Raw genomic sequence first — 57,446 nt, forward strand, 5'->3', positions numbered from 1 at the left:
TTAGACGTTCGTTTAATAAACACAAAGATATGGCAGTTTTTTGTATTGGCAAAATGTTTGATAGAATTTCTTTGATTATTATAGTTGATAAAGCATGTAAGATACTGTATATTAATAAATAAGTCATTAAGAAATCCTTTGTGGATTTTTGTCTATTTCCTTATATTTATATTTAATATAGTCTGCACCGGAAAGGTGTTTATTAAACGAACGTTTAAAAAACACTTTTCAAACATCTTCCCTCTCTTGACTTTTCGGTACCCTGAAAGTAAAAAATAAAAACACTGGACCTCTTCTGATAAGTTAACATCGTTGATGACAACAAGTTAACATCATCAGGCATACTAAGTTAACATCATTAAGTATAAGAAGTTAACTTCATTGGACATAAAAAGTTAACATCTTAAAAACAGTCTTTTTCCCCTCTCCTACCGCCTGTTTTCAAGCATGTCTTCCAATTCATGGCAAAGTCGTCCTTTCACTTCTTCCATCGGCACTTCCCGTCCCAGCTCTTTTTGAAGCGAAGTCACTCCTTTATCTATAAATCCGCAGGGATTGATATAGCTGAAATAACGCAAGTCCGTATTGACATTGAGCGCCAACCCGTGCATCGTGACATAATGGCTGCTCCGCACGCCGATAGCGCAAATTTTACGGGCACGCGGCAAATCACCATCCAGCCATACGCCGGTAGCCTTATCCACACGACCGGCACGTATCCCGTAGGAAGCACAGACGCGAATCACCGCTTCCTCCAGCAGATGCACATACTCTTTCAATCCCAAAGAGAACTCTTCCAAATTCAGGATAGGATAACAGACCAGTTGTCCCGGTCCGTGGTAAGTGATATCCCCGCCACGGTCTATATGATACAGCGAAGCCCCTATCGCACGGAGCTGTTCTTCGCCCAGCAACATATTGCCTTCCTTGCCGCTGCGCCCCAACGTGTATACATGGGGGTGCTCGCAGAGCACAATACGGTTCACATACTCCTCTCCCGCTTGTTTGGCTTGCACAAGCGCGTCAAAACATACCGTCTGCCTGTCCCATGCTTCGGCATAGGGAACAGTTTTCCAATCCGTTATTTCCAGTCTCATATCACAAATATATCACATTTATTTTATTAATACAATTTGTCGGTAAGAATATAAATACAGAGATTATCCTTAATTTCCCCAAAAGCATTCATTACATCTACATACTTTTAATAACTTTGTTGCCTGGACAAAAGAGCCGGCAAGCCTTATTAACTTGCCAACTCCTCATCCCATCAACTTCAACAATACGCAGGACATGAAAAAAATCGTTGTCGCATCGGATTCGTTCAAAGGCTCATTAACTTCCTTGGAAGTGGCGGCTGCCGTGGAAGCGGGAATCAGGAATGTTTTTCCGCAATGCACTGTTGTCAAGGCAAACGTGGCAGACGGTGGCGAAGGAACCGTAGATGCCATAGTCAAAGCCTTGGGCGGATACATCCACACAACTACCGTTGCCGATCCTTTGGGAAGGCAGATAGAAGCAGCGTACGGGATTGTGACTTTAAACGGTATCCAAACCGCCATTATAGAGATGTCCGCCGCCAGCGGTCTCCCGCTCTTACATCCGGACGAACGGAATCCGTGGGTCACCTCCACTTACGGCACCGGTGAGCTGATTCGGGATGCGCTACGCAAGGGATGCCGCAAATTCTTAGTGGGAATAGGCGGCAGTGCCACCAACGATGCGGGCACAGGCATGCTCTCCGCCTTAGGAGCAAGATTTCTGGACAGCCGCGGACAACGGCTGAAAGGTTGCGGAGCCGCTCTGAAATCCATTGTCCGGATAGACCTGTCGTCCCTTATGCCCGAAGTGCGGGAGTCGGAGTTCATCGTGGCTTGCGATGTGGACACTCCCTTTTGCGGTCCTGATGGAGCGGCGTATGTGTTTGCTCCCCAAAAAGGAGCAGACCCGCAAATGACGGCGGCGTTGGACGGCGGCATGTGTTCGTTTGCCCGTATCATAGCCGGACAGTTCGGAAAAGACATAACGTCCTTACGCGGAGCCGGAGCCGCAGGCGGATTGGGCGGTGCCTTCAACGCCTTTCTGAACGCCGGGCTGACGCCGGGAATAGAAATGGTGCTCGATGCCATCGGTTTCGACTCCATGCTCGAGGGAGCGGACCTTGTCATTACGGGAGAAGGGAAGATAGATTCGCAGACCGCCACGGGGAAGACAGCGGCAGGCATATTGCGGCATGCCGGACGCAAAGGCATCCCCACCCTTGCCATAGGCGGCTCCGTAGAGTTGTGCCAGGAACTCAGGGAAATGGGGTTCATCGGCATATACTCCATCATCAACGCGCCGGTAAGCCTTGAAAAAGCCATGCAAAAGGATTGGGCAAGCGCCAACATCCGGTGGACGGTAGAACAAATACTGACCACACTGAAACACAGGGGTTAGAGGAGTTATCCACCGCTCCATTAGGTTCGTTAAAGAAGTTAAAGCCGATGCCCTTGTAATAGCAATTGAAAAATAAAAACGTAACTTTGTGCGGACCAAAATACGACAACGCTTATGGAATTTCCACATGTCGACCTTCCCGTAGACCTGATTGCATGGACAGACGTCACAGAAGACATCCTTAATATCTACAAGCAATCCTGCCGCCTGAAGGCATGTATCTTCGCTTTATGCACCGAAGGCTCCATTACGGTATCCATCAACTTAATGGACATCGAAATCAAACAAGGCGACTTCATCATACTGCTTCCGGGCACCATCATCCAGTTTCACGGTCAAAGAGAGAAAGTACGCATCTGCTTTGCCGGATTTTCCGAGCACTGCCTCAACGGAATCAACATCATCCAATCCACCGTAGGCTCATATTCCAAGATTATAGAGTCGCCTGTGATACCGCTCAACGATACGGTCGCCTCTTATTTCAAGGAGTACTTCGCATTGCTGGCGCGTATCTCTACCGGTTCCTATATGCCCAAGACGCGAATGGCACAGAACGTGCTGAACACATTGCTCGACGGTATCAACGACTTGTACAGCAACCGTACGGAACTCCCAAGCAGAGTGAAAAGCCGGAAAGAGGAGCTATGCCGCGAGTTCGTGCAGCTGCTTATCGAGAACTATACCACCGAACGCCGCGCGCGGTTCTACGCCCAACGACTGGGCATATCCCTGCAACACCTCAGCACCACCATCAAGCAGGTGACGGGCAAGAATGTGCTGGACATCATAGCGCATGTGGTTATCATCGACATCAAGGCAAAACTGAAATCCACCGACATGACCATTCAGGAGATTGCCTATTCGCTGAACTTTCCCAGCGCCTCGTTTTTCGGCAAGTACTTTAAAAGGCACATGGGAATGAGCCCGCAGGAATACAGGAACAGCTGAGCCTGCCAACGATGTTTAAAACGGCGCCCTGATACATGGCTTTTTGATTAAGCCATGCAACAAAATACTTTTTTTCTTTTTTTATAGGTGGAGTTCGCTAATAAGTTCTATATTTGTCGATACGGATTTCCGAACGATATGTTGATTTATAAATGAAACTCAATATGAAAAAACAAACTGTCAGCCTACTTGTCCTTCTGCTTGCGGCAAGCGGCTTTTTCTTTTCTTGCGGTAACATCATGAACAAAAACGCCGGAGCGTTGGAGTTCGACAGTATACAAGTGAACGAGACCGCACACCTCTTCGGCGATACCGCCAAACCGGCGTGCAACCTCACCCTCAGCCTGGCATTCGTTTCCCGCTCTTCCGACCCGAAGATGAAGGACAGCCTGAACACCTACTTTCTCTACGCCTGCTTCGGCGAGCAGTTTATGAACATGACACCCGAAGAAGCCGTGAGGAAGTATACCGAAAAGTATGTCGGCGACTATCGCAAAGATCTGGAGCCGATGTATCTGAAAGACGAACAGGATAAAGAGAATGCCGGAGAGATAGGTGCATGGTACTCCTACTACAAAGGTCTGGAAAGCCACGTGCAACTATACACCGGGCATCTGCTCGTCTACCGCATCGACTACAACGAATATACCGGCGGCGCGCACGGCATCTACACGTCCTCTTTCCACAACCTCGACCTGCGCACATTGGCACCCGTCCGCCTGGACGACTTGTTTGCAGGCGAATACAAAGAACAGCTCACCGACCTTCTGTGGAACCAGCTCATGGCGGACAACAAGGTATCCACCCGTCAGGAACTGGAAGATATAGGCTACGCCACCACCGGCGACCTGACCCCTACGGAAAACTTCTACCTGGGCAGCGAAGGCATCACATTCTATTATAATGTATACGACATCGCCCCCTACGTAATGGGCCCCGTGAAGATAACATTGCCGTATGAAGTAATACAACCGCTGCTGAGCGACGACAGCATAAAGATTTCAGAACTCAGATTTTAGATTTATGGATTGCCGTGCGGCATCAACGCGCAGCCAATCATAAACCTGAAATTTGAAATCCGAACAACCAATCATAAATCCGAAATTTAAAATCCGAAACCTAAAATAAAAACAATGGACCTTATCCTGAACTACTTTCCCGACCTGACCGAGGAGCAGAAAAGGCAGTTTGCCGCACTCTACGATCTCTACACGGACTGGAATTCCAAAATAAACGTCATTTCACGTAAAGATATCGAGAACCTGTACGAACATCACGTTCTCCACTCCTTAGGCATAGCCAAAGTAATCCGTTTCAAACCGGGTACGAAAATCATGGACTTAGGCACAGGGGGCGGATTTCCGGGCATCCCGCTTGCCATACTCTTTCCCGAAACGCAGTTCCACCTGGTGGACAGCATCGGCAAGAAAGTGCGCGTAGCCACCGAGATAGCCGGTAGCATCGGACTGAAAAACGTAACCACCCGCCACGCGCGTGCCGAGGAGGAGAAGCAGGTGTTCGACTTCGTTGTGAGCCGTGCCGTGATGCCTCTTGCCGATTTACTGAAAATCATCCGAAAGAACATTTCTCCCAAGCAGCAGAACGCACTGCCCAACGGACTCATCTGCCTGAAAGGCGGCGAGCTGGAGAAAGAAGCGATGCCCGTAAAAAACAAAACCACGATGTGGGACCTGAAAGAGTTTTTCAAGGAAGAGTTTTTCGAGACCAAAAAGGTGGTGTACGTATCGGTATAAGAGGTAAGCATCGGAAACCGTAAAGTTGACCTTCAGCCGCCTAAAGTCGAGGTTTGCAACGCTAAAGTCAATGTTTAGGTTTCTTCCGTATACACCCCTGCAGCAAAACATAAAAAAGGAAATTATTACAGTAAACATAATCCTATGAAGATAAAGAGATTCGAATTCAACATGTTCCCGGAGAACTGCTACGTACTGTGGGACGATACCAACGAAGCCGTAATTATAGACCCCGGTTGCTTCTACGACGAGGAAAAACTGGCTTTAAAGAACTTTATCATCAGCAACAAGCTGAACGTGAAACACCTGCTGAACACACACCTGCACCTGGACCACATCTTCGGCAACCCCTTCCTGCTGAAAGAATTCGGGCTGAAAGCGGAAGCCAATCAGGCGGATGAATTCTGGATTGACGAAGCACCCAAGCAAAGCCGCATGTTCGGCTTCCAATTGCAGGAGCAGCCCGTGCCGTTGGGCACGTACCTGCACGACGGCGACATCATCGCTTTCGGCCATACGGAACTGGAAGCCATCCACGTACCGGGGCATTCGCCGGGCAGCCTGGTGTTCTATTGTGCGGCGGAGCATTGCATGTTCTCCGGCGATGTGCTGTTTCAAGGCAGTATCGGCCGCGCCGACCTCTCCGGCGGCAACTTCGACGAACTGATAGAACATATATGCAGCCGCCTGTTCACGCTTCCCAACGAAACGATTGTCTATCCGGGGCATGGAGCGCCTACGACCATCGGCACGGAGAAGGCGGAGAACCCGTTCTTCAGATAATTATCATCAGTACTTAACTTTAAATGAACAATACACATGAAAAACGACCTGTTGGCTAACCGTCATATCGGCATCAGCAAGAAAGACGAAGAACAGATGCTCCGCAAAATCGGCGTGGCAAGTCTGGACGAACTGATTGATAAAACCATCCCTGCGAATATCCGCCTGAAAGCACCGCTGGCTCTGCCCGAAGCCATGACCGAATACGAGTTCGGCCGGCACATCGCAGAGCTGGCTGCCAAAAACAAACTCTACACCTCCTACATCGGCATGGGTTGGTATAACACCGTGACACCAGCCGTCATCCAACGTAACGTATTCGAAAATCCCGTGTGGTACACATCCTACACGCCCTATCAGACGGAAGTGTCGCAAGGACGGCTGGAAGCCCTGCTGAATTTCCAGACCGCCGTTACCGACCTCACCGGCATGCCCCTTGCCAACTGTTCCTTGCTGGACGAGGCTACCGCCGCTGCCGAAGCCGTGACGATGATGTATGCGTTGCGCCCGCGCGAGATGCAGAAGGCGGGAGCCAACGTGGTGTTCGTAGACGAAAACGTGTTCCCGCAGACGCTTGCCGTCATCACCACCCGCGCCGTGCCGCAGGGCATCGAAATACGGACGGGCAGATACGATGAAACGGAGCTTGCGCCGGATACTTTTGCCTGTATCGTGCAGTATCCCAACGCCGCAGGAAACATAGAGGACTACCGTTCTTTTGTGAAGAAAGCACACGCCGCAGGCTGCAAAGTGGCGGTTGCCGCCGACCTGCTGAGCCTTGCCCTGCTCACCCCTCCGGGCGAATGGGGAGCGGACATCGTGTTCGGAACCACCCAACGGCTGGGCACACCGATGTTCTACGGCGGTCCGTCGGCAGCCTACTTCGCCACACGCGACGAGTACAAGCGCAACATGCCGGGGCGCATCATCGGATGGTCGAAAGACAAATACGGCAAACTGTGCTACCGCATGGCATTGCAAACCCGCGAGCAGCACATCAAACGCGAAAAGGCTACTTCCAACATCTGCACGGCACAGGCGTTGCTTGCCACTATGGCAGGTTTCTATGCCGTGTACCACGGTCCCGAAGGCATCCGTGCCATTGCAGGACGCATCCACAGTATCGCCGCATATTTGGAGAAAGAAATCAATAAACTGGGTTACAGGCAGACGAATGCCCGTTACTTCGACACGCTCCGCTTCGCGCTGCCCGACAATGTGTCGGCACAGCAAGTCCGCACCATCGCCCTAAGCAAGGAAGTGAACCTGCGCTACTTCAATAACGGCGACGTAGGCATGAGCATTGACGAGACCACCGACTTGGCGGCAGTCAACGTACTGCTCTCCATCTTCGGCATCGCCGCCGGAAAAGATTATACCAAAGCCGCCGACATCCCGGAAGAGTGCACCATTCCGCAATCGTTCCGCCGTCAAAGCGCATACCTGACGCACGAAGTGTTCAACAAGTATCACACGGAGACGGAAATGATGCGCTACATCAAGCGGCTGGACCGCAAGGACATTTCATTGGCACACTCCATGATTTCCCTCGGTTCGTGCACCATGAAGCTGAATGCTGCCGCAGAGTTACTGCCGCTCAGCCGTCCGGAGTTCATGGGCATGCACCCGCTCGTGCCCGAAGAGCAGGCGGAAGGTTATCGCGAGCTTATCCGTAACCTCTGCGAAGAACTGAAAACTATCACCGGCTTTGCCGGCGTAAGCCTGCAACCCAATTCCGGGGCTGCCGGAGAGTATGCGGGACTGCGTGTCATCCGTGCTTATCAGGAAAGTATCGGGCAGGGACACCGTAACAAGGTGTTGATACCCGCATCGGCACACGGCACCAATCCGGCATCGGCGGTCCAGGCAGGTTTTACCACCGTCACCTGCGCCTGCGACGAACAGGGCAATGTGGATATGGACGACTTGCGCGCCAAAGCCGAGGAGAACAAGGACAACCTTGCCGCCCTGATGATTACCTACCCCTCTACGCATGGCATCTTCGAAACGGAAATCGTGGAGATTTGCAAGATTATCCATGCCTGCGGCGCGCAGGTATACATGGACGGCGCCAACATGAACGCACAGGTGGGTCTGACCAATCCCGGATTTATCGGTGCCGACGTATGCCACCTGAACCTGCACAAGACATTCGCATCACCTCATGGCGGCGGCGGACCGGGCGTAGGTCCTATCTGCGTGGCGGAACACCTGGTTCCGTTCCTGCCGGGACACGAACTGCCGGGCAGTGCCGCCAACCAAGTATCGGCAGCTCCTTTCGGCAGCGCGGGCATCCTGCCTATCACCTACGGCTACATCCGCATGATGGGCACGGAAGGACTGACACGTGCCACCAAGGTTGCCATTCTGAACGCCAACTATCTGGCTGCTTGCTTCAAAGAGACCTACGGCATCGTCTATCGCGGAGCAAACGGTTTTGTGGGACATGAAATGATACTGGAATGCCGCAAGGTGCACGAAGAGACGGGCATCAGCGAGAATGACATCGCCAAGCGCCTGATGGACTACGGTTACCATGCGCCTACCCTCTCCTTCCCCGTTCACGGCACACTGATGATAGAGCCGACGGAAAGCGAGAGCCTTGCCGAACTGGACAACTTCGTCAACGTGATGCTGTCCATTTGGCAGGAAATACAGGAAGTGAAGAGCGGCGAAGCGGACAAGACGGACAATGTACTGGTAAATGCACCGCATCCCGAGTATGAGGTGGTTGCCGACACGTGGGAACACGGCTACACGCGACAGAAAGCGGCATATCCGATAGAAAGCGTCCGCGATAATAAGTTCTGGGTGAATGTGGCACGTGTGGACAACACGCTGGGCGACCGCAAGTTGCTGCCTACATGCTACGGATGTTTTGAATCTTAGAGCCTGTTTAGGATAAAAGAGAAATTAAATACACGGTTTTTTCATTCAGAGGAGTTAGAGGAGTTAAAAGGAGCTATCAGCCGCCAAGTCGGCTTAGAAGTTAAAGCCGATACTTCTATGACAATGTCATACGCAAGAGTATCGGCTCTAACTACTTTAACGACTTTAACGACTTCTAACGAAGTGATAACTCCTCTAACTCCCTTGAATGCAAAAGCCGCGTATTAAAGTTACCTTTTCAGTAACCCTATCTTTACATTCAGTTTAAAATAATACACCCCGTTCTCCCGCTCCAGAAAACCGTATTTGTCTTTATCCACCGAACCTTTCTCGAAACGGGTGTTTTGATAAAGATAGTCGGTAAAAGTCTGCTTGGCGGATTTATGGTAGCAAAGCACCTCACCCTCTCCGTTGGTCAACAACATACCCTCTACGGCAGAATCCGTACCGTTGTAAATCTTTGCCGGACGCATGCCCAACGCAAGCGCCAGCAGGAACTGTTTCATCTTGAACTCGTAGAAGCCGTGTTTGTTTATCAGTTCGTCCTTTATCTTCAAAGGATTTATCTCCTTGATGCGTTCCGTCAGTTCGGCAACGCGGGTGATGCCGTCCAGATGCATGATACGCACCATTTCGGCAAGCATGCGGGGAAAGTGCAGGTCTATCATCAGCAGGTTGCAACGGAACACACGGTCGGCAACATCGGAATACTTCAACACGCCGCCCAGACGCTCAATCATCATCATGCGTTCGGCAACTTCCGTAGGCGATTCGGGCAAGGCGTTCACCTTGTTCACCGTGGGCACGGCAAACTTCACCCCGCTTTGCTCCAGTTTCAGGTTGGCAGTGCGCCCGCCGTCCAGCAACGGGTTCATACGGCTGAGGCGGCAACGGACGGCAAAGCCCGTCAGCGGAGCGTCCACGCTCCAGAAGGCTATGGAGAAGTCCGTACGGTCGTCCGTCTTCGACTCCAAATCGTAGATGTTCACGGCATCCAGAAAAGCTTCCAGCCCTTCGGGCACTTCCACTTCCTCTCCTTGCCCGTTCTTCAGCAGATAAAGTATCATTTCCGCCGCATCGCCAAAGTCAGCACGTGGAAAAACAACAGGTTCTTTCCCTGCCGTTGCGGCAAACGTGCCGTCCTTCTCCATCACGCCGCTGACAATGCGCACATCCTCCTCTTCGATATAGTAACGGCGCGTACCGTCATGTTCTTCTCTCTGTATCAGCGCAATATGCCAGCAATTCTTATCATCTTTCTGTGCCTTCGGAGTGCCAAGAAAAACCTTTCCGTCCGCCAGCAAGCGGAAAAATGTATAAAGCTCGCCCAGTTCACGCTTTGTTGCTTCAAATGCCATATCAACTCGATTTTTTGTTAAATAAGTGTGCAAAGATAAGTAAATCCATATAAAAGATATGGAATTAACAAACTATTTCCATACGGAAACGTTCTACCGGATACGTAAAACATAAAAAACGAGAACATGGAAAAAGAAGAAAATAAGGTAGCCGTTACGGCTACGCCAAACGGGCCTTTCATTGTAGAAGGCAATTTCAAACTGATAGACAGGGAAGGCAGAGCGACAATGAAGGAAGGCAGGATAGCCCTCTGCCGTTGCGGGCGCTCTTCCAAGCAACCTTTCTGCGACGGAACGCACCGCAAGATACACTATAACGACCTATCGGTGAAGCACGACTCTTCCATTTGATAAAAGAGTTGGAGGAGCTATCGGGAGTTAAAGGAAGCCCGAAGACTTTACGCTTCTTCAAAGCGTAAAGTCTCCACTTTCTCCAAACGTGCCCTCAGCCTGGGCATCATCGACTTACGGATACGGAGCGTCATGCGGCAATCCATGTCGTAGGACTGTTCCAGCATTTCCGGCTCTTCTTCCTTCACGATGCGCATCACATCATTCATGAAAGGATATTCGAAGAGGACGGTCACCGTCTCGTCCACCGTTTTCTCAATGACGGAAGCAGCGGCGACAGCTTCGGCGGCAGCTGCCTTATACGCCACTATCAGCCCGCTCGTGCCCAACTTTATACCGCCGAAATAGCGGACAACAATAATCAGGATATCCGTCAGCTCGTTCGAGTTTATCTGTCCCAGGATAGGTTTTCCTGCCGTTCCGGACGGTTCTCCGTTGTCATTGGCACGGAAATCCTTGCGTTCATGCCCCAGCATATAGGCATAGCACACATGGCGGGCATCGTAGTATTTCTTCTGATAAGTTTCCAGATGCGCCTTTACTTCTTCAACCGTACGCACCGGCAAGGCAACGGCAATAAACTTGCTGCGCTTCTCGGTATATATTCCTTCGGACGGGGCGGCAATGGTTTTATACGTATCTTCACTCATGCCGCAAAGATACTACACTTTTTGCTATCCGCCTTTGGATAACTGTCAAAAAAAACGTTCAACGGATGTGTTTCTTCGCCAATTCCAACAACGGTCTCGCCGCGATTATCAAGGTTACGGCAGACAGTATCATCAGTACGCCAAACATAATGCGCGGGGTGAGTTGCTCGCCAAACACCACTACTCCGAAGAACAGCGCCGTCACAGGCTCCAGCGCTCCCAAAATGGCAGCCGGCGTAGAGCCTATGCGATGAATGGAAAGTGTCATCATAATCAATGAAATGATAGTAGGAAACAGAGCCAGCGAAAGAACATTGACCCATAACACCGGGGAAGGGACAGGCTGCAGAGCCGTGCAGAAATCCAGACGGACCACGTAAATGCTGATGCCGAACAGCAAGGCATAGAAAGTAAGCTTTGCCGTGGGCAGGTCTTTCAGGGAAGAACGGTTCACCCCTACTATATATATGGCATACGTCAGCGAAGAGAGGATGACAAACAGCACTCCCAACGTGCTCAGCGTCTTTCCGTCTCCACCCTCATACAGCAAAGAGATACCCGTAAACGCCAGCGCAATGGAAAACATCGTAATAAAAGAGACCTTCTCGTGAAAGAACACCGCCATGATGACAGCCACCAGCACCGGATAAACAAACAGGATGGTGGACGCGATGCCTGCATCCATATAGTTATAGCTCTCGAACAGAAAGAAGGAAGAAAAGGAGAACAGCAGTCCCATTACCGCCAACGGAAGTATGTCGGCCTTCTTCAAGGCAAAGGATTGCCTCTTCACTTTCATCAGGATGCCCAACATCACTACTGCGAAAAAATAGCGGTAGAACAGGACGGAATCCACATTCATCCCCGCCCCATACAAAGGCAATGCAAACAACGGATTCATTCCGTAACTGGCGGCGGCAATGGCACCGTAAGTAAATCCTTTAAGACGTTCACTTGTCATGGCAATATCTCTTTCTGAAAACCGGGCGCAAAGATACCGCTTTTAGGCATACGTTGTACACCTTTTCGGTTTTACCTCACAAATGCACCACAGTTTTTTCATTTAAGGGAATTAGAAGAGTTATAATAACATATCCCTACCACATCTGCCAGCAACCACCCGATAGGTATAGACCACCAAATGCCCGTCACTCCGACAGACGGAATGGCGGCAAGCACATAGGAAAGCACCACGCGGGTGCCCAACGAAATCACCGTAAGCACCACCGACATTGCCGGCTTACGGATGGCACGGTAATAGCCGTAGAGCAAAAACAGGATGCCGATGCCGCCATAGAACGCACCCTCGATGCGCAGATATTCCACTCCCATGGCAAGTATCTCCACCTCGGACGGACGGACAAAAACCAGCATCAACGGTTCCGCAAAGGCAAACACAAGTATGGAGACTATCAGCGAAAACACCACCGTAGTAAGAAACGCACTGCGGACACCCCGGCGGATACGTTCGTAACGCTCTGCCCCGAAGTTCTGTGCAATGAAAGTGGAAAAAGCATTTCCAAACTCCTGCACGGGCATATATGCGAAGGAGTCTATCTTGACGGCAGCGGCAAACGCCGCCATGACGGCTGTACCGAAACTGTTGACGAGCCCTTGTATCATCAGTATACCGAAATTCATCACCGACTGCTGCACGCAGGTCAGTGTGGAGAAAGAGACTATCTCTTTCAGGCTGCAACGGTCAAAACGCATATCTTGGCGATGCAGCCGCAACTCCGGGCGTTTTCCACGGGTATAGAACATGATTCCCGCAGCGGCAACTCCCTGTGCCACAACGGTAGCTATAGCGGCTCCCTCGATGCCCCATCCCAATTGCAGGATGAAGAAGAGGTCGAACACAATGTTCAGCACAACGGAAACGGCAAGAAACCAAAGGGGAGTGACGGAATCGCCCACGGCACGCAGGAGCGCCGCATAGAAATTATAGATAAACGTAAAGACGATGCCGCAGAAAATTATCCACAGGTAACTACGCATCATGCCGTAAATGTCCTGCGGCACTTGCAGCAAGCGGAGGATAGGGTCCAACCATACAAACGCCGCCACATTCAGCACGCATGTGACCGTAGCTATCAGCACGAACGACACAAAAATGCTACGGCGCAAGGCGGAACCGTTTCCCGCACCGTAGTGCAGCGAAAATACCGTACCGCTGCCGATAGACAAACCAAGCAGGACGGATATGAGAAATACCATCAGCGTATATGCCGAGCCTACCGCCGCCAGGGCATCCGCACCGATACATTGCCCTACAATCAGCGTATCGGCTATGTTATAGCACTGTTGCAACAACGAACCTGCCAGCATGGGCAAGGTGAAACGCAACAGCGTACTCGTTATTCCCCCTTGGGTGAGGTCTCCGTTTCGTGACATTCGCTACCGTCTTTCGATGTTTTCGTATTCCGTTTCGTATTTCCCGGCAAAGATACAAAACATCGCGGTGCAATCTATCCGGCAAGGGGATAAAATAAAAGCAGAGGATTATCCTCTGCTTTCCATGCTGTGCTTGCCCGGGTTGAGCATCTTGACCATCTGGCTGACATCTTTCTTATCGGCATTGCCATACAGCCCGATTTGTTGTCCGGGCACTGTCTCTTTCCCGTTTCCGTTTGCCGGCTGCTCCGGCGTAAGGGAGGTGCCAATGGCATCGCACTCCTTGTTCTTCTTTTCCTGTTTCATACCTATCGTTAAAGTTTAAGTTATCAGAGCCCGTTCAATTTCTCTTCAAAAAGTTTTTTATTCACTTCCTTTTGAGAATTCCAAAAGCATGCGGAACTGAATTCGCACGGGCTCTATGTATGTAACGTATGAAGAAGAAGGATTGTTCACGCCACCTCAGGCAATTCCCAGCAGCTTTACCTCAAACACCAGAGTGGAGAAAGCGGGAATAGGTCCGCTGGTACGTGTGCCGTATCCCACGGCATAAGGGATGTAGATTATCCAGTGGTCTCCTACGTGCATCTGCTGCAAGGCTATCTGCCAGCCCTCGATTACTTCGTTCAGGCGGAAAGCTTCCGGGCAATTACGCTTCCAGGAGTTGTCAAACTCCCTGCCGTTGATGAGTGTTCCTTTGTAATGCACCGACACTACGCTGCCAGAACGCGGAGCAGCACTCCCCTGCCCGCTCTCCAGCACACGGCAAAGCACGCCGGCACCCAATTCTCTGATTCCTTCTTCGGCACGCAGGTTTTGCAGGAACTGTTCGTTCTTTAGCCTGTATTCTTCTTTTCTGCTCATATCCGTCTGCTACCTTAATTCCGTTTGTTCAGTTTCAATTCCGCAATGAAAGCCACTATCAGCCCTATTCCGCCAAATCCCAGCACGCAAGCTCCATAAATCAGTGAGGCAGTCTCTCTAAACCGTCTCCAATCCTTACTTGCGAGATAGTCGGGAATGGTGGTATAGCAGATAAGATAGCCCAGCAGCAACCCGAGTCCCATGCCTGCCAGCAGACATCCTATCTTCAAAGCGGAGAATGAAAAACTTCCCCCATGCAATTTAGGCATATCCATTTGAGGAAGAAGTCCGCGCACGTCCATCTTCTCAATCAGCATAATCCGCTCTTTCTTGCAGACAAACAGTTCAAACAGTTTGTAAATGCCTAAAGTAACAATTGCCAGCATCACCGGCATCATAATAAAATCCATCATATTCGTTTCGTTTTAAATGAGTAAATTTGTTTCTTTGTACCCTTTAGACGCGACAGCCTGCATGAGGTTACACTTCTTCGGAATTTTTTTTTCGGAAAACCTGTAACCGGAGAAGCGAACCTGCGTCTAACAGACAAAATGAAAGACGACGAACTACATATCATTCAACGCATCCTGAAGGGAGAAACGGCTCTGTACGAATATTTTCTCAACACATACGGGCAGCAGGTATTCACCCTGGTGGTGCGTGTCGTCTCCAACCAGGAGGATGCCGAGGAACTGACTCAAGACATTTTCCTAAAGGCGTTCCGGCATCTTTCGTCTTTTAAGGGGAACAGCTCTTTTTCAACATGGATTTACTCGATTGCGTACAACACCGCCATATCGTGCGCACGAAAGAAAAAATTCGATACCTTTGTCATGGACGATGCCCTGCTTGCCGGCATTTCGGACACCCAAGTGGACGAAGCCTTGAATGACGAAAGGGAAGAACAGATTGCCAGGCTGAACAGGGCCATCGGACAACTCAATGCCGAAGAATGGGCACTGATAAACCTGTTTTATTACGAGGGCAAGGCATTGAATGAGGTTGCCCTTATCTTGGGACTGACGGAAAGCAACACCAAAGTGAAGTTACACCGTATACGCAAAAAAATTTATGTTTTGATGAAACAAGAAGATATATGAACGAAGAAACAAAAGACAGAGGATTGAAGAGAGCGGTCGAGAAGCAACAGACAGTTTTCCACTTGCCGTCCAACTTTGCCTACCGCACCATGCGGAAGATAGAAGAAGCCGCACGCCTGCGCGAAAGGAAAGCGGAAAGAAGAACCTTATGGGCAACTATCGCCGCCGCCATCTTCTTGATAGGTATCAGTGCGGCAGGCACGGTTCGGTACTTCGGCAACAGCATCCGGGAAATATTCACCCCTATCGCCTTTCCGCAGCCGGAAAACATCCGGATACCTTCGTTCTATCTCCTGCTGGTTTTAGCGGTGCCGCTTTTCATCCTGTTCGACCGGTGGATGAGAAGACAATACTTCAAACATCATTCCTGAGCGTTTGAAGTTCCGAATAAAAAGACGGGGATGCCAATATTGAAATCAGCTATTGTTTCAATATTGGCATCCCCTTCCTTTTGTATCAATCCGTTCAGTCCAGTTTGTGAATAACCAGTCCCGAACGCAGTTTCGGTTCAAACCAAGTTGTCTTGGGAGGCATGATATTACCGGTATCGGCAATGTCCATCAGTTGTTTCATAGAGACGGGATACAGCGCCAAAGCCACCTTCATCTCGCCACTGTCCACCCGCTTCTTCAATTCGCCCAAGCCGCGGATACCGCCGACAAAATCAATACGCTTGTCAGAGCGGAGATCCTTGATGCCGAGAATTTCATCCAATATCAGGTTGGACGAAATGGTAACGTCCAGCACTCCGATAGGATCATTGTCGTTGTAAGTACCCGGTTTGGCGGTAAGGCTGTACCACTTGCCGTCCAAGTAAAGGGAGAAATTATGCAGACCTGCCGGTTTATAGATTTCCGTCCCTTTCTCCTCCACTATGAAGTTCTTGCCTACGGCAGCCAAAAATTGTTCGGGAACCATACCGTTCAGGTCCTTCACCACACGATTGTAGTCGATGATAGTCAGCTGATTGGCGGGGAAACAAACCGCCATGAAGTAGTTGTACTCCTCGTCTCCGCGATGATTGGAGTTTTGCGCAGCTTTCTCCGCACCCACCAGCGCTGCGGCGGCACTGCGGTGATGTCCGTCTGCAATATAGAGCGCAGGCATTCGGGCAAACTCCCGGGTTATGGCATCAATATCTTCCTGCTTGTCGATAATCCAGAAGGTATGTCCGAAACCGTCACCCGGAGCGATAAAGTCGTAAACGGGTTTCTGAGCCGTGTAGCGGGCTATGACAGCATCCAGCGCAGCATTATCGGGATAAGCAAAGAATACGGGTTCGATATTGGCATTGTTCACACGGACATGCTTCATGCGGTCTTCTTCCTTGTCGCGACGGGTAAGTTCGTGCTTCTTGATGACACCGTTCATATAGTCGGGCACGTACGCGCCCACAACCAAACCATACTGCGTCTTGCCGTTCATGGTCTGGGCATATACGTAGTAGTTCTCCTTGTCGTCCTGCACCAACCAGCCTTTGTCCTGAAACATCCGGAAGTTCTCGGCAGCTTTCCGATAGACACGTTCGTCGTGTTCGTCCGTGCCCACAGGAAAATCTATTTCGGGCTTAATGATATGATACAAGGATTTCTCGTTACCTTCCGCTTCGGCGCGCGCTTCGGCGGAGTTCAGAACATCGTATGGGCGGGAAGCTACCTGCTCCACCAGGTCCTGCGGGGGACGGATGCCCTTAAAAGGTTTAATTGTTGCCATGATTAAGATTTATGATTTTAAATTTTAGATTTCATTTTTTCCACTCTTTGTTCTGCATTTTCTTCTTAGAAGTCAATATTATAGAAGACAATATCTTTTTCAATTGAAAACAATCTTCATTGATTGATTGAAACTGAGAATCAGATAAATAGTTACACCTATTAAGAAGTGCCAACCAAAAGATTGTTTCTCTGGTTTCCTTAAGTGATATAGACATCTTATGAATAAAGTCACTTGTAGACTCAGCAGACATTGACTCACTGATATTAGCCCCTATTGATGTTCCGCATCTCAATATTTGCTTACTCATCACATACTCGCATTTAGTAGTAACGAGATATTGATATAGTCCCACAATACGCACTGCAAAATCAAGAGCTTTCTCGTATGTTTGATTTGTCTGCATAGTTGAAATCAGAAATCTAAAATGACATTTGATTAGTTTACTCTAAACCTCTCACACCCCTCCTTCAAGAACCCTACAATCTGCTTGGCTGCAGCAATACCGGCATTGATATTGGCTTCGGCAGTCTGGGCACCCATCTTCTTTGGTGTAGAAAAATAACGTCCGGCAAACTTCGCTGCAAATGTTTCGTGGGCTGCGGGCATGATGTCGGTCATGTACTTCAAGTCGTTACGCTCTTCCATCAATTGGATAAGTTCGGCCTCATTGATGACTTCCTTGCGGGCGGTATTTACCAGCAGGCCACCTTTCGGCATCTTGTTCACCAAAGCATGGTTGATAGAGTTCTTGGTTTCTGCCGTGGCGGGAATGTGCAGAGAGACAACATCACATGTCGCATAAAGTTCCTCGGCAGAAGCCACGGCTTTCACACCGTCTTTCTCGATAACCTCTTTCGGGCAAAAAGCGTCGAATGCAAAAATCTCCATACCGAAACCTCGGGCGATACGCGCCACATTACGACCCACATTGCCGTATGCATGGATACCCAGTTTCTTGCCCATCAGTTCCGTACCGGAAGTACCGTTGTACATATTGCGGACAGCCATTACCATAAGCCCGAAAGCCAGTTCTGCCACGGCATTGGAGTTCTGTCCCGGAGTGTTCATCACACACACGCCATGAGCCGTGGCGGCAGCCAGGTCTACATTGTCATAACCCGCACCGGCACGTACCACGATTTTCAGTTCTTTGGCTGCATCCAGCACCTCGGCATCAATGACATCGCTACGGATGATGATGGCGTTGGCATCTTTCACGGCTTCCAGCAATTTTGCCTTATCGCCATATTTTTCCAGCAAAACAAGTTCATAACCCGCTGCTTCAATTTCCTTGCGAATACCGTCTACTGCAACTTTGGCAAACGGTTTGTCTGTTGCGACTAATACTTTCATAATTCAAAAGGTATTAAAAAAGACTCACCACAGACTACGCAGACTGACACCGACTTTAGAGCCTGTTTAAATTTTCTTCAAAAAGTTTTTCTTTAGCTTCTTTTGATTTTCTTTCCGGTCTGTTTTCCTCTTTTTATTCGTCACATAGTCCGCTATGCTCCTCCTGAAAATAGAAAAACATCCTCGAAAAGAACTCTCAAAACAGTGCTGAATAAAATTTAAACAGGCTCTAAATAATCCGCTTTATGCGCCGAATCCGCCAAATCCGCGCTTGAAAAATGAGCGTGGCGCTTCAATGGAAAAGCCGTGCCGCCGCAATCTAAATTTCTTTAAAAAGAGAGATTATCCGTATAAATTATGTACTTTTGCCCCTTCAAGCGCAAACTATTAGTTAATGACGCCATTGAAAGCAAATACATTCATATCATTCATACTACTATTCGTCTTGCTTTTTCTTTCCGGTGAGGCAGTTTCGCAACGCCGCAGGCGGGATGTTGTGTCGCCCGAAAGAGGGCGGGTGGACTCCTTGCAGAACGATTCTACCGGACAACGGGGAAGGATTTCCCGCAGGCGGGGAGTGCGCGATACGTTGCAGGGAGACTCCCTGCAGATGGATACGGCGGCTGTTTCCGGCAAGAAGAAACAGCCTTTGGACGCTCCGGTCACCTATGAGGCAAACGATTCCATCGTATTTGCCCAAGGGGGATATGCGCATCTGTACGGGCAGGGAAAGGTAAATTACCAGCAGATAGAACTGGCGGCGGATGTCATCACCATGAATATGGATAGCAGTACGGTGTATGCCCACGGGGTGGAAGACTCCCTGGGGGTGAAGAAGGGGACGCCGGTCTTCAAAGACGGGGAAACTCCGTACGAGACTAATACGATCCGTTACAACTTCAAGAGCAAGAGGGGCATTATAAGCAATGTGGTCAGCCAGCAGGGCGAGGGCTACGTGACCGGAAACAATGCGAAGAAGGGAGCGAACGACGAACTGTACATGAAGAGCGGGCGATACACCACTTGCGACCACCATGAGCATCCGCACTTTTACATGCAGATGACATACGCCAAGGTGCGTCCTAAAAAGAACGTGGTGACGGGACCCGCTTACCTGGTGGTCGAGGATGTGCCTTTGCCGCTTGCCGTGCCGTTCTTCTTTTTCCCGTTCTCAAGCAGTTATTCGTCCGGTTTCCTCATGCCTACCTATATGGACGACTCCAGCCGTGGTTTCGGCTTGACGGACGGCGGATATTATTTCGCCATCAGCGACAAGATGGACCTGAAGTTGAGGGCGGATATCTTCACGAAAGGTTCCTGGGCTTTGAATGCCGAGTCCAATTATATCAAACGGTATAAATATTCCGGTCTGTTTCAGGCAAGCTATCAGGTGACCAAGACCGGTGATAAGGGCTTGCCGGACTATTCCGTTGCCAAGGACTTCAAGATTGTGTGGTCGCACAGGCAGGATGCGAAGGCAAATCCCAATCAGACATTCTCTGCCAGCGTGAACTTTGCGACCAGCAGCTACGAGCGTACCAACATCGGAAACATGTACAACTCCAATGCCATGTCGCAGAATACGAAAACCTCGAGCATCAGCTATTCCCGCTATTTCTTTGACAGGAAACTGACGGTTGCGGCTACTACCAATATAGCGCAGACCATGAGAGACTCTTCGGTCAACGTCACGTTGCCCGACCTGAATATCTCTTTGGCCACTCTTTATCCTTTCAAACGAAAGAAAGCGGCGGGCGAGGAAAGATGGTACGAGAAGATTTCGGTACGCTATACAGGCCGTCTCACCAACAGCATCCAGACCAAGGACAACCTGCTGTTCAAGTCGAACCTGATAAAGGACTGGAAGAACGGCATGAAGCACGAGATACCTGTCAGTGCCACCTTCACGCTGTTCAAGTACTTCAATGTGACGCCCTCCGTCAACTATACGGAACGTTGGTACACGCGCAAGGTGATGAAGGACTGGGACGCCAACGCCGGCAACGGAAGCGGCAGGGAAGTGGCTACCGATACGGTTTACGGTTTTCATCGTGTGTATAACTACAATGCCAGCCTGGGCGTCAATACAAAGATATATGGCATGTATAATCCGATTTTTCTTCCTAAGAAGAAGATACAGATCCGCCATATCATAACTCCGTCGGTAAGCATAAGCGCCGCTCCCGATTTCGGCTCTTCGCGTTATGGCTATTATGAATCCTATATTAAGAATTATGCGGACGGAAGACGCGACACGATTGTCTATTCCCCTTATTCGGGACAGGCGTTCGATGTGCCGGGAAGAGGCAGGCAGGGAAGTATAAACTTCAGTATCTCCAACAACCTGGAGATGAAGTATTACAACAGCAAGAAAGATACTGTGAAGAAGGTCAGCCTGATTGACGAGCTGGGTGCCAACATCAGTTACAATATGGCTGCCGCAACACGTCCGTGGAGCGACCTCGGATTGAACTTGCGTTTGAAATTGAGCAAGAACTATACGTTCAGCATGAGTTCTTCGTTCAAGACATACGGCTATAAGTTCGATAAGGACGGCAGGGTAGTGCCTAATGATCGTACGGAATGGTCGTACGGACGTTTCGGTATCTTCCAGGGATACGGGTCCTCATTCAGTTACACCTTTAATAATGACACATGGAAAAAGTGGAAGGAGAAACTGAGCGGCATTGGCAGTTCTGAAAAAGAGAAGGAAGACAAAACGGGTTCCGAGGAGGGAGAGGATGCGGAAGAGGGTTCCGGCGATAGCGGCATTCCGAAGAAGAAGGTCGAAAAGGCGGCTGTCGATTCCGACGGTTATCAGGTGTTCAAAATGCCGTGGTCTTTGAACTTTAATTACAGCTTCAATATATCCGAGGACGCTTCAAAGCCCATCAATCGGAAAACGATGCGTTACCCCTACCGCTATACTCATAACCTGAGCGCTTCCGGCAATGTGAAACTCTCCAATAAGTGGGCGGTAAGCTTTAACTCCGGTTACGACTTCGAGGCTAAGAAGATAGTGCAGACCACCTTTAATATCACGCGCGACCTGCACTGTTTCAGTATGTCGGCAAGTCTTTCTCCTTTCGGAATGTGGAAATATTATAATTTCACCATTCGCGCCAATGCAAGTATCCTGCAAGACCTGAAGTGGGAGCAGAGAAGCCAGACGCAGAGCAATATCCAGTGGTACTGATCAACAGGCAATAAGATGGCAGAGTGGTGAAATGATAAATTCATTTCACCACTTTATTTCTTCTTTGCCGTATGTTTTCAGATATTCATTGGCTTTACTGAAGTGTTTGTTTCCGAAGAAGCCGTTGTATGCGGAGAGCGGAGAGGGATGTGCCGATGTCAGCACCAAGTGCTTGTTGCGGTCTATAAAAGCCCCTTTCCGCTGTGCGTAAGCCCCCCATAATATGAAGACCAGGTGTTCCTGTTCTTCGGCAAGGATGCGGATGGCGGCATCCGTAAATGTTTCCCAACCACGGTTTTGATGCGAACCGGCTTGATGGGCGCGTACGGTGAGGGTGGCGTTGAGCATTAACACGCCTTGTTCCGCCCAACGGGTCAGATTGCCGGTAGGCGGCGTGTCCGTGCCGATGTCTTGTTTGATTTCCTTGAAGATGTTGACTAAGGAGGGCGGGAAAGGGACGCCGTCGTTCACGGAAAAGCAAAGCCCGTGTGCTTGTCCGGGACCATGATACGGATCCTGGCCTATGATTACTACCTTTACCTTATCAAAAGGGCATAAGTTGAAAGCATTGAATATCAGTTTTCCCGGCGGATATACGGTGCATTTCCCATATTCTTCACGGACGAAGTCCGTTAGCGTGTGAAAGTAGTCTTTGTCAAATTCGGGTTGCAAATGGGCTTTCCAGCTATCTTCAATTTGAACATTCATAATAGGAAGTGTTAATGGTTTCGGTCGCTAAGGTACGAATATTTCATCATAGGACGTGCAGAAGTGCATGGAGTTTTTTTGATATTATTTTCAGACAAAAAGAGCATAAGGACGCAAACGATGCAGGGGATACTGATGGTGCGATGGCTTATGCTCTTTTGTTTTTCTGTCCTTCCGTCTGAACAGGGGGGGGCGTGCTGTACTTTCCTGTGAGCCCTGTTGCCGGGAGGTTTGGGGGGAATATGCTAAATGAGGTGTATGTTGTGCGCCTTGCATTCCGAGCGCATCTCTTCGGGCCAGATGCTGGCTTGTATCTCTCCGATATGCGCTTTACGCAGATAGAACATACATAGGCGGGATTGACCGATGCCGCCTCCGATAGACAAGGGCAGGGCGTCTCCCATCAAACGCTTGTGGAAATAGAGTTCCAGCCGTTTCTCTTCTCCCTCTTGCGCGAGCTGGCGTTGCAGGGCTTCTTTGTCTACGCGGATACCCATTGAGGAGAGTTCCACGCTGCGTTGAAGCACATCGTCCCACAATAATAAGTCGCCGTTCAATCCGGGCAGGCCGTTCAGGCCGGAAGTGGTGTAGTCGTCGTAGTCCGGGGCGCGTCCGTCGTGTTTCCTGCCGTCGCTCAGTTTGCAGCCGATGCCGATGATGAACACGGCACCGAACTTTTGGGCAATGGCATGCTCCCGGCATTTCGGCTCTAAATTAGGATACATTCGGCGTAGCTCTTCCGCATGGATAAAGTGCAGTTTCTGTGGCAGGCAGGGTTTGATTTGCGGATACATTTCATATACCATGTACTCCGTACGGACCATTGCCGCGTAGATGCGGGTGACGATTTCTTTCAGGAAATCGATGTTGCGGTCTTGTTCGGTGATGACGCGCTCCCAGTCCCATTGGTCTACATATAGGGAGTGCAGGTTGCCCAGTTCCTCATCCGCTCGGATGGCGTTCATGTCGGTATAAATTCCGTATCCCGGTTCGATGCGGTATTCGGCAAGCGTCAGCCGTTTCCATTTGGCGAGCGAATGCACCACTTCTGCCTGGGCATCGCCTAAATCCTTGATGGGAAATGATACGGCACGCTCCACGCCGTTCAAATCATCATTGATACCCATGCCTTTCAGCACAAAGAGCGGGGCGGTGACACGGCGCAGGCGAAGTTCGGAGGAGAGGTTCAGCTGGAAAAACTCCTTAATCTGTTTAATACCTAATTCCGTCTGTTTTAAGTCCAATAAAGGTTTGTATCCTTCGGGTTTTATCAGGTAGCTCATAAGTTTAATCTCTGTAACTTTTATTAATTTGTTGGGCAAAGATAGAAATAATATTGATACTTGTTTTTGTTTCAAGTAAAAAAATAACAAATTGTTTGTATATATTCGTTTTGTGCTCTCAAAATAACAGCACGAGCGCTCTTCGCGGAATAGAAAGAAAAAATGTAGGAACATTAGGAATATGCAGAGATTTTTTCTACTTTTGCATCCGATTAAGCGATTAAGGCTCCGTAGCTTAGTGAATAGAGCGTCAGATTCCGGTTCTGAAGGTCGTGCGTTTGAATCGCACCGGGGTCACTTAACGAAAAACCTCCCTTTGCAATCTTTGCAAAGGGAGGTTATTCGTTAATCGGACTTTTATTTCATTCTCTTTACTCTTACTGTGCGAACGTCTTCCGCATTCCTTCCCAATTGTCACAGAAAGCCTGCATGGAAGGGAATAGCAGATTGGCTCCCGCATCCAATAGCACCTGCCCGTCTAACGGACCGGTATTGACGGCAACAGTGAATATTCCCGCCGCTGTTCCTGCCTGCACGCCGATAGGGGCATTTTCAACGACAATGGCTTCATTGGGTTTTACACCCGCCTTTTCCAGTCCCATAAGATAAGGTTCGGGATTGGGCTTGCCGTATTTTACGTCAAAGGCGGTTACCATACGTTCGCGTTGGAACATGCCGGGAAAATGATGGGCAAGGCGGTTCAGCAAAGAGTGTTGGCCGGAGCCGGTCACTAATATAGGTGTCAAGCCTTCCGCTTTTATTTTTTGTAGCACTTCCCAGGCACCGGGCATAGGTTCGGGCTCGGGATGCTTGTTGAACTCTTCGCTTTTTTCGGCATAGATACTTTCTATCATTTCGGTGGTGGCGTCCTTGCCGTATTGCCGTTGATATACAAGATTGATTGTGGCGGCTCCGGTGCGTCCCTCGTGCAGGTAAGCTTCTTCGTGGCTCAGGTGCAGGCCGTGACGTTCCATTACCTTGTGCCACGCATCGGCATGATAGGGCATGGAATTGAACAGGACTCCGTCCATGTCGAACAGGACAGCCTTCAGTTGGATGCCGGAGTGTCCGTGCTCTTTTAAATAGCGGGAGATTGATTCTTTAAACACTTGGAAAATTGAAAATTAAAGATTAAGAATTGAATAAAACCTTTTTTCAGGGCACTGTTTTAGAATACAGAAACACAGAGATACAAAGATATAAGGGAAATAAATCCATGAAAACTCTGTACCTCTGTGTCTCTGTGTTTGAGCCGACTGTTACAGTCTTGCCTGGATAGCCTTGGACTCTTCTTCGTAGCCCGGCTTGTTCAGCAAGGCGAACATATTCTTTTTATAAGCCTCTACACCCGGCTGGTTGAACGGATTGACGCCTAAAAGGTAACCGCTGATGCCGCATGCTTTCTCAAAGAAATAGAGCAATTCGCCGATGCTCTCTTCGTTCAGTGCGGGAATAACGACGCGCATGTTGGGCACGCCACCATCTACGTGTGCCAATTGTGTGCCGAGTTCCGCCATTTTGTTCACTTCGTCCACGTGCTTGCCGGCAAGGAAGTTCAGGCCGTCCAGGTTGGCTTCATCCGAAGGAACTTGCAGGGAGTACTGGGTCTTTTCTACGGAAATCACGGTTTCGTAGATGGTACGTTCGCCTTCCTGAATCCATTGTCCCATAGAGTGCAGGTCGGTGGAGAAGTCCACGGACGCGGGGAAGATGCCCTTGTTCTCCTTACCCTCGGACTCACCGTAGAGTTGCTTCCACCATTCGCTGACGTAGTGCAACTTGGGGTTGAAGTTTACGAGGATTTCAATCTTCTTGCCGTTCTTGTAAAGTTCGTTGCGGGTGGCTGCATAGAGGGCTGCCGGATTTTCTGCAAACGGAACATCCTGTCCGCACGCCTTTTCCATGGCTGCCGCACCGGCTACCAGCTTCTCGATGTCGAAGCCTGCAACGGCGATAGGCAGCAGGCCTACCGGAGTGAGTACGGAGAAACGGCCGCCTACGTTGTCGGGGATGATGAAAGATTTGTAGCCTTCATTGTCTGCCGTGATGCGGGCAGCACCCTTCTTGGCATCCGTAACGGCAACGATGACTTTTTTCGCCATTTCCTTGCCGCGTTGGTCTTCGCACTGCTTTTTCAGCAGGCGGAAAGCCAAAGCCGTTTCAGTGGTAGTTCCCGATTTGGAGATATTGATGATACCGAATTTCTTCTCTTTCAGGTATTCGGTAAGTTCGTACAGATAATCTTCGCCGATGTTGTGGCCCGCATACAGGATAACCGGACCGGATTTCTTGTCTTGCAACCATGTGAAGCTGTTTGACAAAGCCTCGATAACGGCACGTGCGCCGAGGTAGCTTCCGCCAATTCCGGCAACCACCACCACGTCGCAGTTCTCACGCAACACCTGTGCGGTAGCTTTCAGGTCTGCCAAGTGCTCTTTTGTAATGGAAGAGGGAAGATGCAACCAGCCTAAGAAGTCATTGCCTTTGCCGGTACCGTTTTCCAATGCTTCCTGTGCAGCCTTGACTTGGGATTCGTAGGCGGAAACATTTTCTTTGGAAATGAATCCAAGAGTTTTTTCGATGTTCAAGTTAATCATAATATTTTAATTTTCAAGAGGTGTGTGCCAAGGCTGAAGCAAGTTGTCATTTTGCTCTGTCACTTAGGCTTGGTCTTCACCAGGTCCGGAATGACAGAATGATACTGCTGTCCGAGACTTGCCACATGCTCTTTGGGTTATATAATAATGTATTTGTTGTAAGTGCCAATGATATAAACCGGTTTTCAACATCTGCTTATCTTAATCTTTTCTCTGTTATGCTTCCCGGTTCTCTTCTTCCTTTCCTCCCTCCTTCCTTACCGGGATGGGGGGATGCGGCAGGGGGGGACTACCGGAACGAATCCGTCAGCAATTTGATTTCAATCATCGGCGAGATACGCTCATACAAGATGTTGTATACGGCATCCAGTATCGGCATGTTCACGTGATAATGCTTGTTGATTTCCTTGATACATTTGGTTCCGTAATAACCTTCGGCTATCATTTCCATCTCTATTTGCGCACTTTTTACGGAATATCCTTTGCCTATCATCGTTCCGAACGTGCGATTACGGCTGAAGTTGGAGTATCCCGTCACCAGCATATCACCCAGATAAACAGAATCGCTGACGTTTCTGTTCAGCGGATGCACGGTTTGCAGGAAGCGGTTCATCTCCTGTATGGCGTTGGACATGAGCACAGCCTGGAAATTGTCGCCATATTTCAGCCCGCTGCAAATGCCTGCGGCAATGGCATATACATTCTTGAGCACGGAACCGTACTCTATGCCTGCCACGTCATTGCTGACAGAAGTCTTGATGTACGAATTTGCCAGACGGCGTGAGAACTTGTCCGCCTTGTCTATGTCGGGACAAGCTATCGTGAGATAGGAAAGCCGCTCCAATGCAACCTCCTCCGCATGACAGGGACCTGCCAGCACGGCAATGTTCTCGGCAGGCACGCCATATTCTTTCGTGAAGTATTCCGATACAATCACATTGTCATCGGGCACGATGCCTTTTATGGCGGTGATGATGAATTTATCCTTGATTTTAGTCTTCAGCTTCTTCAGGTGTGCTTTCAGATAAGGAGAAGGAGTGACAAAGATAAGCGTGTCCGACTCCTTGACTACATCGTTGATGTTTGAGTTGAAATTGATACGCTTGGTATCAAACTTGACGCCCGTCAGGTAGGCAGGGTTATGACCGAGACGCTTGAAATCGGTAATACGGTCATCGCGCCGCATATACCAATTGATAGTGTCTTCTTGCGCCAACACCATTTTTGCAATGGCAGTGGCCCAACTTCCTCCGCCCATAATGGCTATCTTACCGGGTAGTTTCATATCGAAATTAATAATTAAAAATCAAAAGAGGGTGAAGGAGTTTCCTCTCACCCTCCTCTTATCTTTAATTCTTTATTTTAATCCTTAAATCTTGCCGACCCAGTCGGTAACTTCGTTCACAGTCGGGTTTGTCAGTCCTAATTTATATTTCTTGTTGATGCCGCAGATGTCCATGTGCAGCTTCTGCGGGTTTACGTCCTTCATGTCGCCAACCAGGTTGTATCCTGCTTTTTGGATAACCGGCACCCACTCTTCCTGAATGCCCAGTTCCATGAATTTGGCAGGCGCGTCTTTCGCAACCACCTTTTCGGGACGCATCTGCGGGAAGAACAGCACTTCCTGGATAAACGCCTGTCCCGTCATCAACATAGTCAGGCGGTCGATGCCGATGCCGATGCCCGATGTAGGCGGCATGCCGTATTGCAATGCTTTCAGGAAGTCCTGGTCGATGAACATTGCCTCGTCGTCTCCCTTCTCGCTCAGTTTCAACTGCTCCTTGAAGCGTTCTTCCTGGTCGATGGGGTCGTTCAGCTCGCTGTATGCGTTGGCAAGCTCTTTGCCGTTCACCATCAGTTCGAAGCGTTCGGTCAGTCCCGGTTTGCTGCGGTGCATTTTGGTCAGCGGGCTCATCTCTACCGGATAGTCGGTGATGAACGTAGGCTGTATGAACGTACCTTCGCAGAACTCGCCGAAGATTTCGTCTATCAGCTTGCCCTTGCCCATGGTTTCGTCAATCTCCATGTTGAGTTCGCGGCACACCTGGCGGATTTCCTCTTCGTCTTTGCCGTTGAGGTCGTAACCCGTCTTCTCCTTGATGGCATCCAGGATGGGCAGACGGCGGTAGGGAGCCTTGAAGCTGATGGTCTTTCCGTCGATAGTGGTCTCCGGACAGCCGTTCACCGCCACGCAGATGCGTTCGAGCAGTTTCTCGGTGAAACTCATCATCCAGTTGTAGTCCTTGTATTGCACGTACAGCTCCATGCAGGTGAATTCCGGGTTGTGGTTCTTGTCCATGCCCTCGTTGCGGAAATTCTTTCCGATTTCGTACACACCCTCAAAACCGCCTACGATGAGCCGCTTCAGATAAAGCTCGGTAGCGATGCGCAGGTAGAGGTCAATGTCCAGCGAGTTGTGGTGGGTTATGAAAGGGCGTGCGCTTGCTCCGCCGGGAATGGATTGAAGGATGGGTGTTTCCACTTCCGTATAGCCGGCTTCGTCCAGCACGGCACGCATGGTTTTGATGATGGTGGAGCGTTTCAGGAATGTCTCTTTGACGCCGTCGTTGACGATGAGGTCCACATAGCGCTGGCGGTAGCGCAATTCCGGGTCGTCAAACGAGTCGTACGCCACCCCGTCCTTGTATTTCACGATAGGCAGCGGCTTGATGCTCTTGGCAAGCACGGTCAGTTTTTTGGCATGGATACTGATTTCGCCCATCTGTGTGCGGAACACGAAACCTTCGATGCCGATGAAGTCGCCCAAATCGAGCAAGCGTTTGAATACGGTATTATACATCTCCTTGTCCTCGCCCGGGCAGATGTCATCGCGGGTGATATAAACCTGGATGCGGCCCTTGGAGTCCTGTAGTTCGATGAAAGACGCTTTTCCCATGACGCGGCGGCTCATGATGCGTCCTGCCACGGATACCTGGCGCGGTTCGGCGTCATCTTCGAATTCTTTTTTGATATCGGTAGAGAAAGCGTTGGTTACATACTCTGCTGCGGGATAGGGTTCGATGCCCATCGCGCGAAGCTCATTCATGCTGTTGCGACGAATGATTTCTTGTTCACTTAGTTCTAATACGTTCATTTCGCTATAATTCACTCAATTTGGGGACAAAAATACGAAACATTTTTAAGATAGAGAACCTTTTTACCTTGAAATATGGTGAAGGCAGTCATTAAGATAAAGATGGTTTCGTGTTTTTCGTATAAAAGCCCGGCTCCTGTTGTATGGCGGAAACGAACCGGCACCGGCTGTTTGCGTGGGTGCAAAGTGAAGCGTCATTCGTTCGAATCATGACAAAAAGGCGGCAAAACCGCCTTTCTGCTTACTCCCCTTCCTTTCGCTTGTTGCCGAAACAGGAGTATCGTGCATAAAGTGCGGATAGATATGCTCCGTTTTCCGATGGATATGCGCTGTTTATGCAGAAACCGGAACTTTCTGCCGATGGACGCAGGTGTTTCGGGCGACAGATACAAGTGTTTCAGCCGAGCGGCATTAACATCGCTCGCGAGGGACATTAATGTCTATCATGACAGGCATTAATGTCTATCACGAGCGATGTCAATGCCGCTCGAAAAAGATGCCGATATCCGGCGGACGGGATGCCCGCACGCGGCATTTCCGGCGTTTTTCTCCGCTGGTTAGTTTGTAAACATTTCGCTACTGTGTTGGTTGTCGGAAAGATAGGTGTTTCCCGTTCCGTTTTTTTCCGCCGGCAGCACGTAAGGATGGAAACAGCCGATTGTGCGGCAACGGAAAATACAAATTGTCAGAAGATACGGGCGGAATGACAAAAAGACAAAAAAGGCGAAAAGGATAAGGGTAGGAGCCTGTTTGATTTTTGCTTCAAAAGGAATGCCCGAAAGAGCATGCTGAAGGGGGGAGTTGGAAGAGGCCGATAACTCCTTTTTAACTTCTCTAACTCCTGTAAATGAAAAAGCCGTGTACGAAAATACAGAAAATATCCAAAAAGGCGGGTGATGCCGCCGGAAATGAGTACCTTTGTGCCCTTGAAAAAAGGTAAAAAGAGTATGACAGGACAAAAGACACCCACAGCGTTGGGCACGGAGAATATCGGTAAATTATTGATGCAGTACGCCGTACCGGCAATCATTGCCATGACGGCATCTTCCTTGTATAATATGGTGGACAGTATCTTCATCGGTCACGGTGTGGGTACGATGGCAATCTCGGGGCTGGCGCTGACCTTTCCGCTGATGAATCTTGCGGCGGCTTTCGGCTCGCTGGTGGGCGTGGGGGCATCCACGCTGATTTCCGTCAAGTTGGGGCAGCGTGACTATGACACGGCGCAGCGGGTGCTGGGCAACGTGTTTGTGCTGAACATCCTGCTGGGTGTGGCGTTTACGGTGGTGGTCATGGCGTTTCTCGACCCCATCCTTTATTTCTTCGGCGGCAGCGACGAGACGGTGGGCTATGCGCGCGACTATATGCAGATTATCCTGCTTGGGAATGCCGTTACGCATCTTTACTTGGGGCTGAATGCCGTGCTGCGCTCTTCGGGGCATCCGCAAAAGGCGATGTATGCCACTATCGCTACGGTGGTCATCAACACGATACTCGACCCGGTGTTTATCTACGGCTTCGGCTGGGGCATCCGCGGGGCGGCAATCGCCACGATTGTGGCGCAGGCCATATCACTGATGTGGCAGCTCAGGATATTCGGCAATAAGGAAGAACTGTTGCATTTCCATCGGGGCATTTTCCGCTTGAAGCGCAAGATTGTCTTCGATTCGCTGGCAATCGGCATGTCTCCGTTCCTCATGAACATGGCGGCGTGCTTTATCGTCATTCTTATCAATCAGGGGCTGAAGGAGCATGGCGGCGATTTGGCCATCGGCGCTTTCGGCATTGTCAACCGCCTGGTGTTTATCGTGGTGATGATTGTAATGGGGCTGAACCAGGGGATGCAACCCATTGCGGGCTATAATTTCGGCGCCGGTCTGTATGCCCGTGTCATCAAGACGCTGAAGCTGACGATAATCTATGCGACCTGCATCACGACTTTCGGTTTCATTGTAGGCATGCTGTTCTCCAATCTGGTGGTGAGTATCTTTACTTCGGATGCCGAACTCATCGGACTGTCGGCTAAAGGGCTGCGTATTGTAGTGATGTTTTTCCCCATCATCGGATTTCAGATGGTTACGGCAAACTTCTTCCAGAGCATCGGGCAGGCGAGTAAGGCGATATTTCTTTCCCTTACCCGCCAGATGATGCTGTTGCTGCCTTGCCTGATAATCCTGCCCCGCTTTTTCGGGGTGGCAGGCGTTTGGTACAGCATGCCGATTTCCGACTTGCTGGCAAGCCTGATAGCAGGAGCTATGCTGATGTGGCAGTTCCGCAAGTTCAAGGCACGGGCGCAAGGCGGAAGCACCGAGGCGTAGAGGCACGGAGACGTAGGGCGCGGAAACACTGAGACCCGGAGAAATGCGGAGAGAGAACCAAGAATTGATTCTGCTCTCCTTTTGCATTTCTCCGGGTCTCAGTGTTTCTGCGTGCCGAACCGTTTTCATTCATCCGGCGGGGGATGATGTGCGTTTGTCAAATCAGTCGGGCAGCGGAACCATCGGCCGGCGCCCGTGGTTCAGTTTCAGTCCCAATTGGTAGGACTCGGGACCGTGGAGGTTCTTTATATCCATTTCGCCCAGATTTACCAGGATGCCGCGTGCCATGAGTCCGGCGTCTTCGTTCGCTTTGCGCGGCAGGGTTTCGGCTTTCTCTTTCAGGTCTGCCAGGTGCACGCGGATGGCGGGGTGCATGGCTTTATCCAAAGAGAGGCATTCCAATAGGGAATAACCTATTTTCCGGTCGGCCTCTTTTGCCGGGTTGTTCAGGCGCTCGATGCCTTTGGCGGTCTCTCCCAGATAGGCGGCGGCGTAGGCGGCTTCGCAGGCTATGTAGGGGTCTGCATCGTTCAGCAGGGCAAGCAGGGCGGCAGGGCAACTTTTTAACTCTCCTTTGGCTCCGAGTTGTGCCATGCCCACCGATGCCCAGTAGCGCATTTCGGGATATTGGCTGGAGAGTGCTTTCTCCAGCGCCGGGGCATCGCTTGCGCGGGCTGTGCCCGCCAGTTCCACGAGGTTGTACAGCTCGTCCAGAGGATATTTCTCTTTACGCACTTTATCATATAATAGTACGCGCTCGCGCGAGGTAGGCAGGAAGAAACCCAGGTCCTCCGTAGCACGGATATGGTCGGCAAGCGCTTTGCGCATCTTTGCCAATACTTCCGCATATTCGGGAGCACCGGACAGGTCGTGCAGTTCGCCCGGGTCTTTCTCGAGGTCGAACAGCATTTCGGCAGGATGGGCGCCGAATGTCTGTGCCCAGCCGGGGTTGGTGTTGTGTCCGCCCAATACCAGCTTGTCCCACGCTTTGTTGGAGGGCATGCCCCATTGGTAATAGTTGCGCAGGGCAAACTGCCGGTAGGGGATGTAGCTGCGGAGGTATTTGAAGCGTCCGTCGGTGGCGGCGCGCACCGGCATGTAGTGGTGCAGCTGGTTGGCTGCCAGTGCAAACTGTATTTCACGCTTTTCATCGGAAGCGTATTTGCCGAACAGGGCTTTTCCCTGCATGTGCTTGGGCGGTTTTATGCCTGCCAGGCTGAGTACGGTAGGACCTAAGTCGGTGAAGTTGACCAGTGAGTAGTCTTTCCCCGACGCCCTCTCTCCTGCCAGGTGTTGCCATTTGGGTGGGAAATAGGCTATCAGCGGCACTTCAAGCCCGCTTTCGTACAGATAGCCCTTGCCGCGCGGCACGCAACCGCCGTGGTCGCTGAAGAAGAAGATAATCGTGTTGTCGTCCAATCCCTTCTCTTTCAAGTCTTTCAGGAAGAAGCCCAGCCATGTGTCCACATCTTGCACGGCTTCCAGGTGTCCGGCGTAGTCGGAACGTACTTCGGGCAGGTCGGGCACGTAAGAGGGCAAGGTGAGCAATTCGGGATAAATCCCCTCTTTGGTGTAGTCTCTCCGTCCGTCGGTGTGGAACGTGCGTATGCGCCCCATGTGCGAGGTCACGGTGTTGTAGACGGCGAAGAAGGGTTGGTCTTTGCCACGCTTCGGGCTGCTGTAGGAGGCTTCTTTCGTGCATTCGTCCCAACAGATTTTGTTGTCGGTCGTGGAGTTGTAATGCGTTTTGTTGTTGTTGACGCAATAATATCCGGCATCGCGCAGCCATTGCGGGAAGAAGATGTTTGCCGGAGTGTCGTACGGAACCGGATGGATGTCCATCCCGTAGGTGGAGGAGTAGCAGCCGGTGATGAGCGACGAGCGTGCGGCGGAACTTTGCGGAGCCACCGACCACGCGTTCATGAACTGTATGCCGTGGGCGGCAAGGCTGTCCGCGTTGGGCGTGTGCACATCCTTGTTGCCGTAACAACCGAACTCGTAGGCGCTGGTGTCTTCGAAGGTGAGCCAAAGGATGTTGGGACGTTCCTTTTTTTTGTTGTCCGCCGCGCCTGCTTGGGCGGCATGTAGTCCGCAGAAAGCAGTGCACATTAATAGAGGTAAGTTCTTCATCTTATATCAGTTTTTTTTATTAACGGTACGCTAAGGTAGGACATTCGGGGGGAATACGTGCCCTTTGGTGTGCAAAAAGCTGTCAATATTGTGCTTAAGGGTCGTTTTTCGACAAATTTGATAGGAATTGGACAATATTAGGGCTGCTCTTGGACAGGCGTTGCGGGGTATTGGATAAAAGAACGGCGGCATGTGGGCCGAAAGCCTTACTTTTGAGACATAAATCTTAAATATCGATGGTATGAGAAATCTCTTCGTTGCAGCACTGTTTTGTGTGCTCTCTTTATCCGGACAAGTACGTGCCGGGAATATCGTTTTTTCGGATAATGACTTACGCGGTGAAGCGGAACGGTTGTTGGTGGAGTGGGTGGATGCGCTGCTCGCCCATCAATGCGCGGGAATGGGACCTACGCTCGACGGCGGCATCTTATGTCCTGCATGCGCCCGCATTCACGGGCGGATAGGTGACGCCGTGTTGCCTTTGATGTATCTGGCGGACAGGACCGGGAATGAAAAATACTTGTCTGCCGCCAAGCGTCTGATGACTTGGATGGAAAACGTGCATCGTCCGGACGGTTCGTGGATGAATGACGTACATGTGTCGGACTGGAGCGGTACGACCGTATTTGCCGCTATTGCCCTGTATGAGGCGTTGCACTATCACGGACATCTGCTGGACGATTCCACCCGAAACCACTGGAAGCGGCAACTGCTGGAAGCCGGTGATTTTATGATGCGGAACCCTCAGATGTACAGCCGCCGCATGCAGGGAAGTATGAAGCGTCTGAACAATGTGAACTATTCCGCCTCGGTCACTTATGCCTTGCAAGCCCTTGGCGGGATGTTTGATCGTCCGGATTTTAAAGCGGAGGCGCGGGTTGTGGCTTCGGATTTGCGGAGCTTTTTCACGGCAAACGACTGCTTCTTGTATGGAGAAGGACCTAAAATCTGGAGCCCGACAAAGAACGGCTGCCTTCCCGTCGATTTAGGCTATAACATCGAAGAGTCGCTGCCCAATCTGGCTTATTATGCGCTTATGGTGGACGACCGGGAGTTGTTGGCAATTGTGGAACGCTCCATGAATACCCATTTGGAATTTATGCTGCCCGATGGAGCGTGGGATAACAGCTGGGGCACGCGCAGCTTTAAGTGGACCTATTGGGGCGGACGTACAAGCGACGGGTTCATGGGTGGTTATTATGCTTTGGCAGAGCGCCATCCGGAGTATCTGGAAGCTATCCGCCGCAATGTGCGGCTATTGGCAAGGTCTACGGCAAACGGGCTGCTTCATGCCGGCAGGGATTATCGTGCCTCTGGGATTCCGGCTTGCATCCACCACACTTTCGGGCATGCCAAAGCGCTGACTGCTTTCCTGGAACTGCCGCCTGTCAAGGCGAAGCCCGGGAAGGCTCTGCCGCGCGATGCGGAGTATGGCGTGAAATTCTTCCGGGATATCCGTACATGGCTGGTGGCGGAAGGACCCTGGAGGGCTACATTTACAGGATACGATGCCGAGTATAAAGTAAAGGGGACGCATCCCATGGGCGGTGCCGTTTCGTTGCTGTGGCATGCACAGGCAGGTCCCGTATTTGCCGCCACGATGAACCGCTATACGTTGATAGAAGCGCCCAATATGCAGAGCAACAGCCGTAAACATATAATGAGCGGCACTCCGAGGGTAGAGATGGTGCAGTACGGAACAGTCTACAGTAACCTCGACGACCTGGATGCGGACATCGTTTATACCAAGGAGAAAGATGCGCACCGCTTCCATGTGAGCACGCATCTGGTGGATATCGATCAGCACTCCCCGGTTCAAGGTCCGATACCGGTGGATATGGATTATGTCTATTCCAAGCAGGGTGTGACCATAAGCATGGAGCATTGTCCTCTTTCCGCCTGTCTGGTTTTGCCGGTGATTGCTTCGCCCTCGGACGTAGCCGAAATGGGTCCGAAGGATATGCGCATCCGTAGAGCGGACGGGACACTGGAGGTTACGTGTGTAAACGGGCAATTGAAAGTGGCTCCTACCGATGAAGACGGGCGTATATTCAATCTGGTGCCGGGTTTCTCTTTTATCCCTCTGCAGGTATTCCCGGAGAGCCCGGACAAAAAAATGGTAGTCAAAATCATGTATAATTAATATATTTTTGTTTCTTTGTCTTGTACTATTAATATATAATGTATGGAGCTATTTCGTTTTTTACTAACGTTATGTGGAATGCTGTTTGCCGGCATCGGGCTTGCCGAGGAGATAGATGGGATGCGTTTCACTCATATAGGTTTGGAAGATGGATTGTCGCATAGTACAATATTCGGAATTAACCAGGACAAGGAAGGCAATTTGTGGTTTGCCACTTACGACGGGCTTAATAAATATGACGGTTATAATTTTACGGTCTATCGCCATCAATATAAGGACCCCAAGAGCATAGCCAGTGACATCATCCGTTGTGTGGCTGTTGATGACGACAACCGTATCTGGATAGGAACACGTGACGGTCTGTCGCTCTATAACCGCCGTCAGAATGAGTTTTCCAATTTCTATTATAACAGAAAAGAACAGAATGTGGCTATCGCTAATATAGTGCCTCTGCAAAAGGATTGGCTGATGCTCGGAACGTCGGAGGGCATCTTGTTGTTCGATGTAAAGGACGGACGATTTATAGGCGATACTTTATCTACGGCTTTGCATTCGCTGAAGCCCACCACATTGGTGAAGTCGGAAGAGTGTGTGTACATTGGTACGGAGGGCGGGTTGTATACCTGTTTTTTACGTGACGGTTCGCTGCAAAAACTGGTGGAACTGCCTGCCAAAGTACAGATAAACGGGATTTTATGCCAGATGTCTAATCGGCTATGGATAGCCACCGAGGGTAGCGGACTGTACATATATGACCTGAAGACTAAAAAGCTGAGGAACTATCGCTACGAGGATAAGACGTCCGGCTTGAGTTCCAATTATGTGCGTTCGCTCGCATTGGACCGGGAGAACCGCTTATGGGTAGGGACTTATAACGGATTGAATATATACGATGAAGGGAAAGATTGTTTTTCCTCATTGGAGAGTTCCATGACCGAGGCGGGAACCTTGTCTCAGAATTCGGTGCGTTGCATATTCAGGGATACGCAAGGCGGCATGTGGCTGGGGACGTATTGGGGAGGGCTGAACTATTATCACCCCTTGTGCAACCGTTTCCAGCAGATAAAGCATATCCCGTTCCGCAACTCATTAAGCGACAATGTGATAAATTGTATCGTAGAAGACAGGAAGAGCAATCTGTGGATTGGTACAAGTGACGGCGGCTTGAACTTCTATGACAGTGCGACGAAGAGCTATAAAAACTACCTGTTCAATCCCGATGCGTCGGATGGGGTTCCTTTCAAGGATATCAAGACTGTGTATGTGGACGAACCTACCGATAAGGTATATGTAGGTGCCCATGCCGGCGGCATGATGGTGCTGCATCGTAAAACGGGAAAGAAGGAGTTCTATAACCAGCAGAACAGCGGTTTGCCAAGTAATCATATCTATTCCATTATCTCGGATGAGAAAGGGGGGCTTTGGATATCTTCTTTGGATTACTTGTTGCATTTCGACATTGCGGAGAAGCGTTTTACCGTTATAGACGAAGATGTGGAGGGGCGCCCCATACAAAAATCTAATCTTTTGTTGTTCAGGGACTCTGAAAAACGTATTTGGGTGGGTGGCAAACTGGGGCTTTCCGTATACAATCAGTTTGGCATGTCTTTGCAGGCTAATGCCGATTTCCCTATAACCACCGATTTAAAGCAGTCTTTTGTGAATTGCATTTATGAGGATTTATCCGGTGATATATGGGTCGGTACGCGTAACGGGCTTTTTGCCCTGCGCGAAGGTGATAAGGAGCTTTTGCAATATACGACGGACGACGGTTTGCCGAGTAATGTTATCTACGGAGTTTTGGAAGACGGCTATGGGCGTTTGTGGATAAGTAGCAACCAGGGACTGAGCTGTTTCAATCCCGACAGCCGGAAATTGCGTAATTTCACGGTAGTAGACGGCTTGCAGAGCAATCAGTTTAATGCCGGTTCTTATTGTCGCATCAGCAATGGACACATGTTGTTTGGCGGCATTAACGGAATTACTTCCTTCCGTCCGGAGACGCTGATAGATAACCCTTATACGCCCAAGCCGGTAATCAACAAGCTTTTCGTATTCAACAAGGAAGTGCTGCCGAATGACGGAACCGGGATACTTAAGGAAAACATCGAATGTGTCGACCATATCACGCTGAAATCTTCCCAGAACTCTTTTTCCATCTCATTTGTCGTGTCTAATTATATAGCGGGCGTGCACAATACTTTTGCTTATAAACTGGAAGGATATAATGAGGAGTGGTATAAGCAGGGCGATATAAGTCCGGTATCCTATTCCAATTTGCCGGCAGGAGACTATACATTCCTTTTGAAAGCTGCCAATAATGATGGAAAGTGGAGCAAGGAAGTGGCGGCTCTCCACATCCGGGTGCTTCCGGTCTGGTATTGTACCTGGTGGGCGCTTTCGCTTTTCGTAGTCTCTTTCCTCCTGCTGCTTTTCGGCATATTCCGTTTCTTCTGGCTGCGTAAAAGCATGCAGACGGAAATCCGCATGGAACGGTTGGACAAGGAGAAGCAGGAAGAAATCAGTCAGATGAAAATCCGCTTTTATATTGATATCTCCCATGAACTTCGTACCCCTCTTACCTTGATTGTCACTCCGTTGCAGGAACTTATCGAACGTGTTAAAGGGCATTGGGAGCATGAAAAGCTGTCGTACATCCAGCGCAATACGAACCGCCTGTTGCATCTGGTCAACCAGCTAATGGATTACCGTCGTGCCGAATTGGGTATTTTCGAACTGCGTCCCGTATATGCCAATGCCTATAAAAAGGTATTGGGCAGTTTCTTGAACTATGAAAATCTGTCGAAAAGAAAGGATATAGATTATAACTTGTACACCGAACTGCAAGATGAGGAGTTGTTGTTTGATGAGACCTATTTGGATTTGATTGTAAACAACCTGCTCTCAAACGCTTTTAAATATACGGAAAAAGGGGAGTGCATTACCGTACGTCTTTATAAGGAGAATAATTACCTGGTCCTGCAAGTGATTGATACGGGCAACGGCATTCCGCAAGAGAAGCAGAAAAGGATATTTGAACGTTTTTATCAGGCGGAAAGCGGACATGAAGGAAGCGGCATAGGGCTGTCGTTGGTGCAACGTCTGGTAGATTTGCATCATGGACGCATCACCTTGGAAAGCAAGGTGGGCGAAGGCTCCACATTCTCCATTTATATACCGCAGGATAAATCGGTGTATACCTCCGAAGAGTTGCTGGCACAGGAAGGAAGCGTCAAGGAGCAGCGCGCTTATTATACCAATGCGCACGATGTCTATGTCGATGATGAAGAACCGTTGGAAACAAGTGCGTTGGCGGACGGGGAAAAAGAAAAGCGGGGGACGATTTTGGTTGTGGATGATAACCTGGAACTCCGGCAATATTTGGTGAGCGGCTTATCAAGCGATTTTAATTTGTTGGAAGCGGACAACGGTCAGAAAGCCTTGGATGTATTGAAAGAGCAGAGCGTCGATTTGGTGATTACCGATGTCATGATGCCTGTGATGGATGGCGTGAAATTATGCAAGGCTATCAAGCAAAACATACGTACTTGCCATATTCCTGTGTACATGCTCTCGGCAAAAGTCGACACGAAATACCAGTTGGAAGGTTTCCAGGTGGGAGCGGACGATTATATCCCTAAGCCTTTCTCTATGCCAATCTTGAAAAACAAGATACTGAATGTGTTGCGTACGCGTTACCGTGCTTTTGAGCACTATTCCAATACCACTGAAGTGGAACCGGAAAAACTGGCAAACAACACAATGGACGAAGAACTGTTGAGAAAGGCGATAGCCGTGATTGAAAAGAACATGGATAATGTAGAGTTCTCAACGGAACAGTTTGCCAGCGAGATGAATATGAGCCGATCCAATCTTCACCTGAAGCTGAAGGCGATTACGGGCAAGTCGGCGATTGACTTTATCCATAAGATACGTTTCAACCGTGCTTGCCAGTTGTTGAAAGAGGGCAAGTATACGGTTTCCGAAATCAGTTTCATGGTAGGGTATAATACCCCTTCCTATTTTGCCGCCCGTTTCAAGAAATATATGGGATGCCTTCCTACAGAGTATGGGAAGAAATAACAGGGATATTGCATGTTGTTATGATGAAGACAAATACTTTATACATCTTTTTTTTAATGTTTGCCGCTTCCCTGCTTATGTCATGCGGGTGGGAGAAGAGGCCGGACTTTCTTATAATCAGGAAGGACAGTCTGCAATACGAGGGAAAAACGGTTGAGCTTTTTAAAATAACCAACAAGCAGGGAATGACCGTTGAGGTTACCAACTACGGAGCGTCTCTGGCTTTTGTCTCCGCACCCGACAGGAACGGGGTTTTCGAGCCAGTGGTTTTAGGTCTCGACAGTCTGCGGCACTATTTGGGCAGGCAACCTAAGCTTGGTGCTACCGTAGGGAGGTTTGCAAACAGAATTAGAAATGCGGAGTTCAGTTTGGACAATGCCCTCTACCGGTTGGAAAAGAATAATAAGGCACATTCTATTCATGGCGGAGTGAAAGGATTTCATACCCGGGTGTTTGATACCGATACATCGTATGTCGTCAAAGATACTGCGGTGGTTGTGTTCAGGTATTTAAGTCCGGACCGGGAGGGAGGTTTCCCCGGAAATCTGAACCTTTCGTTGGCTTATAAGCTGACCGGTAACAATGAGGTTATTTTGGATTACGAGGCATCGACGGACAAGCCTACTGTGGTTAATCTCACCAATCATAGCTATTTCAACCTGACCGGATGCAACGAAAATATACTGGACCATTATTACAGGATTGCGGCAGACTCGATAACGTCGGTCGACTCCATGGGCATTCCGACGGGAGAACTGGCGGCAGTGGCAGGAACGGATTATGATTTCAGGACTTTACAATCGGTAAGGCAACGTATCGGGAAGTTGGGAAGAGGATATGACACCAATTATAAACTCAATAAGCAACCGGGCGCTTTGACGCTTGCGGCGGAAGTCGTAGAACCGGTTTCCGGCAGGGTATTGAAAGCATATACCACCGAGCCGGGCATGCAGTTCTATACCCCGGCTTCCGATTTAAGTTATTTGAAAGGGTATGCGCACCACTCTTATGGAAGATATTACGGTTTCTGTCTTGAAATGCAGCATTTCCCGGACTCGCCTCACAATCCTCATTTCCCGACCACCGTGCTGTTGCCGGGAGAAACTTATCGGCAAATTACTGTATATAAATTTGAAGTATTACCTGAAACAAACTAATTTTGTATTAAAATTATCGATTATGAAAATGAGAAACTGGAAAAAGTATGTATGTTTAGTGGCTGTATCGCTCTTTATGGCTTCTAACCTGTGTGCAGGCGAAACGAATGACGGAAAGATGTCCGGTGCGTCTGTTAAAAAAACAAGAAGTACAACGTTTGTCAGCGGAGAGAAAGCATGGGAACCGGCAGGTACGGGTGTCACCCGGCAGATAATGGGTTATGACGGGCAAGTGATGCTGGTAAAGGTGAAGTTTGAAAAAGGGGCGATAGGTACTCCCCACACGCATTACCATACACAAACCACTTATGTGGCAAGTGGAAAATTCGAGTTTACGGTAGGAGACGAGAAGAAGGTAGTAAAAGCCGGTGACGGCATCTATATCGAACCGGATGTGTTGCACGGTTGTGTCTGCTTGGAACCGGGGATACTTATCGATTGTTTTGCCCCGATGAGAGCCGATTTCTTGAAATAAATTTAGTTTTCATTTTACCCATACCCCCTTCACTGCGCCCTGTTTATCGGGGCTTGCAGGTGAAGGGGGTATTCTTTAAAACGACACGGCTTGAAGTGAACTGCCAATCTCATGTATAGTATCCAATATTAGTTTTCTGCGTTCTGGCGAAGGTGTTTTTGTTCCCTTTATATAGCTTGCCAACAAACTCTGCTGTATACCCATCCGTCGGGCAACCGCCGAAATGTTTAACTCCGGATGTGACAGGAAAGCGTCCTGAATACCGGGAGCGGGTTCTTTAGTGTCATCATAATAGAAACTCTCATAGCTCATATCTTCATCTATCTCATCCCAACGAATGCCGTAATCCCATAGTTCATACTTGGCACGTTGTTCATTGGTGGCAACCAGCAAACGGGGATAGAACTTCAAAGATTGGTATAAAGTCTCTTCTTTATCATTGGTCACATAGATTCTTCCATTTTCAAACCATAATTTAACAACTTTCATATCAATCTCCTTTCTTTATTAATGGAAAATCGAATATTTAAAACTCTCCATGATATTTTCTCCATGCATCTTGGATGTTTTCCAGGTTCTCTTCAAGTACATATTCTGCCAATTTCAACTCTTTAGGTTTTAATGTACTTTCAATCAATCTGACCCCATCTTTAATTTCAAACTTTGCAGAACCATTAACGCTCTTTACGTGACAATGAGGCGGCTGATGGTCTGCTGTGAATATAAGAAATTTCAATCCGAATAAATCTAAAACGGTTGGCATATCATACTTGTTTATTGATTCTATCACAAAGATAGAATATAATTTTATATCCTGTAGTTGCTTTTACATTAAAAAGATATGCAATTATATCCTTTTAACATAGAAAACAGTTTCTTCATCTTGCGAGACGGATTTGCACCGTAGTTGATATTTTCGCGCTCAAAACTCCAACTGTTTGCTTCTGTATGTCCCTGAACCCTAATATCGTTTTCCGGCTTCCGAAAATATGAAGGTACAATATACCCCTTCCTGTAATCTGTTGAGACAGGAAAAATCTGATTGTGGTTTCCGGATGGAATGGTTGGGGCTTTGTGTCAAATACTTATTGATTTTAACATTTCGGGATCGCTGTACCACTTTTCTGTAATCCTGCTTGTACATATCTGTAGTGCGTTTTCTTGCACAAAAATATCCTCTATTATACAAAAATAGCATTCGAAAAGTGTAAAAGTGTGATGATTAAAAACAATGCTTTTACACTTTTTTTAGCATTTGCGGTAAGTTTGCCGCTGAAAAATTATTTCTAAAGTAAAACCTTAGATTTATTTATTATGTACAAATTAAAAGAACTGTTTTTAATGTTTATCCTCGCCTTTGTGAGCATGTCTGTATATGCACAAAGTGTGACTGTTACAGGTAAAGTCATCGATAGCGACGGATATGAAGTAATTGGTGGTAGCGTAACTATTAAAGGTGCCGCCGGTGTGGGAACTGTTACGGATATCAACGGTAACTACTCCTTGAAAGTAAATGATGCGTCGAAAGATGTATTGGTCTTCTCGTATGTGGGAATGACTTCCCAGGAAGTAAAAGTAAACGGTAAGAATGTAATCAACATCACGCTACAGGTAGACTCCAAAGTGTTGGACGAAGTGGTAGTGGTTGGTTACGGTACGGTGAAACGTAAAGACTTGACCGGTTCGGTAACTTCCGTTAATAGCAAAGAACTTTCCAAAGTGCCTACAAGCGATGTGACGCAAGCACTTGCAGGCCGTATGGCAGGTGTGCAAATCCAGCAGAGCGAAGGTGCGCCGGGTGCTTCTATCTCCATTCGTGTACGCGGCGGTATCTCCATTACGCAAAGCAACGAACCGTTGTATGTGATTGACGGTTTCCCGAGCGAGGATGGCATGTCTACATTGGACCCAGCCGAGATTGAAAGCATTGACGTGCTGAAAGATGCTTCTGCTACTGCTATCTATGGTGCGCGTGGTGCTAACGGCGTTGTGGTGATTACCACAAAGAGCGGAAACAAGGGTGGCAAGACTACTGTGACTTTCGATTCTTATGTCGGTTTCAAGAAAATCGCCAAGAAACTGGATGTCCTTTCTCCTTACGAGTTCGCTTTGTTGGACTATGAGCGCAATGTCGGATTGGCTGCCAATACCGATGATGTGGCAAAAGGTATTGAGACTTTTGAAAAAAACTATGGCAGTTATGCTGACATCGCTTCCAATTACATGGGTCGTAAAGGCATTGACTGGCAGGACCGCACATTGGGTCGTACGGCATTGACGCAGAACTATCGGGTAGGTGTGAGCGGAAGCACCGACAAGATGAATTACAGTCTGGCATATTCTTACTATGATGAAGAAGGCGCCATGGTGTTCAGCGGTTCTAACAAGCATAATATCTCGTTCAATATGAACCATAAGGTAAACGACCGTTTGGATATCACCGCCCGCATCAGCTTCGACCAGATGAAGATAGAGGGTATGGGTACTTCCGAAGGCGGCGACCGCTTCAATAAGATGCAGCACATTTTGCGCTATCGTCCTACGGTAGGTATCAAAGGTGATGACGAAGCTCTGCTGGACGATGAAGACCCGATTTTTGCCGATGACAGCGGTAATGTGATGCAGAACCCTTTGCTCTCTGCTTCGGAAGAGACTAATAACCGTGAGTTCCGCACTTTCCAGGCAAACGGCGGTTTTACTTACAAACTGTTTAAAGGATTGTCTTTCCGCAATACTACCGGTATGCGCTATCAGATGCGCCGCACCGATGTATTCTATGGCGACAAATCCGTGACCGGTAAGCGAAGCAGTATCAACGGTAGCATCCAAAATGCGGATAACGGTAGCTTCCAGACTTCTAACGTATTGACTTATAACTGGTCTAACGACAAGCACGATGTGACTGCAATGGCGGGTCATGAATATGTAAACCGTTGGAGCCGCAGCGTGAAATCTGCTGCCGCCCAGTTCCCTAACGATGAAATCGGTTTGGGCGATATGTCGTTGGGTGTGCCTGCCTCTATCGAAAGTAGTGAAAACTATGATGACAAGCTCTGTTCATTCTTTGCACGTGTCAACTATGGTTTCAGAGACCGTTACCTGTTTACGGCTTCGGTACGTGCCGACGGCTCTTCAAAGTTCGGTAAGAACAACAAATGGGGCTATTTCCCCGCTTTCTCTGCTTTGTGGCGTTTGAGCGAAGAAGAGTTCATTAAGAACTTGAACCTCTTTTCCGATTTGAAGTTGCGTGTAGGTTACGGTATGTCCGGTAACAACCGTATCGGAAGCTATAACAGTTTGGCAATCCTCGGTTCGGTAGACTATGCGCAAGGCAACGGTAGCGTAGCCGGATATGCTTCCACGCAGATTCCCAATCCTGACTTGAAGTGGGAAGCGAACAAAACGTTCAATGTGGGTGTAGACTTCGGTTTCCTCGACCAGCGTATTACGGTATCTCCTGAATTTTACATCAACCGCAGTAGCAACTTATTGCTGAATGCCAAACTGCCTTCTTCTTCCGGTTACAAATCCATGATGATTAATGCGGGCGAAACAGAGAACATGGGTATCGACCTCACCATTAATACCGTGAACATTCAGAATAAAAACTTCTCGTGGAATACGGCAGTGACACTTTCGCACAATAAGAACAAGGTGAAGAAACTGACCGGTGAACAGGTGCAGGAGTGGGAAGCCAAGTTTGGTTATGACCAGAATACGCACATCATCGGAGTGGACCAGCCGCTGGGACAGATGTACGGTTATGTGACAGACGGTTTGTATCAGGTGGAAGACTTTAATTACGATGCAGCCACCAATACTTATACGCTGAAAGACGGAGTTCCCTATAAAGGCGACAAGGAGAATGTGAAGCCCGGTATGTGGAAATTCAAGAACTTGGACGGCAGCGAAGATTGCAAGATTACGGAGTCGGACAGAACGGTGATAGGAAATGCCTATCCGAAGATTTATGGTGGTATTAACAATACCTTTACTTATAAGGATTTCGACTTGAGCATCTTCCTTACCTACAGTCTTGGTAATGATGTATTCAATGCTACCAAGCTGACAAATACGAAGTCCGGCAGAAAGAATGAGAATGTATTGACAGTTGCGGATAGCAAACACCGTTGGGTATTGGTGAACAGCGAAGGCAAGCCTATAAGCAGCCCCGAAGAAATGGCGGAACTGAACAGAGGAAAAACATTCGCTGCGATATACGATAACGAAGACGGTGACAAGTATGTCCACTCTTGGGCGGTGGAAGACGGTTCGTTCTTGAAACTGAGCAATGTGACGTTGGGCTATAACTTCCCCAAACAGATGATTAGCAAAATCGGATTGAGCAAGTTGCGTTTGTATGCTACCGGTAACAACCTGCTGACTTGGACCAAGTATAGCGGTTTCGATCCCGAAGTATCTACTATGGGTAACGGATTGACTCCCGGTGTGGACTTTGGTGCTTATCCTAAGAGCCGTTCATTCGTATTCGGCATTAATGTTGCATTTTAATCTATCAGAAAGGAAAACATACAATGAAAAGATATAAATTGATTTGCGCGCTTTGCGCATTTGCGGCAGTAGGTTTTACAGCTTGCGATTTGACGGAAGAACCGACCTCGATGTATGAGAAAGATACTTTTTTTGACTCGGAAGCCAAAGCCAAAATGGCGGTAGTGGGTATCTACGATTGTCTGGCAATAGACAAGCATTACGGACAGTTTGAAATGGCGATGCCTTGTTCGGACGATGTGTACTACATCCAAGGTACAGGAACGGACGGCACCCGTAGAGATATCGCACACTATACGGTGACAAACACGAACCAGTGGATTGCTTCGTGCTGGGAGTACAAGTATCAGGCAATAGACCGTGCTAACTTTGCGATAGCCGGCATCGAGGGCATGGCTGGCTATTCGGAAGAGAACACGGTGCTGCAGGAACTGATAGCACAAGCGCGTTTCCTGCGTGCGTTTATGGCATTCGATTTGGTGAAGTACTGGGGTGACGTGCCTTTCAAGACAACTTATTCCAGCGGTTATGGTGATGCTTTCCAGCCCCGTACCGATCGTGAACTTATCTATGACGAGATTATCAAGGATTTGAACTTTGCCAAAGACAACCTGCAGCAGGCAAGCGCTGCCTTGTCTCCCGAAGTTCCTTCGCAGGGTGCCGCTCATGCGTTGCTGATGCGTGTATTATTGCAACGTGCCGGTTACAGCCTGCATGCCGACGGCACACTGCAACGTCCGGACGATGCAACCCGTAAGAGTTATTTTGACGCTGTAATCACGGAATGGAAAGCTTTCCAACAGAAAGGTTATCATGACTTCTTTACCGGTGGTTATGAAGCATTGTTCAAAACCTATTCGGAAGGTGTGCTGAACTCACAGGAAAGCTTATGGGAAATTGCTTTTGAACCGAAAGGTGGCTTGAAAGAAAATGCCGGGACATGGGCTACTTACAATGGTCCGCTGGTAGCTGCGCCGGACGGCATCAAACCTGCCGACAACGGTAAGTATATGGGACGTGCCAATGCTTTCTTCCGCATTTTGCCGGCTTGGAAAGATTTCTTTGAGGAAGGTGACGAACGCCGCGACGTGCTGGTAGTGGACTACGAATATACGTGGAACAAGAATAAGTTGGAACATGTGAAAAAAGTAGCTGAAAAGAAAATAGACACGGACGGTGACGGTGAGAATGACAAGACGATAGCCGATGTCTTTAAATGGTGTCCCGGAAAATGGCGCCGCGAATGGATGCCGCTGGGCTTTGTAGATCCGAACAATACCGGTGTAAACTACTGCCCGTTGCGTTATGCTGATGTGGTGCTGATGGCTGCCGAGGCTTATAACGAAACAGGAGACACCGGCGAGGCTTGGCGTTTGCTGAATATGGTTCGCGGACGTGCGAAAGCTACCCAAATAGACGGTACCAACTATGCAGCGTTCTACAAAGCTCCCAAAGTATATGATTTGCCTTTCATTGCCGACGGCGACGAGGCGGGCAAGTTCCGTACGGCACTTTTCTGGGAACGCGGCTTCGAATTGGCTTGCGAAGGACAGCGTAAGTATGACCTCATTCGTTGGGGGGTATTGGCTGAGTCTTTGAAGAGTGCTCAGGACCATATTCAAACCAACCCCGACTGGGTAACTTGTCTGAAAGGCAAATACATTGCCGGCGATAAGTTCAAGACCGGTAAGCATGAGCTGTTCCCCATTCCTTTGAGTGAACTTCAGTCGAACGCTTCTTTGGAGGGCAAGAACAATCCGGGTTATTAAAGAATGATGTTGTGTTGATGGACATTGTCCGTCGACTTTGAAAGATGCTTCATGAGGAATAGAGGGGGTAACTGCCGCTTTTTTCATGAAGCATTTTTCAGTATACTGCCTGTCATATAAACTGATTTTAAATACTTACTTATCTGCTTAAATTAAATTATGTAATTAGTATGGGAAAGATGAAATCTATTTTGAGCATAGCGCTTCTGCTGTTTGCCTTTACCGCAAATGCGCAGCAACTCCGCCGCGAAGCCTTCGAACTGCTGAACCTGGACTATCCGGGCTTGGAGAAAGTAAAAACCGCTTGCGCCGGGCAGGAATGGGAGACGGCGGCACAAGAGTTGCTGGACTATTACCGTAACCGTACCCATATCACACATCCGGACATCGACCTGAAGAACCTTTCGATATCACAGGAGGAGCAGAAATGGGCGGATGACGCTTTGGACCACACTTTCTTTGTGCATAAGGGCTATCAGCCGTCGTATAACTACGGCAAGGACATCAATTGGGAGTACTGGCCCGTGAAAGACAATGAGTTGCGCTGGCAGTTGCACCGTCATAAATGGTTCACGCCTATGGGCAAGGCATATAGCCTTTCCGGTGACGAGAAGTATGCGAAGGAGTGGGCTTGCCAGTATCTTGACTGGGTGAGGAAAAACCCGCTGACTCAAGTCCGGAAAGAGGAGTTCGAACTGGTCAGTGCCGGTGAGATAAGAGACAACGCGGACAATGTCCGGTTTGCCTGGCGCCCGTTGGAAGTGAGCAACCGCTTGCAGGACCAAACCGGGCAATTCCTCCTGTTCTGCACATCGGAAGCGTTTACTCCGCAGTTCCTTACCGAGTTCTTTGTCAACTACCACCGTCACGGCAAGTTCATCTTGGGCAATTATTCGGACGAGGGCAACCACCTGCTGTTCGAAGCGCAGCGCATGGTCTACGCAGGCGTTTTCTTTCCCGAACTGAAGGATGCCGCTACTTGGCGCGAAAGCGGGATTGGCATCCTGAACCGTGAAATCAAGAAACAGGTGTACAAGGACGGCGGACAATACGAGCTGGATCCTCACTACCACCTGGCGGCAATCAATATATTCTGCAAGGCACTGCGTATGGCGGATTGCAACGGCTTCCGCAACGAGTTCCCTGCCGAATACCTGGATACTATCAAGCGCATGATCGAGTTCTATGCCAATATCTGCTTCCCCGACTATACCAATCCCTGTTTCAGCGATGCCAAGTTGGGCGATTATCAGGCGGAGGTTGCCAACTACCGTGATTGGCTTGCGCTGTTTCCCGACAGTGAATGGATACGCTATTATGCCACGGAAGGTCGCGAGGGCGCGTTGCTGCCCTACCAGTCTCATGGCGCGTTGGCTTCCGGTTTCTTCACTTTCAGAAGCGGCTGGAAGAAGGATGCTGCCGTAATGGTGGTAAAAGCCGGTCCTAAGGGCGAATGGCATTGCCAGCCGGATAACGGCACTTTCGAACTTTGGTTCAATGGCAAGAACCTGTTTCCGGATACCGGTGCGTATGTCTATGCGGGAGATGCCGAAGTGATGAAGTTGCGCAACTGGTTCCGCCAGACGCGTGTGCACAACACGCTGACGCTGGACGGCGGCAACTTGGAGACTACGCAGTCTGTAACGAAGCTGTGGCAACCGGAAGGTGACGTGCAGGTATTGGTGACGGAAAACCCGGGTTACAAAGGGCTGAAGCACCGCCGCACGGTGTTTTTCGTAGACCGGACCTATTATGTCATTGTGGACGAGGCTGTAGGCGATGCTAAGGGGACGGTCAACCTGAACTACCACTTCTGCGAGGGCAAGGTGAATATCGATGCTAAGAAGAACATGGTGACTACGGCATACGAGGGTCCGAGCAACGTGAAGTTGCAATGCTTTCCGGAGAAGAAGGCTGTGCTGAAAGAGACGGAAGGCTGGCGCTCTGTCGCTTACCGCCAGCGTGTGCCCCGCACTTCCTTGTCTTTCGATGTGAGCAAAGAAGGCTCGGAAACAGCTGTGCGTTACATTACGGTTATCTATCCGGTGAAGGACACAGCTGCCTATCCGGCACTGAAAGCCAAGTTCCGTAACAAAGGATTTGACGAGCAGGGTGTAGAAGTGGAAGTCAGCATCAACGGCAAGGCGCGCCGGTTGGCATCTCAATTGAAATAGCGTGGTGCTTTCTCTTTGAAGAGAATTTAAACAGGCTCTTTGCCTTTGTGGATTATTTTTCAGTTACACGGATTGCGTGGATGACGCGGATTTTTTTCTTTATGGCAGAAAGAAACTGCGGCATCCGCGCATTTTTCGCAAGAGAATACCTATATTTGCTACCAATCATTTACAAAGCATGGCTATGGACAATAAATTTGTAGTAAATATAGGTCGCCAGTTGGGCAGCGGCGGACGGGAAATCGGAGAGAAACTGGCTGCACGCCTGGGCATTGGCTTTTATGATAAGGAACTGATAAACCTTGCCTCCGAAGAGAGCGGGTTGTGCCGGGAGTTTTTCGAGAAAGCCGACGAGAAGGCTTCGCAGGGCATTATAGGGGGCTTGTTCGGCATGCGTTTCCCGTTTATCAGCGACGGAGCCATGCCTGCCGCCAATTGCCTGAGCAACGATGCGCTGTTCAAGGTGCAGAGCGATGTGATACGCAGGTTGGCTTCCGAGAAGTCCTGCCTGTTTGTGGGGCGTTGTGCCGATTACATCTTGCGTGACAATCCGCGTTGCGTCAATGTCTTTATCTCCGCATCGCGCGAAGACCGCATAGCCCGCCTGTGCCGTTTACATTCCATTACGGAAAACGCCGCCGAGGAGAAGATGAACAAGGCGGACAAGCGGCGTGCGGAATATTACAACTACTATAGTAATAATGCCTGGGGAGCGGCTTCCACCTATCATCTATGCATTGATTCGTCCGTATTAGGCATTGACGGAACGGTGGATTACATCGAAGAGTTCGTACGAAAGAAACTGAAACTTTAGGGGGTATCGGGAGTTAGAAGGAGTTGTTCCCCCTCTGATAATTCCTTTTCCGCAATTCAATTCCGTTTGGCTATAATAAATTCGGGAAGAATTTTACTATATTTTGAATTATAGTAAAATTCTTCCCGAATTTATTAATAGCGCTCAAATACCGCTACGGGCAGCTTCTTACATCATTGTCAGTAATATCATCTGTCCTGCCAGGATACGCAGGAACATTGTCAGCGGGTAAACCGTGGAGTAACCTACGGACGGTGCGTCATTGCCCGAAGCTTGGTTGGAATATGCCAATGCGGGCGGGTCGGTGTTACTACCGGCAATCAGACCCATCAGTGTGAAATAATTGACTTTGCAGTAGAAACGGGCAACCATACCGATAATCAGCAACGGAATGGTCGTAATCAGGAAACCGTAACCCACATACGCCAAGCCGCTTCCTTCCACTACGGTCTGCACGAAATGCTCTCCCGCCTCTATGCCTACGCTGGCAAGGAAGAGCACGATACCTATTTCGCGCAACATCAGGTTGGCACTCATCGTGGTGTACGTCACAAGGTGCAACTTATGCCCGAAGCGTCCGATAAGGATTGCTACCACCAACGGACCGCCTGCCAGACCTAATTTCACCGGGGTCGGCATGCCCGGGAATGCGATAGGAAGGCTACCCAACAGAATACCGAGGAATATACCGATAAAGATTGTAACGATGTTCGGCGAGTCCAAGCGCTTCAGTTGGTTGCCCAGTACGCCTGCCACACGCTCTACGGCATCCTGCTGGCCTACCACCATTACGCGGTCGCCCACCTGCAACACCAGGTTCGGATCGGCAAACAGGTCCATGCCCGAACGGTTGATGCGTGTAATGTTCACGCCATACATGCTGCGGAAGTGCATGCTTCCCAGTTTCTTTCCGTTGATTTCCGATTTGGTCACCAGGATGCGGCGCGATACCATAGGCATATCTTGCTTTTCCCAATCCACCTGGATTTCCTTACCGATGAGGGCGATGACCGCTTCGGCATCTTCCTCGGAACATACGATGAACAATTGGTCGCCGATGTGGAACTCCGTATCCTGGTTAGGGATGCTGACATGGCCTTCGTGGCAGATGCGGGAGCATACGAAAGGACGTCCCAGGAACTCTTTTACCTGAATCAGCTTCTTGCCGTCGATAGACTCGTTGCGCACTTCCAGGTTCAGCATGTGCGGCATGTGCTTCATGTCGGCTTCCTGCGTATTGAGTTCCTCTTCTTCCTTTTTCAGGTTGACGCGGCAGATATAGCGTATGGCAATAATGGAACCGATGATGCCCACCACGCCAAGCGGATAGGCGCAGGCATATCCCAGTGCAATGGGGTCTCCTGTATAGTTCAGCTGGTTCAGCGCTTCGTTGGCGGCACCCAGACCGGGAGTGTTGGTCACGGCACCGTACAGGATACCTACAATCATCGGCAGGTCTATGTTGCCGTCGATAAAGTAAATGCTCAATGCGACAACGATGTTCAGCGCCACAATGCCTACTGCAAGCATGTTGAGCGTCATTCCTCCTTTCTTGAAAGAGGAGAAGAACGACGGTCCTACTTGCAGACCGATGCAGAATACAAATAAAATCAAACCGAACTCACGGATGAAATGCAGGATGTGCGTTTCGCCTGTAAATCCGAAATGTCCCATCAGAATACCGGTGAAGAGCACAAATGTCACTCCCAGCGATACTCCGAAAATTTTAATCTTGCCCAGCAATACCCCCACGGCTATGACGAACGCATACAAGCAGACGATATGCGCCACGGAGGACGGGTCCCAAAGAAGACTTTCTATCCAGTTCATACTACCTTATTATATGTTGTTTTTAAAATTTCGCGCAAAATTACTCAATAAAGGGGAGTTGGCAAAGGGTTTGCCTTTCTTTTTGTAATACCTGCTTTGCAAAAACAAACCGCCTGATATGCTCTGTGGCGAATAAGAATGGGCATAGCATCGCCCGTAGGCGCAATTTTCACTAAAAAACCTTTTTCTTTGAACTATTTCCTTATATTTGCATGTCTCTTGACAACACAATTGAATACTATTCATCATTTTAATTTTAAATAAACTATGGCAGACAGTAAAGAAAAACTCTTCTCGGACTTCTCTCCGGTTTCTACGGAACAGTGGATGGAGAAAGTGGCCGCAGACCTGAAAGGTGCGGACTTTGAGAAGAAACTCGTTTGGAAGACAAACGAAGGGTTCAAAGTAAAACCTTTCTATCGCGTGGAAGATCTTGAGGGCTTGAAAACCGCAGATGCCCTTCCCGGCGAGTTCCCGTATCTGAGAGGTACAAAGAAAAACAACAATGAGTGGTTCGTCCGCCAGGAAATAAAGGTGGAATGTCCCGAAGAGGCGAATGCCAAGGCTTTGGACATCTTGAACAAGGGCGTCGACTCGCTCTCTTTCCACGTGAAGGCCAAAGAACTGAGCGCGGAGTATATCGCGGCTCTGCTGAAAGATATCTGTGCGGAATGCGTGGAACTGAACTTCTCCACCTGTCAGGGACACGTAGTGGAGTTGGCGGAATTGCTTGTGGCTTACTTCCAAAAGAAAGGATACGACCTTACGAAGCTGCAAGGCTCCATCAACTACGACTATTTCAATAAGATGCTTGCCAAGGGCAAGGAGAAAGGCGACATGGATGCTACGGCAAAAGCCTTGATGGAAGCCACTGCCGCTCTCCCGAAATATCGTGTGCTGAACGTGAATGCGCTGACGCTGAACAACGCGGGTGCCTATATCTATCAGGAACTGGGCTATGCGCTGGCTTGGGGTAACGAATATATGCACCGGCTGACCGAAGCCGGAGTGCCTGCCGCCGTGGTGGCAAAGAACATCAAGTTCAATTTCGGCATCAGCTCCAATTACTTCCTCGAAATCGCAAAATTCCGTGCAGCGCGCATGCTGTGGGCGAATATCGTGGCTTCTTACAATCCGGAATGCCTGCGCGACTGTCCGAACAAGGGCGAAAACAACGAATGCCGCTGTGCCGCCAAGATGAGGATACATGCGGAAACCTCTACTTTCAACCTCACGCTGTTTGATGCGCACGTCAACTTGCTGCGTACGCAGACCGAAGCGATGAGTGCCGCGCTGGCAGGTGTCGACTCTATGACGGTGGTGCCGTTCGACAAGACGTATGCCGTGCCCGATGAATTTTCCGAACGTCTGGCGCGCAATCAGCAGTTGCTCCTGAAGGAAGAGTCACACTTCGACAAGGTAATCGACCCGGCTGCGGGTTCCTATTATATCGAAAACCTGACTGTGGCAATAGCCAAGCAAGCCTGGGAACTGTTCCTTGCAGTAGAAGAGGAGGGCGGTTTCTACGCTTCGGTGAAGAGTGGCAAGGTGCAGGCTGCCGTGAACGAAAGCAACGCGGTTCGTCATGCGGCGGTTGCCAAGCGCAAGGAAGTGCTGCTGGGCACTAACCAGTTCCCCAACTTCAACGAGAAGGCAGGCGACAAGAAACCTTTGGAAGCCGCTTGCTGCTGTGGCGGACAGCATACTTGCGAAAAGGATGTTCCTTCACTGAACTTCGACCGTGCCGCCAGCGAATTTGAAGCGTTGCGTCTCGAAACGGAAGCATCCGGCAAGCGTCCGAAAGCGTTTATGCTGACTATCGGCAACCTGGCAATGCGTCAGGCGCGTGCCCAATACTCTTGCAACTTCCTGGCTTGTGCCGGATATGAAGTGGTCGACAACCTCGGTTTCCCCACCGTAGAGGAGGGTGTAGAGGCTGCAATGGCGGCTAATGCCGATGTCGTGGTGCTCTGCTCGAGCGATGATGAATATGCGGAATATGCCGTTCCTGCCTTCAAAGCCCTGGACGGCCGTGCCATGTTCATCGTAGCCGGTGCTCCTGCCTGCATGGACGAGTTGAAGGCGGCAGGCATCGAGAACTTTATCCATGTCCGCGTCAATGTGCTGGAAACGCTGAGAGAGTTTAATGAGAAGTTACTAAAATAGAACACAGGGACGCGAAGACACACCTCCTGATCTCCCTGATAGATTGGTAATTTATACCCCGTGTCTCCGTACCTCTGTGTTTAAAACCATAAATAGTATGAGAAAAGATTTTAAAAACTTAGATATATACGCCGCTTTCCAGCCTGCCAATGGCGCTGAGTGGCAAAAGGCTAACGGCATCAAAGCCGACTGGAAAACTCCGGAACACATCGAAGTGAAGCCTGTTTACACCAAAGAAGACCTCGAAGGTATGGAGCACCTCGGCTATGCGGCAGGTATTCCGCCCTATCTGCGTGGTCCGTATTCGGTAATGTACACCCTGCGTCCGTGGACCATCCGCCAGTATGCCGGGTTCTCCACGGCAGAAGAGTCCAATGCTTTCTATCGCCGTAACCTGGCTTCTGGTCAGAAAGGTCTGTCCGTGGCATTCGACCTTGCCACCCACCGCGGTTACGATCCCGACCACGAGCGTGTGGTAGGCGATGTCGGCAAGGCGGGTGTTTCTATCTGTTCGTTGGAAAACATGAAGGTGCTCTTCGACGGCATTCCTTTGAACAAGATGTCCGTCTCCATGACCATGAACGGCGCGGTGCTTCCGGTTATGGCATTCTACATAAATGCCGGTCTGGAGCAGGGCGCCAAGTTGGAAGAAATGGCAGGTACTATCCAGAATGATATCCTGAAGGAGTTCATGGTGCGCAACACCTATATCTATCCGCCCGCATTCTCCATGAAGATTATCTCCGACATCTTTGAATATACTTCTCAGAAGATGCCTAAGTTCAACTCCATTTCCATTTCCGGCTATCACATGCAGGAAGCCGGTGCTACGGCGGATATCGAGTTGGCTTATACGCTGGCGGACGGTTTGGAATACCTTCGCGCCGGTGTTGCCGCAGGCATTGACATCGATGCGTTCGCACCGCGCCTGTCGTTCTTCTGGGCCATCGGTACCAATCACTTCATGGAAATAGCCAAGATGCGTGCCGCGCGTATGTTGTGGGCGAAGATTGTGAAGCAATTCAATCCGAAGAACCCCAAATCGCTGGCATTGCGCACGCACTCACAGACATCCGGCTGGTCGCTGACGGAACAGGACCCGTTCAACAACGTAGGCCGTACTTGCATCGAAGCGATGGCTGCCGCTTTGGGACATACGCAGTCGCTGCATACCAATGCGTTGGACGAGGCTATCGCACTGCCTACCGACTTCTCCGCACGTATCGCGCGCAATACGCAGATTTATATTCAGGAAGAAACCTACATCTGCAAGAATGTAGACCCGTGGGGCGGTTCCTACTACGTGGAGTCTCTGACCAACGAACTTGCGCACAAGGCTTGGGAACTGATTCAGGAAGTGGAAAAACTGGGCGGCATGGCGAAAGCTATCGAGACCGGCATCCCCAAGATGCGCATCGAAGAGGCTGCCGCACGTACGCAGGCACGCATCGACAGCGGTTCGCAAACCATTGTGGGTGTGAACAAGTACCGCCTGGAGAAAGAAGCTCCTATCGATATCCTTGAGATTGACAATACGGCTGTCCGTCAGGAACAGATTCAGAACCTGAAGACTTTGAAGGAAGGTCGCGATGAAGCTGCCGTTCAGAAGGCGCTCGAAGCCATTACCAAATGTGTGGAAACGAAAGAGGGCAACTTGCTGGAACTGGCTGTGGAAGCAGCGCGCGTGCGTGCCACGTTGGGTGAGATTTCGTATGCTTGCGAAAAGGTAGTAGGACGTTATAAAGCAGTAATTAGAACTATTTCAGGCGTGTATTCATCAGAAAGTAAGAATGACAGCGACTTCCACCGTGCTTGTGAATTGGCGGAGAAGTTCGCGAAGAAGGAGGGACGTCAGCCCCGTATCATGGTAGCCAAAATGGGGCAGGACGGTCACGACCGCGGTGCCAAAGTGGTAGCAACCGGTTATGCCGACTGTGGTTTCGATGTGGACATGGGACCGTTGTTCCAGACACCTGCCGAAGCGGCTCGCGAGGCTGTGGAAAATGACGTCCATGTAGTAGGTGTCTCTTCATTGGCTGCCGGACACAAGACGCTGGTGCCGCAGATTATTGAAGAGCTCAAGAAGTTGGGACGTGAGGATATCGTGGTTATCGCAGGCGGTGTAATCCCGGCACAGGACTATGACTTCCTTTACAAAGCAGGCGTGGCGGCTATCTTCGGTCCCGGTACTCCGGTGGCAAAGGCGGCTTGTCAGATTCTTGATATCTTGTTGGACGAGGAATAATCTGTTGAGATAAATGTTAAAAAAGGACGGGATGCGTTTGCATATCCGTCCTTTTTTCTTAATCTATGTTATGAAACATGCTTTTTTTCTTGGATAATTTGCAAGTTACTCAAATGTCCGTATCTTTGCAATGTGTTTTTCATAGTATTAGAT

General features: G+C 49.5%; 43 protein-coding genes and 1 tRNA gene. 23 read left to right on the plus strand and 21 right to left on the minus strand.

Translation table 11 applies throughout. The annotated features are described in order from the left end of the window. Positions 1-428: 428 nt before the first annotated feature. Positions 429-1,097, minus strand: coding sequence for a lipoyl(octanoyl) transferase LipB (gene lipB / locus QZ327_RS06685; protein WP_294618168.1), 669 nt, complete (start codon positions 1,095-1,097; stop codon positions 429-431). A 196-nt stretch (positions 1,098-1,293) separates the two neighbouring features. On the opposite strand from lipB, the gene QZ327_RS06690 reads away from it, so the two are divergent. From QZ327_RS06690 to gcvP, 6 genes are all read left to right on the plus strand, one after another. Then, on the plus strand, positions 1,294-2,439 hold the full coding sequence (locus tag QZ327_RS06690; RefSeq protein WP_294618170.1) for a glycerate kinase: 1,146 nt from the start codon (positions 1,294-1,296) through the stop codon (positions 2,437-2,439). Between the two features lie 114 nt (positions 2,440-2,553). Beyond that, complete coding sequence (locus QZ327_RS06695) at positions 2,554-3,387, plus strand: helix-turn-helix domain-containing protein (RefSeq protein WP_294618171.1); 834 nt, start codon at positions 2,554-2,556, stop codon at positions 3,385-3,387. A 164-nt stretch (positions 3,388-3,551) separates the two neighbouring features. After that, entirely contained in the window at positions 3,552-4,406 is an 855-nt protein-coding gene (locus tag QZ327_RS06700) for a DUF3298 and DUF4163 domain-containing protein (RefSeq protein ID WP_294618173.1), read from the plus strand. Positions 4,407-4,520: 114 nt separating this feature from the next. Continuing rightward, on the plus strand, positions 4,521-5,141 hold the full coding sequence (gene rsmG / locus QZ327_RS06705; protein WP_294618175.1) for a 16S rRNA (guanine(527)-N(7))-methyltransferase RsmG: 621 nt from the start codon (positions 4,521-4,523) through the stop codon (positions 5,139-5,141). 144 nt (positions 5,142-5,285) lie between these two features. Continuing rightward, positions 5,286-5,924 carry an MBL fold metallo-hydrolase gene (locus QZ327_RS06710; RefSeq protein WP_294618176.1) on the plus strand — a complete coding sequence of 213 codons (639 nt, stop codon included), beginning with the start codon at positions 5,286-5,288 and terminating at the stop codon, positions 5,922-5,924. A 36-nt stretch (positions 5,925-5,960) separates the two neighbouring features. Next, positions 5,961-8,813, plus strand: coding sequence for an aminomethyl-transferring glycine dehydrogenase (gcvP, locus tag QZ327_RS06715; RefSeq protein ID WP_294618178.1), 2,853 nt, complete (start codon positions 5,961-5,963; stop codon positions 8,811-8,813). Between the two features lie 230 nt (positions 8,814-9,043). On the opposite strand, the gene QZ327_RS06720 is transcribed toward gcvP, so the two are convergent. After that, complete coding sequence (locus QZ327_RS06720; RefSeq protein ID WP_294618180.1) at positions 9,044-10,171, minus strand: HpaII family restriction endonuclease; 1,128 nt, start codon at positions 10,169-10,171, stop codon at positions 9,044-9,046. Between the two features lie 126 nt (positions 10,172-10,297). Between QZ327_RS06720 and QZ327_RS06725 the strand changes: the two genes are divergently transcribed. Beyond that, positions 10,298-10,522, plus strand: coding sequence for a CDGSH iron-sulfur domain-containing protein (locus QZ327_RS06725; RefSeq protein WP_294618182.1), 225 nt, complete (start codon positions 10,298-10,300; stop codon positions 10,520-10,522). A gap of 47 nt (positions 10,523-10,569) precedes the next feature. On the opposite strand, the gene QZ327_RS06730 is transcribed toward QZ327_RS06725, so the two are convergent. The 6 genes from QZ327_RS06730 to QZ327_RS06755 all read right to left on the minus strand — a co-directional run bounded on the left by QZ327_RS06730 (position 10,570) and on the right by QZ327_RS06755 (position 14,843). Continuing rightward, positions 10,570-11,172 (minus strand): YigZ family protein, encoded by a 603-nt coding sequence (locus QZ327_RS06730; protein ID WP_294618183.1) that lies wholly within the window; start codon positions 11,170-11,172, stop codon positions 10,570-10,572. Positions 11,173-11,230: 58 nt separating this feature from the next. Continuing rightward, positions 11,231-12,133, minus strand: a complete 903-nt coding sequence (locus QZ327_RS06735; RefSeq protein ID WP_294618185.1) for a DMT family transporter — start codon at positions 12,131-12,133, stop codon at positions 11,231-11,233. Positions 12,134-12,231: 98 nt separating this feature from the next. After that, positions 12,232-13,566, minus strand: a complete 1,335-nt coding sequence (locus tag QZ327_RS06740) for an MATE family efflux transporter (RefSeq protein WP_294618187.1) — start codon at positions 13,564-13,566, stop codon at positions 12,232-12,234. Positions 13,567-13,674: 108 nt separating this feature from the next. Next, positions 13,675-13,872: a hypothetical protein gene (locus QZ327_RS06745; RefSeq protein ID WP_294618188.1), complete on the minus strand. Its 198-nt coding sequence runs from the start codon at positions 13,870-13,872 to the stop codon at positions 13,675-13,677. Positions 13,873-14,028: 156 nt separating this feature from the next. Further along, the gene (locus QZ327_RS06750; protein ID WP_294618190.1) at positions 14,029-14,430 is read right to left on the minus strand and encodes an FKBP-type peptidyl-prolyl cis-trans isomerase; all 402 of its coding nucleotides are present in this window, start codon (positions 14,428-14,430) and stop codon (positions 14,029-14,031) included. 14 nt (positions 14,431-14,444) lie between these two features. After that, positions 14,445-14,843 (minus strand): DUF6249 domain-containing protein, encoded by a 399-nt coding sequence (locus QZ327_RS06755; protein ID WP_294618192.1) that lies wholly within the window; start codon positions 14,841-14,843, stop codon positions 14,445-14,447. Positions 14,844-14,981: 138 nt separating this feature from the next. Between QZ327_RS06755 and QZ327_RS06760 the strand changes: the two genes are divergently transcribed. Further along, a complete protein-coding gene (locus QZ327_RS06760; RefSeq protein ID WP_294618194.1) occupies positions 14,982-15,530 on the plus strand; it encodes a sigma-70 family RNA polymerase sigma factor in 549 nt (182 codons plus the stop codon). Continuing rightward, positions 15,527-15,901 (plus strand): hypothetical protein, encoded by a 375-nt coding sequence (locus tag QZ327_RS06765; RefSeq protein WP_294618195.1) that lies wholly within the window; start codon positions 15,527-15,529, stop codon positions 15,899-15,901. Before QZ327_RS06760 ends, QZ327_RS06765 begins: the two co-directional genes overlap by 4 nt. A gap of 94 nt (positions 15,902-15,995) precedes the next feature. Here QZ327_RS06765 and QZ327_RS06770 read toward each other — a convergent pair whose 3' ends face one another. From QZ327_RS06770 to QZ327_RS06780, 3 genes are read right to left on the minus strand one after another with little or no spacing between them, the layout of a single operon-like run. Next, positions 15,996-17,243: a DUF1015 domain-containing protein gene (locus tag QZ327_RS06770; protein WP_294618196.1), complete on the minus strand. Its 1,248-nt coding sequence runs from the start codon at positions 17,241-17,243 to the stop codon at positions 15,996-15,998. A gap of 31 nt (positions 17,244-17,274) precedes the next feature. Further along, positions 17,275-17,649, minus strand: a complete 375-nt coding sequence (locus tag QZ327_RS06775; RefSeq protein ID WP_294618197.1) for a four helix bundle protein — start codon at positions 17,647-17,649, stop codon at positions 17,275-17,277. Between the two features lie 32 nt (positions 17,650-17,681). Then, positions 17,682-18,599, minus strand: a complete 918-nt coding sequence (locus QZ327_RS06780; RefSeq protein WP_294618199.1) for an NAD(P)-dependent oxidoreductase — start codon at positions 18,597-18,599, stop codon at positions 17,682-17,684. A gap of 394 nt (positions 18,600-18,993) precedes the next feature. On the opposite strand from QZ327_RS06780, the gene QZ327_RS06785 reads away from it, so the two are divergent. Beyond that, the gene (locus QZ327_RS06785) at positions 18,994-21,795 is read left to right on the plus strand and encodes a putative LPS assembly protein LptD (RefSeq protein WP_294618201.1); all 2,802 of its coding nucleotides are present in this window, start codon (positions 18,994-18,996) and stop codon (positions 21,793-21,795) included. 45 nt (positions 21,796-21,840) lie between these two features. On the opposite strand, the gene ung is transcribed toward QZ327_RS06785, so the two are convergent. After that, positions 21,841-22,503 carry a uracil-DNA glycosylase gene (ung, locus tag QZ327_RS06790; protein WP_294618203.1) on the minus strand — a complete coding sequence of 221 codons (663 nt, stop codon included), beginning with the start codon at positions 22,501-22,503 and terminating at the stop codon, positions 21,841-21,843. A 245-nt stretch (positions 22,504-22,748) separates the two neighbouring features. Next, positions 22,749-23,786, minus strand: coding sequence for an aspartate--ammonia ligase (gene asnA, locus QZ327_RS06795; RefSeq protein WP_294618204.1), 1,038 nt, complete (start codon positions 23,784-23,786; stop codon positions 22,749-22,751). 224 nt (positions 23,787-24,010) lie between these two features. On the opposite strand from asnA, the gene QZ327_RS06800 reads away from it, so the two are divergent. Next, positions 24,011-24,083 (plus strand) — tRNA-Arg (locus tag QZ327_RS06800). A gap of 80 nt (positions 24,084-24,163) precedes the next feature. Here QZ327_RS06800 and QZ327_RS06805 read toward each other — a convergent pair. From QZ327_RS06805 to lysS, 4 genes are all read right to left on the minus strand, one after another. Then, entirely contained in the window at positions 24,164-24,895 is a 732-nt protein-coding gene (locus QZ327_RS06805) for an HAD family hydrolase (protein ID WP_294618206.1), read from the minus strand. A 150-nt stretch (positions 24,896-25,045) separates the two neighbouring features. Beyond that, entirely contained in the window at positions 25,046-26,383 is a 1,338-nt protein-coding gene (locus tag QZ327_RS06810) for a glucose-6-phosphate isomerase (RefSeq protein ID WP_294618208.1), read from the minus strand. 289 nt (positions 26,384-26,672) lie between these two features. Next, entirely contained in the window at positions 26,673-27,668 is a 996-nt protein-coding gene (locus QZ327_RS06815) for an NAD(P)H-dependent glycerol-3-phosphate dehydrogenase (RefSeq protein WP_294618210.1), read from the minus strand. 84 nt (positions 27,669-27,752) lie between these two features. Continuing rightward, on the minus strand, positions 27,753-29,477 hold the full coding sequence (lysS, locus tag QZ327_RS06820) for a lysine--tRNA ligase (RefSeq protein WP_294618212.1): 1,725 nt from the start codon (positions 29,475-29,477) through the stop codon (positions 27,753-27,755). A 458-nt stretch (positions 29,478-29,935) separates the two neighbouring features. Between lysS and QZ327_RS06825 the strand changes: the two genes are divergently transcribed. Both QZ327_RS06825 and QZ327_RS06830 read left to right on the plus strand, forming a co-directional pair. Further along, a complete protein-coding gene (locus QZ327_RS06825) occupies positions 29,936-30,184 on the plus strand; it encodes a hypothetical protein (protein ID WP_294618214.1) in 249 nt (82 codons plus the stop codon). A 240-nt stretch (positions 30,185-30,424) separates the two neighbouring features. Continuing rightward, on the plus strand, positions 30,425-31,795 hold the full coding sequence (locus tag QZ327_RS06830; protein ID WP_294618215.1) for an MATE family efflux transporter: 1,371 nt from the start codon (positions 30,425-30,427) through the stop codon (positions 31,793-31,795). A gap of 162 nt (positions 31,796-31,957) precedes the next feature. Here the strand turns inward: QZ327_RS06830 and QZ327_RS06835 are convergent, their stop codons facing one another. Then, complete coding sequence (locus QZ327_RS06835) at positions 31,958-33,925, minus strand: sulfatase (RefSeq protein ID WP_294618217.1); 1,968 nt, start codon at positions 33,923-33,925, stop codon at positions 31,958-31,960. Positions 33,926-34,166: 241 nt separating this feature from the next. Between QZ327_RS06835 and QZ327_RS06840 the strand changes: the two genes are divergently transcribed. The 4 genes from QZ327_RS06840 (at position 34,167) to QZ327_RS06855 (ending at position 41,783) form a co-directional block, all read left to right on the plus strand. Next, positions 34,167-36,068, plus strand: coding sequence for a hypothetical protein (locus QZ327_RS06840; RefSeq protein WP_294618219.1), 1,902 nt, complete (start codon positions 34,167-34,169; stop codon positions 36,066-36,068). Between the two features lie 42 nt (positions 36,069-36,110). Continuing rightward, positions 36,111-40,151: a two-component regulator propeller domain-containing protein gene (locus tag QZ327_RS06845; protein ID WP_294618221.1), complete on the plus strand. Its 4,041-nt coding sequence runs from the start codon at positions 36,111-36,113 to the stop codon at positions 40,149-40,151. Between the two features lie 77 nt (positions 40,152-40,228). Further along, a complete protein-coding gene (locus QZ327_RS06850) occupies positions 40,229-41,308 on the plus strand; it encodes an aldose epimerase family protein (protein WP_294618240.1) in 1,080 nt (359 codons plus the stop codon). 22 nt (positions 41,309-41,330) lie between these two features. Continuing rightward, positions 41,331-41,783, plus strand: coding sequence for a cupin domain-containing protein (locus QZ327_RS06855; protein ID WP_294618223.1), 453 nt, complete (start codon positions 41,331-41,333; stop codon positions 41,781-41,783). Between the two features lie 75 nt (positions 41,784-41,858). Here QZ327_RS06855 and QZ327_RS06860 read toward each other — a convergent pair whose 3' ends face one another. Both QZ327_RS06860 and QZ327_RS06865 read right to left on the minus strand, forming a co-directional pair. Next, positions 41,859-42,272: a DUF2442 domain-containing protein gene (locus QZ327_RS06860; protein ID WP_294618225.1), complete on the minus strand. Its 414-nt coding sequence runs from the start codon at positions 42,270-42,272 to the stop codon at positions 41,859-41,861. Positions 42,273-42,309: 37 nt separating this feature from the next. After that, positions 42,310-42,546, minus strand: a complete 237-nt coding sequence (locus QZ327_RS06865; RefSeq protein ID WP_294618227.1) for a DUF4160 domain-containing protein — start codon at positions 42,544-42,546, stop codon at positions 42,310-42,312. Positions 42,547-43,097: 551 nt separating this feature from the next. Here QZ327_RS06865 and QZ327_RS06870 point away from each other — a divergent pair. From QZ327_RS06870 to QZ327_RS06885, 4 genes are all read left to right on the plus strand, one after another. Continuing rightward, positions 43,098-46,295 (plus strand): TonB-dependent receptor, encoded by a 3,198-nt coding sequence (locus QZ327_RS06870; RefSeq protein WP_294618229.1) that lies wholly within the window; start codon positions 43,098-43,100, stop codon positions 46,293-46,295. 23 nt (positions 46,296-46,318) lie between these two features. Then, positions 46,319-48,064, plus strand: coding sequence for a RagB/SusD family nutrient uptake outer membrane protein (locus QZ327_RS06875; protein WP_294618230.1), 1,746 nt, complete (start codon positions 46,319-46,321; stop codon positions 48,062-48,064). A 170-nt stretch (positions 48,065-48,234) separates the two neighbouring features. Further along, entirely contained in the window at positions 48,235-50,238 is a 2,004-nt protein-coding gene (hepC, locus tag QZ327_RS06880) for a heparin-sulfate lyase HepC (RefSeq protein WP_294618232.1), read from the plus strand. 184 nt (positions 50,239-50,422) lie between these two features. Continuing rightward, positions 50,423-51,052, plus strand: coding sequence for an AAA family ATPase (locus QZ327_RS06885; RefSeq protein ID WP_294618233.1), 630 nt, complete (start codon positions 50,423-50,425; stop codon positions 51,050-51,052). A gap of 168 nt (positions 51,053-51,220) precedes the next feature. On the opposite strand, the gene QZ327_RS06890 is transcribed toward QZ327_RS06885, so the two are convergent. Beyond that, positions 51,221-52,882 carry a putative transporter gene (locus tag QZ327_RS06890; protein WP_294618235.1) on the minus strand — a complete coding sequence of 554 codons (1,662 nt, stop codon included), beginning with the start codon at positions 52,880-52,882 and terminating at the stop codon, positions 51,221-51,223. 267 nt (positions 52,883-53,149) lie between these two features. On the opposite strand from QZ327_RS06890, the gene mutA reads away from it, so the two are divergent. Both mutA and scpA read left to right on the plus strand, forming a co-directional pair. Further along, positions 53,150-55,048 (plus strand): methylmalonyl-CoA mutase small subunit, encoded by a 1,899-nt coding sequence (mutA, locus tag QZ327_RS06895; protein ID WP_294618237.1) that lies wholly within the window; start codon positions 53,150-53,152, stop codon positions 55,046-55,048. Positions 55,049-55,145: 97 nt separating this feature from the next. Beyond that, a complete protein-coding gene (gene scpA / locus QZ327_RS06900; protein WP_294618239.1) occupies positions 55,146-57,293 on the plus strand; it encodes a methylmalonyl-CoA mutase in 2,148 nt (715 codons plus the stop codon). Positions 57,294-57,446 lie beyond the last annotated feature (153 nt).

Source organism: uncultured Bacteroides sp. (assembly GCF_910578895.1).
Lineage (GTDB): Bacteria > Bacteroidota > Bacteroidia > Bacteroidales > Bacteroidaceae > Bacteroides.

Excerpts from the sequence above, each read along its gene's own strand:
- QZ327_RS06825 (WP_294618214.1), top strand. The coding sequence starts at position 29,936 with ATGTCTATCACGAGCGATGTCAATGCCGCTCGAAAAAGATGCCGATAT.
- QZ327_RS06815 (WP_294618210.1), bottom strand. The coding sequence starts at position 27,668 with ATGAAACTACCCGGTAAGATAGCCATTATGGGCGGAGGAAGTTGGGCC.
- QZ327_RS06810 (WP_294618208.1), bottom strand. The coding sequence starts at position 26,383 with ATGATTAACTTGAACATCGAAAAAACTCTTGGATTCATTTCCAAAGAA.
- QZ327_RS06785 (WP_294618201.1), top strand. The coding sequence starts at position 18,994 with ATGACGCCATTGAAAGCAAATACATTCATATCATTCATACTACTATTC.
- lysS (WP_294618212.1), bottom strand. The coding sequence starts at position 29,477 with ATGAACGTATTAGAACTAAGTGAACAAGAAATCATTCGTCGCAACAGC.
- QZ327_RS06885 (WP_294618233.1), top strand. The coding sequence starts at position 50,423 with ATGGACAATAAATTTGTAGTAAATATAGGTCGCCAGTTGGGCAGCGGC.
- QZ327_RS06750 (WP_294618190.1), bottom strand. The coding sequence starts at position 14,430 with ATGAGCAGAAAAGAAGAATACAGGCTAAAGAACGAACAGTTCCTGCAA.
- lipB (WP_294618168.1), bottom strand. The coding sequence starts at position 1,097 with ATGAGACTGGAAATAACGGATTGGAAAACTGTTCCCTATGCCGAAGCA.
- QZ327_RS06720 (WP_294618180.1), bottom strand. The coding sequence starts at position 10,171 with ATGGCATTTGAAGCAACAAAGCGTGAACTGGGCGAGCTTTATACATTT.
- QZ327_RS06890 (WP_294618235.1), bottom strand. The coding sequence starts at position 52,882 with ATGAACTGGATAGAAAGTCTTCTTTGGGACCCGTCCTCCGTGGCGCAT.
- ung (WP_294618203.1), bottom strand. The coding sequence starts at position 22,503 with ATGAATGTTCAAATTGAAGATAGCTGGAAAGCCCATTTGCAACCCGAA.
- QZ327_RS06700 (WP_294618173.1), top strand. The coding sequence starts at position 3,552 with ATGAAAAAACAAACTGTCAGCCTACTTGTCCTTCTGCTTGCGGCAAGC.
- gcvP (WP_294618178.1), top strand. The coding sequence starts at position 5,961 with ATGAAAAACGACCTGTTGGCTAACCGTCATATCGGCATCAGCAAGAAA.
- asnA (WP_294618204.1), bottom strand. The coding sequence starts at position 23,786 with ATGAGCTACCTGATAAAACCCGAAGGATACAAACCTTTATTGGACTTA.
- QZ327_RS06860 (WP_294618225.1), bottom strand. The coding sequence starts at position 42,272 with ATGAAAGTTGTTAAATTATGGTTTGAAAATGGAAGAATCTATGTGACC.
- QZ327_RS06755 (WP_294618192.1), bottom strand. The coding sequence starts at position 14,843 with ATGATGGATTTTATTATGATGCCGGTGATGCTGGCAATTGTTACTTTA.
- hepC (WP_294618232.1), top strand. The coding sequence starts at position 48,235 with ATGGGAAAGATGAAATCTATTTTGAGCATAGCGCTTCTGCTGTTTGCC.
- QZ327_RS06740 (WP_294618187.1), bottom strand. The coding sequence starts at position 13,566 with ATGTCACGAAACGGAGACCTCACCCAAGGGGGAATAACGAGTACGCTG.
- QZ327_RS06745 (WP_294618188.1), bottom strand. The coding sequence starts at position 13,872 with ATGAAACAGGAAAAGAAGAACAAGGAGTGCGATGCCATTGGCACCTCC.
- QZ327_RS06775 (WP_294618197.1), bottom strand. The coding sequence starts at position 17,649 with ATGCAGACAAATCAAACATACGAGAAAGCTCTTGATTTTGCAGTGCGT.
- QZ327_RS06840 (WP_294618219.1), top strand. The coding sequence starts at position 34,167 with ATGAGAAATCTCTTCGTTGCAGCACTGTTTTGTGTGCTCTCTTTATCC.
- QZ327_RS06725 (WP_294618182.1), top strand. The coding sequence starts at position 10,298 with ATGGAAAAAGAAGAAAATAAGGTAGCCGTTACGGCTACGCCAAACGGG.
- scpA (WP_294618239.1), top strand. The coding sequence starts at position 55,146 with ATGAGAAAAGATTTTAAAAACTTAGATATATACGCCGCTTTCCAGCCT.
- QZ327_RS06760 (WP_294618194.1), top strand. The coding sequence starts at position 14,982 with ATGAAAGACGACGAACTACATATCATTCAACGCATCCTGAAGGGAGAA.
- mutA (WP_294618237.1), top strand. The coding sequence starts at position 53,150 with ATGGCAGACAGTAAAGAAAAACTCTTCTCGGACTTCTCTCCGGTTTCT.
- QZ327_RS06865 (WP_294618227.1), bottom strand. The coding sequence starts at position 42,546 with ATGCCAACCGTTTTAGATTTATTCGGATTGAAATTTCTTATATTCACA.
- QZ327_RS06855 (WP_294618223.1), top strand. The coding sequence starts at position 41,331 with ATGAAAATGAGAAACTGGAAAAAGTATGTATGTTTAGTGGCTGTATCG.
- QZ327_RS06765 (WP_294618195.1), top strand. The coding sequence starts at position 15,527 with ATGAACGAAGAAACAAAAGACAGAGGATTGAAGAGAGCGGTCGAGAAG.
- QZ327_RS06780 (WP_294618199.1), bottom strand. The coding sequence starts at position 18,599 with ATGAAAGTATTAGTCGCAACAGACAAACCGTTTGCCAAAGTTGCAGTA.
- QZ327_RS06730 (WP_294618183.1), bottom strand. The coding sequence starts at position 11,172 with ATGAGTGAAGATACGTATAAAACCATTGCCGCCCCGTCCGAAGGAATA.
- QZ327_RS06850 (WP_294618240.1), top strand. The coding sequence starts at position 40,229 with ATGTCATGCGGGTGGGAGAAGAGGCCGGACTTTCTTATAATCAGGAAG.
- QZ327_RS06695 (WP_294618171.1), top strand. The coding sequence starts at position 2,554 with ATGGAATTTCCACATGTCGACCTTCCCGTAGACCTGATTGCATGGACA.
- QZ327_RS06845 (WP_294618221.1), top strand. The coding sequence starts at position 36,111 with ATGGAGCTATTTCGTTTTTTACTAACGTTATGTGGAATGCTGTTTGCC.
- rsmG (WP_294618175.1), top strand. The coding sequence starts at position 4,521 with ATGGACCTTATCCTGAACTACTTTCCCGACCTGACCGAGGAGCAGAAA.
- QZ327_RS06770 (WP_294618196.1), bottom strand. The coding sequence starts at position 17,243 with ATGGCAACAATTAAACCTTTTAAGGGCATCCGTCCCCCGCAGGACCTG.
- QZ327_RS06690 (WP_294618170.1), top strand. The coding sequence starts at position 1,294 with ATGAAAAAAATCGTTGTCGCATCGGATTCGTTCAAAGGCTCATTAACT.
- QZ327_RS06875 (WP_294618230.1), top strand. The coding sequence starts at position 46,319 with ATGAAAAGATATAAATTGATTTGCGCGCTTTGCGCATTTGCGGCAGTA.
- QZ327_RS06735 (WP_294618185.1), bottom strand. The coding sequence starts at position 12,133 with ATGACAAGTGAACGTCTTAAAGGATTTACTTACGGTGCCATTGCCGCC.
- QZ327_RS06830 (WP_294618215.1), top strand. The coding sequence starts at position 30,425 with ATGACAGGACAAAAGACACCCACAGCGTTGGGCACGGAGAATATCGGT.
- QZ327_RS06870 (WP_294618229.1), top strand. The coding sequence starts at position 43,098 with ATGTACAAATTAAAAGAACTGTTTTTAATGTTTATCCTCGCCTTTGTG.
- QZ327_RS06710 (WP_294618176.1), top strand. The coding sequence starts at position 5,286 with ATGAAGATAAAGAGATTCGAATTCAACATGTTCCCGGAGAACTGCTAC.
- QZ327_RS06835 (WP_294618217.1), bottom strand. The coding sequence starts at position 33,925 with ATGAAGAACTTACCTCTATTAATGTGCACTGCTTTCTGCGGACTACAT.